At 68.0% G+C, this 56588-nt stretch carries 51 protein-coding genes (1 of these 51 only partly in view); 16 read left to right on the plus strand and 35 right to left on the minus strand.

The window, feature by feature from the left end:
- A protein-coding gene (locus tag LI337_RS01335; RefSeq protein WP_227227913.1) for an alkaline phosphatase D family protein crosses the window boundary here: on the plus strand, window positions 1-475 show its 3' end. The gene continues 1235 nt to the left of window position 1, outside the view; 475 of the gene's 1710 nt are visible here — the last part of the coding sequence; its start codon lies beyond the left edge, outside the window; its stop codon occupies window positions 473-475.
- A 46-nt stretch (window positions 476-521) separates the two neighbouring features.
- Here LI337_RS01335 and LI337_RS01340 read toward each other — a convergent pair whose 3' ends face one another.
- The 3 genes from LI337_RS01340 to LI337_RS01350 form a co-directional block, all read right to left on the minus strand.
- A complete protein-coding gene (locus LI337_RS01340) occupies window positions 522-1649 on the minus strand; it encodes an asparagine synthase C-terminal domain-containing protein (protein WP_227227914.1) in 1128 nt (375 codons plus the stop codon).
- Complete coding sequence (locus tag LI337_RS01345; protein WP_227227915.1) at window positions 1649-2332, minus strand: PHP domain-containing protein; 684 nt, start codon at window positions 2330-2332, stop codon at window positions 1649-1651. The genes LI337_RS01340 and LI337_RS01345 overlap by 1 nt, the downstream gene beginning before the upstream one ends.
- Window positions 2333-2419: 87 nt before the next feature.
- The gene (locus LI337_RS01350) at window positions 2420-2614 is read right to left on the minus strand and encodes a hypothetical protein (RefSeq protein WP_227227916.1); all 195 of its coding nucleotides are present in this window, start codon (window positions 2612-2614) and stop codon (window positions 2420-2422) included.
- A gap of 133 nt (window positions 2615-2747) precedes the next feature.
- Here LI337_RS01350 and purL point away from each other — a divergent pair, with 133 nt between their 5' ends.
- Window positions 2748-4997 (plus strand): phosphoribosylformylglycinamidine synthase subunit PurL, encoded by a 2250-nt coding sequence (gene purL / locus LI337_RS01355; RefSeq protein WP_227227917.1) that lies wholly within the window; start codon window positions 2748-2750, stop codon window positions 4995-4997.
- A gap of 32 nt (window positions 4998-5029) precedes the next feature.
- The gene (locus tag LI337_RS01360; protein WP_227227918.1) at window positions 5030-5209 is read left to right on the plus strand and encodes a DUF7987 family protein; all 180 of its coding nucleotides are present in this window, start codon (window positions 5030-5032) and stop codon (window positions 5207-5209) included.
- A 13-nt stretch (window positions 5210-5222) separates the two neighbouring features.
- On the opposite strand, the gene LI337_RS01365 is transcribed toward LI337_RS01360, so the two are convergent.
- Window positions 5223-7385 carry a CDC48 family AAA ATPase gene (locus LI337_RS01365; protein WP_227227919.1) on the minus strand — a complete coding sequence of 721 codons (2163 nt, stop codon included), beginning with the start codon at window positions 7383-7385 and terminating at the stop codon, window positions 5223-5225.
- 136 nt (window positions 7386-7521) lie between these two features.
- On the opposite strand from LI337_RS01365, the gene LI337_RS19815 reads away from it, so the two are divergent.
- Window positions 7522-7656, plus strand: a complete 135-nt coding sequence (locus LI337_RS19815) for a DUF7128 family protein (protein WP_264474833.1) — start codon at window positions 7522-7524, stop codon at window positions 7654-7656.
- Window positions 7657-7689: 33 nt separating this feature from the next.
- On the opposite strand, the gene LI337_RS01370 is transcribed toward LI337_RS19815, so the two are convergent.
- Window positions 7690-7920: a DUF7508 domain-containing protein gene (locus LI337_RS01370; protein ID WP_227227920.1), complete on the minus strand. Its 231-nt coding sequence runs from the start codon at window positions 7918-7920 to the stop codon at window positions 7690-7692.
- Window positions 7917-8387, minus strand: coding sequence for a DUF5796 family protein (locus tag LI337_RS01375; RefSeq protein WP_227227921.1), 471 nt, complete (start codon window positions 8385-8387; stop codon window positions 7917-7919). Before LI337_RS01375 ends, LI337_RS01370 begins: the two co-directional genes overlap by 4 nt.
- Before the next feature lie 312 nt (window positions 8388-8699).
- On the opposite strand from LI337_RS01375, the gene LI337_RS01380 reads away from it, so the two are divergent.
- A complete protein-coding gene (locus LI337_RS01380; RefSeq protein WP_227227922.1) occupies window positions 8700-9740 on the plus strand; it encodes a zinc-binding dehydrogenase in 1041 nt (346 codons plus the stop codon).
- Window positions 9730-10134, plus strand: a complete 405-nt coding sequence (locus LI337_RS01385; protein WP_227227923.1) for a DUF7977 family protein — start codon at window positions 9730-9732, stop codon at window positions 10132-10134. Before LI337_RS01380 ends, LI337_RS01385 begins: the two co-directional genes overlap by 11 nt.
- A 28-nt stretch (window positions 10135-10162) precedes the next feature.
- On the opposite strand, the gene LI337_RS01390 is transcribed toward LI337_RS01385, so the two are convergent.
- The 3 genes from LI337_RS01390 to LI337_RS01400 all read right to left on the minus strand — a co-directional run bounded on the left by LI337_RS01390 (window position 10163) and on the right by LI337_RS01400 (window position 12131).
- The gene (locus LI337_RS01390) at window positions 10163-10759 is read right to left on the minus strand and encodes a VIT1/CCC1 transporter family protein (RefSeq protein WP_227227924.1); all 597 of its coding nucleotides are present in this window, start codon (window positions 10757-10759) and stop codon (window positions 10163-10165) included.
- Between the two features lie 6 nt (window positions 10760-10765).
- On the minus strand, window positions 10766-11053 hold the full coding sequence (locus LI337_RS01395) for a DUF211 domain-containing protein (protein WP_227227925.1): 288 nt from the start codon (window positions 11051-11053) through the stop codon (window positions 10766-10768).
- Window positions 11054-11177: 124 nt separating this feature from the next.
- Window positions 11178-12131, minus strand: coding sequence for a DMT family transporter (locus LI337_RS01400; RefSeq protein ID WP_227227926.1), 954 nt, complete (start codon window positions 12129-12131; stop codon window positions 11178-11180).
- Window positions 12132-12373: 242 nt separating this feature from the next.
- On the opposite strand from LI337_RS01400, the gene trmB reads away from it, so the two are divergent.
- The gene (gene trmB / locus LI337_RS01405; protein WP_227227927.1) at window positions 12374-13423 is read left to right on the plus strand and encodes an HTH-type sugar sensing transcriptional regulator TrmB; all 1050 of its coding nucleotides are present in this window, start codon (window positions 12374-12376) and stop codon (window positions 13421-13423) included.
- A gap of 30 nt (window positions 13424-13453) precedes the next feature.
- Here trmB and LI337_RS01410 read toward each other — a convergent pair whose 3' ends face one another.
- Both LI337_RS01410 and LI337_RS01415 read right to left on the minus strand, forming a co-directional pair.
- Window positions 13454-14257 (minus strand): DUF8054 domain-containing protein, encoded by an 804-nt coding sequence (locus tag LI337_RS01410; RefSeq protein WP_227227928.1) that lies wholly within the window; start codon window positions 14255-14257, stop codon window positions 13454-13456.
- A 421-nt stretch (window positions 14258-14678) separates the two neighbouring features.
- Window positions 14679-15572, minus strand: a complete 894-nt coding sequence (locus LI337_RS01415) for a hypothetical protein (protein WP_227227929.1) — start codon at window positions 15570-15572, stop codon at window positions 14679-14681.
- A 141-nt stretch (window positions 15573-15713) separates the two neighbouring features.
- On the opposite strand from LI337_RS01415, the gene LI337_RS01420 reads away from it, so the two are divergent.
- Window positions 15714-16145 carry a DUF5367 family protein gene (locus LI337_RS01420; protein ID WP_227227930.1) on the plus strand — a complete coding sequence of 144 codons (432 nt, stop codon included), beginning with the start codon at window positions 15714-15716 and terminating at the stop codon, window positions 16143-16145.
- A gap of 27 nt (window positions 16146-16172) precedes the next feature.
- Here the strand turns inward: LI337_RS01420 and LI337_RS01425 are convergent, their stop codons facing one another.
- The 8 genes from LI337_RS01425 to proS form a co-directional block, all read right to left on the minus strand.
- Window positions 16173-17324, minus strand: a complete 1152-nt coding sequence (locus LI337_RS01425; protein WP_227227931.1) for a M20/M25/M40 family metallo-hydrolase — start codon at window positions 17322-17324, stop codon at window positions 16173-16175.
- Between the two features lie 3 nt (window positions 17325-17327).
- Window positions 17328-18272 carry a diaminopimelate epimerase gene (dapF, locus tag LI337_RS01430; protein ID WP_227227932.1) on the minus strand — a complete coding sequence of 315 codons (945 nt, stop codon included), beginning with the start codon at window positions 18270-18272 and terminating at the stop codon, window positions 17328-17330.
- Window positions 18269-19687: a diaminopimelate decarboxylase gene (gene lysA, locus LI337_RS01435; RefSeq protein ID WP_227227933.1), complete on the minus strand. Its 1419-nt coding sequence runs from the start codon at window positions 19685-19687 to the stop codon at window positions 18269-18271. The genes dapF and lysA overlap by 4 nt, the downstream gene beginning before the upstream one ends.
- Window positions 19684-20532: a 2,3,4,5-tetrahydropyridine-2,6-dicarboxylate N-succinyltransferase gene (locus tag LI337_RS01440; RefSeq protein ID WP_227227934.1), complete on the minus strand. Its 849-nt coding sequence runs from the start codon at window positions 20530-20532 to the stop codon at window positions 19684-19686. Before LI337_RS01440 ends, lysA begins: the two co-directional genes overlap by 4 nt.
- Window positions 20529-21332, minus strand: coding sequence for a 4-hydroxy-tetrahydrodipicolinate reductase (dapB, locus tag LI337_RS01445; protein WP_227227935.1), 804 nt, complete (start codon window positions 21330-21332; stop codon window positions 20529-20531). Before dapB ends, LI337_RS01440 begins: the two co-directional genes overlap by 4 nt.
- Entirely contained in the window at window positions 21332-22246 is a 915-nt protein-coding gene (gene dapA, locus LI337_RS01450) for a 4-hydroxy-tetrahydrodipicolinate synthase (RefSeq protein WP_227227936.1), read from the minus strand. The genes dapB and dapA overlap by 1 nt, the downstream gene beginning before the upstream one ends.
- Window positions 22247-22597: 351 nt before the next feature.
- A complete protein-coding gene (gene gltB / locus LI337_RS01455) occupies window positions 22598-27148 on the minus strand; it encodes a glutamate synthase large subunit (RefSeq protein WP_227227937.1) in 4551 nt (1516 codons plus the stop codon).
- Window positions 27149-27441: 293 nt separating this feature from the next.
- Window positions 27442-28923, minus strand: a complete 1482-nt coding sequence (gene proS, locus LI337_RS01460; RefSeq protein WP_227227938.1) for a proline--tRNA ligase — start codon at window positions 28921-28923, stop codon at window positions 27442-27444.
- A 177-nt stretch (window positions 28924-29100) separates the two neighbouring features.
- On the opposite strand from proS, the gene LI337_RS01465 reads away from it, so the two are divergent.
- Complete coding sequence (locus LI337_RS01465; protein WP_227227939.1) at window positions 29101-29604, plus strand: HTH domain-containing protein; 504 nt, start codon at window positions 29101-29103, stop codon at window positions 29602-29604.
- 26 nt (window positions 29605-29630) lie between these two features.
- On the opposite strand, the gene LI337_RS01470 is transcribed toward LI337_RS01465, so the two are convergent.
- Window positions 29631-30122 carry a DUF7984 family protein gene (locus tag LI337_RS01470; protein WP_227227940.1) on the minus strand — a complete coding sequence of 164 codons (492 nt, stop codon included), beginning with the start codon at window positions 30120-30122 and terminating at the stop codon, window positions 29631-29633.
- A 347-nt stretch (window positions 30123-30469) separates the two neighbouring features.
- Between LI337_RS01470 and LI337_RS01475 the strand changes: the two genes are divergently transcribed.
- Entirely contained in the window at window positions 30470-32401 is a 1932-nt protein-coding gene (locus LI337_RS01475) for a beta-CASP ribonuclease aCPSF1 (protein WP_227227941.1), read from the plus strand.
- A gap of 37 nt (window positions 32402-32438) precedes the next feature.
- Here LI337_RS01475 and LI337_RS01480 read toward each other — a convergent pair whose 3' ends face one another.
- Together LI337_RS01480 and LI337_RS01485 are read right to left on the minus strand one after the other, a co-directional pair.
- Window positions 32439-34979, minus strand: a complete 2541-nt coding sequence (locus LI337_RS01480) for a hypothetical protein (RefSeq protein ID WP_227227942.1) — start codon at window positions 34977-34979, stop codon at window positions 32439-32441.
- A 2-nt stretch (window positions 34980-34981) separates the two neighbouring features.
- The gene (locus tag LI337_RS01485; protein ID WP_227227943.1) at window positions 34982-35404 is read right to left on the minus strand and encodes a hypothetical protein; all 423 of its coding nucleotides are present in this window, start codon (window positions 35402-35404) and stop codon (window positions 34982-34984) included.
- A gap of 158 nt (window positions 35405-35562) precedes the next feature.
- Between LI337_RS01485 and LI337_RS01490 the strand changes: the two genes are divergently transcribed.
- The 3 genes from LI337_RS01490 (at window position 35563) to LI337_RS01500 (ending at window position 37041) form a co-directional block, all read left to right on the plus strand.
- On the plus strand, window positions 35563-35985 hold the full coding sequence (locus LI337_RS01490; RefSeq protein ID WP_227227944.1) for a hypothetical protein: 423 nt from the start codon (window positions 35563-35565) through the stop codon (window positions 35983-35985).
- A 68-nt stretch (window positions 35986-36053) separates the two neighbouring features.
- A complete protein-coding gene (locus tag LI337_RS01495; RefSeq protein WP_227227945.1) occupies window positions 36054-36551 on the plus strand; it encodes a DM13 domain-containing protein in 498 nt (165 codons plus the stop codon).
- A gap of 85 nt (window positions 36552-36636) precedes the next feature.
- Window positions 36637-37041, plus strand: coding sequence for a hypothetical protein (locus LI337_RS01500; protein WP_227227946.1), 405 nt, complete (start codon window positions 36637-36639; stop codon window positions 37039-37041).
- A 12-nt stretch (window positions 37042-37053) separates the two neighbouring features.
- On the opposite strand, the gene thrS is transcribed toward LI337_RS01500, so the two are convergent.
- A complete protein-coding gene (gene thrS / locus LI337_RS01505; RefSeq protein ID WP_227227947.1) occupies window positions 37054-38985 on the minus strand; it encodes a threonine--tRNA ligase in 1932 nt (643 codons plus the stop codon).
- Between the two features lie 140 nt (window positions 38986-39125).
- Between thrS and malQ the strand changes: the two genes are divergently transcribed.
- Entirely contained in the window at window positions 39126-40616 is a 1491-nt protein-coding gene (gene malQ, locus LI337_RS01510; protein ID WP_227227948.1) for a 4-alpha-glucanotransferase, read from the plus strand.
- Between the two features lie 75 nt (window positions 40617-40691).
- Here malQ and LI337_RS01515 read toward each other — a convergent pair whose 3' ends face one another.
- The 6 genes from LI337_RS01515 to LI337_RS01540 all read right to left on the minus strand — a co-directional run bounded on the left by LI337_RS01515 (window position 40692) and on the right by LI337_RS01540 (window position 47103).
- Complete coding sequence (locus tag LI337_RS01515; protein ID WP_227227949.1) at window positions 40692-42947, minus strand: NADP-dependent malic enzyme; 2256 nt, start codon at window positions 42945-42947, stop codon at window positions 40692-40694.
- A gap of 181 nt (window positions 42948-43128) precedes the next feature.
- Window positions 43129-44091: a DMT family transporter gene (locus LI337_RS01520; protein WP_227227950.1), complete on the minus strand. Its 963-nt coding sequence runs from the start codon at window positions 44089-44091 to the stop codon at window positions 43129-43131.
- Window positions 44092-44181: 90 nt separating this feature from the next.
- Window positions 44182-44736: an FAD-dependent oxidoreductase gene (locus LI337_RS01525; protein WP_227227951.1), complete on the minus strand. Its 555-nt coding sequence runs from the start codon at window positions 44734-44736 to the stop codon at window positions 44182-44184.
- A gap of 162 nt (window positions 44737-44898) precedes the next feature.
- Window positions 44899-45780 (minus strand): 7-cyano-7-deazaguanine synthase QueC, encoded by an 882-nt coding sequence (queC, locus tag LI337_RS01530; protein ID WP_227227952.1) that lies wholly within the window; start codon window positions 45778-45780, stop codon window positions 44899-44901.
- Between the two features lie 34 nt (window positions 45781-45814).
- The gene (locus LI337_RS01535) at window positions 45815-46636 is read right to left on the minus strand and encodes a 7-carboxy-7-deazaguanine synthase QueE (protein WP_227227953.1); all 822 of its coding nucleotides are present in this window, start codon (window positions 46634-46636) and stop codon (window positions 45815-45817) included.
- A 5-nt stretch (window positions 46637-46641) separates the two neighbouring features.
- Window positions 46642-47103, minus strand: coding sequence for a 6-pyruvoyl trahydropterin synthase family protein (locus LI337_RS01540; protein ID WP_227227954.1), 462 nt, complete (start codon window positions 47101-47103; stop codon window positions 46642-46644).
- A gap of 152 nt (window positions 47104-47255) precedes the next feature.
- On the opposite strand from LI337_RS01540, the gene LI337_RS01545 reads away from it, so the two are divergent.
- A complete protein-coding gene (locus LI337_RS01545; RefSeq protein ID WP_227227955.1) occupies window positions 47256-48137 on the plus strand; it encodes an amidohydrolase family protein in 882 nt (293 codons plus the stop codon).
- Between the two features lie 51 nt (window positions 48138-48188).
- Here the strand turns inward: LI337_RS01545 and LI337_RS01550 are convergent, their stop codons facing one another.
- The 6 genes from LI337_RS01550 to LI337_RS01575 all read right to left on the minus strand — a co-directional run bounded on the left by LI337_RS01550 (window position 48189) and on the right by LI337_RS01575 (window position 54924).
- The gene (locus LI337_RS01550) at window positions 48189-48950 is read right to left on the minus strand and encodes an enoyl-CoA hydratase/isomerase family protein (protein ID WP_227227956.1); all 762 of its coding nucleotides are present in this window, start codon (window positions 48948-48950) and stop codon (window positions 48189-48191) included.
- 74 nt (window positions 48951-49024) lie between these two features.
- Window positions 49025-50164, minus strand: coding sequence for an acyl-CoA dehydrogenase family protein (locus LI337_RS01555; protein WP_227227957.1), 1140 nt, complete (start codon window positions 50162-50164; stop codon window positions 49025-49027).
- A 78-nt stretch (window positions 50165-50242) separates the two neighbouring features.
- The gene (locus LI337_RS01560) at window positions 50243-51400 is read right to left on the minus strand and encodes an ABC transporter ATP-binding protein (protein WP_227227958.1); all 1158 of its coding nucleotides are present in this window, start codon (window positions 51398-51400) and stop codon (window positions 50243-50245) included.
- Window positions 51401-51547: 147 nt separating this feature from the next.
- Entirely contained in the window at window positions 51548-52468 is a 921-nt protein-coding gene (locus LI337_RS01565; RefSeq protein WP_227227959.1) for a carbohydrate ABC transporter permease, read from the minus strand.
- The gene (locus LI337_RS01570) at window positions 52465-53541 is read right to left on the minus strand and encodes a carbohydrate ABC transporter permease (protein ID WP_303645186.1); all 1077 of its coding nucleotides are present in this window, start codon (window positions 53539-53541) and stop codon (window positions 52465-52467) included. The genes LI337_RS01565 and LI337_RS01570 overlap by 4 nt, the downstream gene beginning before the upstream one ends.
- A gap of 3 nt (window positions 53542-53544) precedes the next feature.
- Complete coding sequence (locus LI337_RS01575) at window positions 53545-54924, minus strand: ABC transporter substrate-binding protein (protein WP_227227960.1); 1380 nt, start codon at window positions 54922-54924, stop codon at window positions 53545-53547.
- Between the two features lie 249 nt (window positions 54925-55173).
- Between LI337_RS01575 and LI337_RS01580 the strand changes: the two genes are divergently transcribed.
- Window positions 55174-56580 (plus strand): class II fumarate hydratase, encoded by a 1407-nt coding sequence (locus LI337_RS01580; RefSeq protein ID WP_227227961.1) that lies wholly within the window; start codon window positions 55174-55176, stop codon window positions 56578-56580.
- Window positions 56581-56588: the final 8 nt, after the last annotated feature.

A 56588-nucleotide genomic window follows, 5' to 3' on the forward strand; every position in this document is an offset into this window, starting at 1 on the left:
CGGCTTCGCGCACGAACGCGACGAGATCGTCCGGATCGCCGACGGAGCGGCCGAGAACTTCGTCACGATCACCGGCGACATGCACACCTTCCTCGCGCTCCGGCAGGGACTCCGCCACCCGGGGCCGGTCGGGAATCTGCTGGACCGGCTGCGCGGGACGGAGTCGGACCCCGTCGGCGTCGAACTGATGACGCCGGCGGTGTCGAGCGTCAACCTCGCGGAGGCCGTCGGCGTCGAGGAGGGACTCGCGGCCAGCATCACGCGCCCGTTGTTCTCGGGCCTGCTCCGGGCGATGAACCCACACTGGCGCTTCGTCGACGGCCACCACTGGGGCTACACGACAGTCACGTTCGACCGGGAGGGCTGTCGCTGGGACGCCTACGCCGTCGACAAGACGGTCCGCGACCCCGACCGCCGACGCCTGCGGTCGTTCCGGACTCCGACCGGGACGACCAGACTGGAGAGAGTCGACTGACCGGGTGTCTCGGACGGGACGGTCGGGCGGCGACCGGTCGCCGCGACTACAACAGTGACTCGATGTACTGGCCGACGTGGTTCTCCATCCGGCGTTTGAACCCGGCCTGCCGCGCCAGCCGATCCAACTCCCGCGAGACGTAACTGCCGTACTGCACCGCCTTCTTGTCGGCACCGGCGACCGACTCGGGCACTACACCCTCGCCGGCGGCCCGGAGCGCCACTTTCCGCGTCCCGTCGGAGACCAGCGCCTCACCCGGCAGGTCGAGTGCGGCGTCGACGACACGGTCGTGGAGGAGCGGCGCGACCGGTTCGACCCCGGCGTGCCGGAGTGCCAGCACGTCGCGGGGCAACTGCTCGGCGAGCGTGCCGATCATCTCGTGGGTCGCACCCCGGACCGTCTCCGCCTCGACGCGAGGGTCGTCGGCCGCCTCTGCGACCTTCGCGTAGCCGCCGAACAGTTCGTCCGCACCCTGTCCGACCGCGAGGCGGTCGTAGCCGTCTGCGGCGACCGCTTCTGCGAGCAGGTAGAGCGGGAGGACGATGTTCACGTCCATCGGGTTCCGGCGACCGGTGGCGTGAACCACCTCGGGGACCGCCCGTTCCAGCGCCTCGTGGGTGAGTTCGACGACCCGAAGCTCCCGACCCATCGCGTCGGCGGCCGCCTCTGCGGCCGCGATGTCGTGACAGCCGGGGAAGCCGACGACGTAGCAGGGCGCGTCCGGCACGCCGCTCGCCACGAGTGCCGAGTCGATCCCGCCGGAGAAGGCGACCGCCAGTCTCTCGGCGTCGACCTCTCGAACCGATTCCAGGACGGCCGCCTCGACGCGCGCGACCGACTCGTCGTACTCGCCCGGATCGCGGTCCGGGAGCGTCCAGACCGACTCGGTGCGGTCGAGCGGTGCGTCACCGACTGTGTCGGTCTCGGAGTCGTCGCCGTCCAGTCGTAGCGTGTGCCCCGCAGGTAGCAGCGTCGGCTCGATCAGGTCCTCGGGATCGTAACTCCACGCCGGACGGTCGGAGTCCGGCGAGAACGTGTCGAAGAAGATCGGCTGACGCCCGAGCACGTCCCGGACGAGTCGCCCGTCGAGTTCGCCCGCGAAGCCGGCCGTGCCGGGGAGTGGATCGGCGGTCGAGAGCGCATCGCGGACGACCGCCGGGTCGGCACCGCGCATCACAGCAGATCGGCGAGGCCGCGCACGATTCGCCGTCTCGCCCCGCCGGCGGCCTGTCTGAAGCTGATCGTCCACGGCGTCCGGCGGCCCTCGACGCTGGTCCGGCCGTCCGCGATGGCCGCCAGGATCGCCTCGACGGACGCCTCGTCGGCGTCGACGTGGGTGACCGCCTGTCCGACCATCTCGCTGATGTGCGCGTCACTGCCGGCGGTCATCGGCAGGTTCCGGCGCTCGGCGAAGCGTTCTGCCTGTCGGTTCGCCCGGCCGGTCAGGAGTCGAGAGTTGTAGACCTCGATGGCGTCGGCGCTGGCGAGTTGGTCCCGGGTGATCTTGTGGGCGACGCCGTGGCGCGACTTCTGGAAGGGATGGGGAATCACGGCGATACCGCCCTGTTCGTGGATGCGGTCGAGGGTGTCGTCGAAGGAGAGGCCGGCCGGCACGAGTTCGTCGATGCCGAACGCGAGGACGTGACCGGCGGCGGTCGTCACCTCCATGCCGGGGATGCCGACCAACCCGTACTCCGGGGCGAGTTCGGCCGCCTCCAGACTGGCGTCGATCTCGTCGTGGTCCGTGACGGCGACGGCGTCGAGACCGACGGCCGCCGCCTGCGAGAGGAGGAGATCGATCGGATCTCGGCCGTCGTAGGACAACGCCGAGTGTGTGTGTAGCTCGACCGATAACACGGTTCCTGGTAGTCAGCGTCGGTAGAAAAGCCCCCCGGTTCGGTCGCTTCGCGCGGCCGGTGTGGCTGTCGTCGGCTCCTCGGGACCTCAGGTCGAGCGCAGGTTCGGCAGGAGAATCGCCGCCGTGACGATCACCGTGAGCACTACCGCGACCGCGTACACCGCGATCAGGTGGAACTCCCCGCCGGTGAGCGTCTCGCGGACGGCCTCGTCTGTGAAGACCGCGACCACACCCAGCCCTGCCAACACGAGTCCGAGGATCGCCCAGATTCGTCCTTCCATCGGTCCGTCTGTGACACGACGGCTGTGTAAAGAGGTATCGAATTCCCTCAACAGCACGGCCTCGGCCCGCGGTGAAATGCACGTACATGCATATCGAAAGGCATTACCCCCCGCAGTCTGACCACGGAACTGAATGAGCCTCCCGGAGCAGGACCACAGTCTCGTCGTCGCGGAACTCGGGCGCGACCCGACACCGGCCGAGTCCGCGCTGTTCGAGAACCTCTGGAGCGAGCACTGCGCGTACCGGTCGTCCCGCCCACTCCTCTCGGCGTTCGACAGCGAGGGCGAACAGGTCGTCGTCGGTCCCGGCGACGACGCGGCGGTCGTCAGGGTGCCGGAGCACGCGGCCACCGGAACAGAAGCGTCCGACACCTACCTCACGTTCGGCATCGAGAGCCACAACCATCCCTCCTACGTCGACCCCTTCGACGGCGCGGCCACCGGCGTCGGCGGTATCGTCCGCGACACGCTGTCGATGGGCGCGTACCCGATCGCACTGCTGGACTCGCTCTACTTCGGCGACTTCGGCGACGAACACGCCCGCTACCTGTTCGAGGGCGTCGTCGAGGGGATCAGCCACTACGGGAACTGTATCGGTGTGCCGACGGTCGGCGGATCGGTCGCCTTCCACGACGACTACGAGGGGAACCCCTTGGTCAACGTCGCGTGTGTCGGTCTCCTCTCCCCGGACCGCCTCGTCACGGCCGAGGCACAGCGGGCGGGCAACAAACTCGTCCTCGTCGGCAACGCGACTGGTCGAGACGGTCTCGGCGGGGCCTCCTTCGCCAGCGAGGACCTGGCGGAGGACGCCGAGACCGAGGACCGCCCGGCGGTGCAGGTCGGCGACCCCTACACGGAGAAACTGCTGATCGAGGCCAACGAGCAACTCGTCGACGAGGGACTGATCCAGTCGGCCCGCGACCTCGGTGCGGCCGGTCTCGGCGGTGCGTCGGCGGAGTTGGTGGCCAAGGGTGGCTTCGGTGCGGAGATAGACCTCGATCGCGTCCACCAGCGCGAACCGAACATGAACGCCCTCGAGATCCTGCTCGCCGAGTCACAGGAGCGGATGTGCTACGAGGTGCGACCCGAGGACGTGGACAGGGTCGCTGCTATCGCGGAGCGGTTCGACCTCGGCTGTTCGGTCATCGGCGAGGTGACGGAGGGGAACTACGTCTGCACGTTCGCGGGAGAGCGCGCGAACGGCGAGGAGTCCGACGTTGACCGCGAGGTCGTCGTCGACGTGCCGGCCGCGTTCCTCGGGGACGGTGCGCCGATGAACGATCTGGACTCGGTCGCACCCCAACAGCCAGCACGGGACTACCCCGCGCCGGCCAGCGAGGGACTGGCAGCGTCGCTCCGGTCGGTGATCGCCGACCCCTCGACCGCCAGCAAGCGGTGGGTCTACCGACAGTACGACCACGAGGTCGGCACGCGCACGTCGGTCCTGCCGGGCGACGACGCGGCCGTGCTGGCGCTTCGAGAGACCGAGCGCGACGGCGACAGCGAGACCGGCACCGGTCTCGCACTCTCCTCGGGCGCGGAACCGAACTGGACCAGTGTCGCTCCCTTCGAGGGTGCCCGTGCGATCGCACTGGAGAACGCGACGAACCTCGCCGTGAAGGGTGCCACACCGCTCGCGGCGGTGGACTGTCTGAACGGCGGGAACCCCGAGAACCCCGAGGTGTACGGCGGGTTCGAGGGGATCGTCGACGGACTGGCCGAGATGTGTCGGACGCTCTCGGTGCCGGTCGTCGGCGGGAACGTCTCGCTGTACAACGACTCGGTCGCCGGGCCGATCCCCCCGACGCCCACGCTGGCGATGCTCGGGACGAAGGCGGGCTACGACGCGCCGCCGGCCGAACTGTCCGGCGAGGGCGAGTTGCTCCTCGTCGGTGGCGTGGAACCGGGAGCGGTCTCCGAGGACGCGCCGGAGGACGCGTCGCCGCACGCGCTCGGCGGGTCGGTCTACCTCTCGCAGGTCGGCGGCACGGACCGGTTCCCGGCGCTTCCTGCCGACCCCGCACCCTTCGTCGAGGTGCTGTCGACGGTGGCGGACGCCGAGACGACGCTGGCGACTCACGACGTGAGCCACGGTGGACTGGCGGTCACGCTCGCCGAGATGGTCGGCGAGGCCGGCGCGTCGGTCTCGGTGGCCGACGAGCGGGCGCTGTTCTCGGAGGCACCGGGGCGGGCCGTGATCGAGACGACCGACCCCGAGGCAGTCCGCGACGCCTTCTCCGGCGTCGCGCCGGTCCGGTCGCTCGGGACTGCCGACGACTCCGGGACGGTGACGATCTCGGTCGACGACCCGGTCGTGGACGTGTCGCTGGACGCCGACGAGATCGCGGCCCTGCGGGCGACGATCACGGACGCACTCGACTGAGGTTTTAGGTCACGGAGTCCGAATCCTCGGGCATGGTCTCCCGAGAGAACAAGATCATCCTGGGCTGTATGCTCGCCGGGATCGTCTTCGCACGTGGGGTAGAGATGCTGACGGGGAACTTCGATCTCGCCTTCGGGACCCTGTTGACCGTGGCCGTGTTGGTCCCGATCGGCGTGAACGAGTACTTCACCCGGCGACAGATGGGTTCGTGAGTCGGGGCGAGTCCTACTCGCCGGAGGGACCGACAGTCTCGAGTGCTGCCTCGAAGTGGGCCGGTGTCAGCAGGACCTCGTCGCCGCGCTGGTTCGCCTCGCTCGCGTCGTACTTCTCGGCGACCTCGCGGATCGCGTGCATCGCCGCCTCACGACACACTGCGGCCACGTCCGCGCCGGAGTAGCCCTCGGTCCGACTCGCCAACTCGTCCAGATCGACCTCCTCCGAGACCGGCTTCCCGCGCGTGTGGACCGCGAAGATGGCACGCCGTGCCGCCTCGTCCGGTGCCGGGACGAGGACGTGCGACTCCAGGCGACCGGGCCGCAGTAGCGCCGGATCGAGCGCGTCCTTCCGGTTCGTCGCCGCCAGCACCACGAGGTTCGGGTTGTCCGCCAGTCCGTCTAACTCGGCGAGCAACTGCGAGACCACGCGGTCCGTGACGCCCGAGTCGCCCGAGACGCCGTCCCGGTCGGTCGCCACCGCGTCGATCTCGTCGAAGAAGACGATCGCCGGGGCGGCCTGCCGCGCACGCTCGAACACCTCTCGAACCGCCTTCTCCGACTCGCCGACGTACCGGTCGAGCAGTTCCGGGCCCGCGACGCGGATGAAGTTCACGCCCGACTCGTGGGCGATGGCCCGTGCGAGCAGTGTCTTGCCGGTGCCGGGCGGCCCGTGGAGCAGAACACCCGAGGGCGGGTCGGTGTTGGCCGCCTCGAACAGCGGCCCGTAGCGCAGGGGCCACTCGACCGCCCGAGAGAGCGTCGCCTTCGCGTCGTCCAGTCCGCCGACTTCGTCGAACCCGGTCGTCGGCTTCTCGGCGACGTACTCCCGCATCGCCGACGGTTCGACGGAGGCCATCGCCGCCTCGAAGTCGGCACGCGTCACCTCCAGTTCCTCGATGGGGACGGGGGTTTCATCTCGACGCGACCGCCGGAGTGCGGTCATCGCCGCCTCTTTCGCCAGCGACTCCAGGTCGGCGCCGACGAAGCCGTGGGTCTGTTCGGACAGGCGGTCCACGTCGACGTCCTCCGCCAGCGGCATCCGCCGGGTGTGCACGTCCAGAATCTCGCGTCTGCCGGTCGCGTTCGGGACGCCGATCTCGATCTCGCGGTCGAAGCGGCCACCCCGACGCAGGGCCGGATCGAGCGTGTCTACGCGGTTCGTCGCGCCGATGACGATGACGTTCTCGCGCTCTTCGAGACCGTCCATCAGCGAGAGCAGTTGGCCCACGACCCGGTTCTCGACGTCGCCGCCGTCGTCGCGCTTCCCGCCGATGGAGTCGATCTCGTCGAAGAAGACGATGGCCGGCGCGTTCTCGCGGGCCTCCTCGAACTTCTCGCGCAACTTCTCCTCGCTTTCCCCCTTGTACTTCGACATGATCTCCGGCCCGGAGATGGTGAGGAAGTGTGCATCGACCTCGTTGGCGACCGCCTTGGCGATGAGCGTCTTCCCGGTCCCCGGCGGCCCGTACAGCAGGACGCCCTTCGGCGGTTCGACGCCGAGGCGGGTGAACACCTCCGGTTCCGAGAGCGGGAGTTCGATCATCTCCCGGACGAGTTCGAGTTCGTCGTCCAGACCGCCGATGTCCTCGTAGGTGACACCGGTCGCGGTCGTCCCCGTGCCGGAGTCCTCACCGCCGGTTACCGACTCGACGACGCGCTTTGCTCTGCTGGCACCCCCGTACTCGACGCGCACGTCGGTCCGGTCGGTGATCCGGACGGTCCCGTCGGGTTCGGTGTCGGTGACGACGAACGCGCCGCCGCCGAGTCGCTCGATACGGACCTGCTCTCCCTGGTGGACCGGACGGTCCCGGAGGTCGCGTTTCACGGCGTCTTCGACCGTATCGCGGCTCTGCGACCGCAGGCTGTCGGGTGCGGAGACGGTGACGCTCTCGGCGTCGGTCACCGACAACTGGGCGATGCGGACGCTGTCGCCGACCTTCACGCCGGCGTTGGCGCGGGTGTCGGCGTCGATCTGGACGACGCCGTCGGGGGTGCCGGCCCCGGCGGGCCACACCTTGGCGACGGTTCTGCGTTGGCCGTCGACGACGACCGTGTCGCCGGAGAGGACGCCGAGTCTGCGGCGGACCGATTCGGGGAGGCGGGCGATGCCACGGCCGGCGTCGCGCTTCTCTGCGGCGCGGACCGTGAGTTCGATGCCCTCGCTGTCGCTCATGGCCACTGCTTGGCGTGCCCCCGTCTTATCGGTTCTCACGTGATCGCGCGCCAGCGATCACCACTACCTCGGCTATCGACTCTCGGTCGCCGACACCGGGGCAACGGTTTTGTTCGACGCTGTGAGAGTGGACTGTATGGTCGCAACGACCCAGCGGGACGGTGCGACGTGGTACGAGTGTGAGAAGTGCGGGCTGTTGTTCGACGACGAGAGCGACGCAGAGGCACACGAGGCTCGCTGCGATCCGGACGAACCGTCCTACATCCAGTAGTCGCGTCCCTGGCGAGCGACCGGGCTCTGTCGCTCACTCGTGGTCGGCGAGCAGTCGGTCGGCGTGGGCCTTCGAGGTCGCGGTCTCCCACCTGACCTGGTCGGCCCGACCGTAGGCGAGCGCCTCTTTCAGTTCGTCTCGGAGGACGCCGACCCCCCGATCCACCACGTCGCCGTCGGTACCGAGTTCGTAGTAGCCGTAGCGTTCGGGTGCCTGCCCGACGGTCCCCCGGTCGAGGTCGCGCCAGCGTTTCCGGAGTGTCATTCCGCGTCGGTCGGGTCGGCGCTGTCCCCGGCCGTCGTCTCGTCGACGACGAACTCGTAGCTGTCTTCGCCCCAGTCGTCTTCTACGAAGCAGAAGACCCGGCCGCGAGCGACCTCGGGGTCGGCTTCGATCTCACAGCGTTGACCGCCGGTCCGGTGGACGGTCACGCCGGGGAACACCTCCTCGGTCTCCTCTTTGCCGAGGATGATCCGTCCGACGCCGGTCGATTCGAGGATGTCGTCGTGGGTTTTCAGGTCGTTGACGTACAGCATGACGCCCTCGGTCTCGGTCGGGTCGGTGACGAGGATGTGCACCTCCTTGCCCGGTTGGGTCGTCAGCGTCCCCGAGACGGCCTGCGGGACGCCGCGATAGAAGGTCGTCCGGCCGTCGAGATACTCCACTTCGACGCCGCCCTCCTGCAGTTCGACGCCGAGGGTGCTCGGGGCGATGTCGCTGCGCGCGCTCATACCACCGAGTTGGCCGCGCCGGGTGAAAAGGGTCGTGTATTCTCCGGCGGGCGTGGGGCGGTCGGACCCCGGTCTCGTGCAGTACTCCCCTCACCTCCCCGACTGCTGACGACGCGGCCTCCGGCAGGTCCTCACGGTGTTCGGACACTGCTCGGTTCCGGTCGCCAGCAGATCGCGTCCGCTGGGGGTCCGGTCGCTCGGAGTCACGAGTCGGCCAGTCTCGCCGTCTGCTCCCACACACGTTCAGCAACTTACGGAAACACGGGCCGGAGACACACAGTGTTTTCACACCCCCGGCGAAAGGCCACGATTATGCAGGCAGTTCAGTTCAGCGAGCACGGGGGCCGAGACGTGATCGAGTACGGCGACTTCGCGGACCCGTCCCCTGGCAGGGGCGAGGTGCTGATCGACGTGAAAGCGGGCGCGCTGAACCACCTCGACATCTGGACCCGGAAGGGCCTGCCGGGCATCGACCTCGAGATGCCACACATCCCCGGCAGTGACGCGGCGGGCGTCGTCACCGAGGTCGGCGAGGGCGTCTCGCGTTTCTCGGAGGGTGACCACGCGGCCGTCTCTGCCGGCGTCTCCTGTGGCGAGTGTGAGTTCTGCCGGGACGGCGAGGAGTCGCTGTGTGTCAGCTTCCACATCATCGGGGAACACGTCCGGGGCGTCCACGCCGAACAGGCCGTCGTCCCCGCCGACAACCTCGTGCCGGTGCCGGACCACGTCGACTGGGAAGTCGCGGGGTCGGCCTCGCTCGTCTTCCAGACCGCGTGGCGGATGCTCCTCTCGCAGGGCGACCTCCGACCCGGCGAGAGCGTCCTCGTACTCGGTGCCTCCGGCGGCGTGGGCCACGCCGCGGTCCAGATCGCCGACTACGCCGGTGCCGAGGTGTACGCTACCGCCAGCACCGAAGAAAAACTCCAGCACGCCGAGGAGTGCGGCGCGGACCACGTGATCGACTACGAGGCGAACGACTTCGCCGAGGAGATCACGGAGATGACCGGCAAGCGGGGCGTGGACATGGTCGTGGATCACGTCGGGGCGGCCACCTACCCCGACTCGCTCAAGAGTCTGGCAAAGGGCGGACGAATCGTCACCTGCGGCGCGACCACGGGGCCGAACCCCGACGCCGGCCTGAACCGCATCTTCTGGAACCAGTTGTCGGTCATCGGGTCGACGATGGCGACCCCCGGGGAGGTCGACGACGTGTTGGAACTCGTCTGGGACGGAACCTTCGAGCCTCGGATCCGCGAGGTCCTGCCGATGAGCGAGGCGGCCCGCGCCCACGAGATGATCGAGAACCGTGAGGGCTTTGGTAAAGTGGTCGTAAGACCGGACAGTGAGCTCTGAGGATCGGACCGACGGCGGCTACGTCCACACCCCCGGCGCGCTGGACGACGACGGCGACAGCGACGGCGACGGCGGGAGTGGTGTGGACGACACCGATCCCGAGGCGGTCACCGCCGACGATCCCGAGGAGATCGCCACCGACGAACCCGAGGCGGTCGGCTTCGGCCGGCAGGGGTGGCTCCTCGTCGGTGTCGTCGTCCTCACGTTCCTCGTGATCCCGGTCGTCGTCTACCTCTACCCCGCCGCAGTCGGCGGGAACAGCGTCCCGTTTCTCGTCGGCCTGATCGCACTGCCGATGCTTCCGGCAGTTCTGCTCGGGTTGACCGCCGTCTGGACGATGACGGCGGCGGCCGGTGACGCCGGGGCGGTGGACGACGAGCGCGGCGCAGACTGACCAACGATCTCTGCCCCCCGACACCACTTCACCCCGGCAAGAGCAGGTTGATCCCGGCGACGACCAGGCCCGCCAACCCCATCCTGAACCCGGCGACGTACCAGCGTTGCTTCGAGATACTGCCCATGTAGGCACCGAAGGCGAACAGCACCGCGACCGCGAAGCCGACCGACGCGACCGTCGCCTCCCGGACCGACAACAACCCGACTGTGAAGGGATCGCCGGTCACGAGAAACGGGACGAGTGGGACCAGAATCCCGACGAGTGGGCCGAGTCCGGAGGCAGTCGCGTTGACGACACGGGCACCCGAGAGGTCCCGCGCGAGTTGGGTGTCGTCCAGTTCCGTCAACATCGCGTCCTCGACCGACTGGAGGTCTGCAAGCTTCTCGGCGCGTTCGATCTCCCAGACACTCCAGACGCCCGAAGTCGCGAGACCGACCGCCGCACCGAGACCGATCTGGACGACGACCAGGCCGTTCGGGACGCCGGTCAGGAACGCCCCGACGACGACGCCGACACAGGTCAGCGCGCCGTCGAACCCGTTCGAGACGAGGTAGCGCCGGGAGATCGACCTGACCTCCTCGTCACGCAGCAGTCGCCGGAGCGAGTCGAGTCGTGACGCCACGGTCGATCACTCCCGGTCGAGCGCCGGCCCGACCGCGACGTACTCGCCGTAGGCCGCCTGGTCGATGGAGTGGACGCTCCCGCCCAGATCGTCGACGACCGTGACGATCTCGTCGTAGTCCAACTCCGCACCTTCGATCGTCAACGTCACCTCACGGACCTCCTCGTCGATCTCCACGAGGTCGGTGGTCGCGGCCTCGACCGTGGAGAGGTCGGCGATCTCACGACCGAGGGTCAACATGGTCGGCTCGTGTGGCTTCAACACGTCGAGAACGAGACGGCGGAGTGGCGGCATACCGGTCGTTGACGGTCTCGGGTGATAATGGTTGGCCGCAGTTCGTGGGTCGTTTCCGACCGGAGGCCAGCGACCGCCAAGCGACGGCCAGCGACCGGCGGAGGAGACCAGCGAGGGATCGCCGTCAGTCGTCGCTCGATCCGGCACCCCGGCGTCGCTCGCGGAGCCCCGAGAGCTCCTCGCGGATGGCCCGGCGCTTGACCAGCAGGAAGCCGAGGAAGATCAGCAGGAAGCCGTAGGCAGTCGTCTCGCTGGGCGTCTCCGTGAGAAACGCCCAGCCAGCCAGCGCCGCCGAGATGGGGGCGACGTACGAGACGAGGTTGATCTCGATCGGGCCCAACCGGTCGAGGAGGTCGAAGTATATCAGGAAGCCGACCGCGCTCGCGCCGACCGAGAGGTACAGCAAGGACCCGAGCGCGACCGGCGAGAACCAGTCCACGCCGACCGGCGACTCGCCGAGTCCCGCCGAGACCAGGTGCATCACGAGCGCACCGCCGAGCATCGACCACGCCTCCATCGACTCGATCGGCATCTCGGCGTCGATCCGGCGGGTCAACACCGATCCGAGCGCGAAGGCGGCGGCGGCCGCGAAGATCAGCAGTTTGGCGACGACCGCCCCGGTCAGCAGGCGGTCGGGGTTCGGGTCCGAGAGGACGATCACCCCGACGAGTCCCAGCAGGAGTCCGACGATACCGACGACGGTCAACCGTTCCTCGGGGAGAAAGACGCGGGCGAAGACGGTCGTGAGGATGGGACTGAGACTGACGATGACGGCGGCGGCCGCGCTGGTGACCGAGGGGTCCGACTCGCCGACGAACAGGAGCGCGTGGTAGGCGGCGATCAGGAGGAGCGACCCGACCGCGACGAGCGCCCACTGGCCCCGGCCGCGCGGGATCGGATCGTCGAGGACGATAGCGGCGTAGGCGAGCATCAGCACGCCCGCGATGTCGTAGCGGACGGCCGCGAAGAGGACCGGGGGGATGCCCGCCAGTTTCAGGCCGGCGTTGATCGCCATGAACGCCGATCCCCAGAGGGTGGCGAGGACGAGAAACAACAGGAGGTTCCGGTAGCGGATCACATCGAAGGTGGACGGAGCGACCCGGTGAAGGTTTCGCTCCCGGCGGAGTCGGCCGGGTGATCGGCTCCTCTGTGCCACGGCCGGTCGTGACGCCGGGCCACCGACTGTACTCGAATCCGAAACTCACCCACCGTCGGTAGCCGGCCCGAGTCGCCGGCTCCGGCAGTAACTACCGTGTTTCGGAAACCTGTGCTACTCGAAGCTCAGTAAACCACTTAACCCACCAGTCGCAAGGGCCTCGCATGGCCGACGAACTGCGGTCGACGATGGAGCGAGTCGGGGAACGCTTCAACCTCGGCGAGTACGAGATCGACGCCTACCTCGCCGTGTTGGAACACGGACAGTTGACGGCGAGCGAGATCGCGGACAACACCGACATCCCGCAGCCGCGAGTGTACGACACCGTGCGCAGCCTCTCGGATCGTGGACTGGTGGAACTGCGCGAGTCCCGCCCGATGAAGGTCGTGGCGGTCGATCCGAAGGACGCCTTCGGCGACATCCGCACCTCGCTCACGGAGATGGTCGAGGAACTGGAAGCGCGCTACACCGCGCCGGCCCGCGACACCGAGGCCGTCTCGCTCGTGAAGTCCCGTTCGACGATCCTCCGGTACATCGAGGAGGTGATCGACTCCGCCGAGTTCGAACTCGTCCTGTCGCTGACGCCGGATCTGCTCCGGCGCTTCCGCGAGGACCTCTCGGCGGCCACCGACGACGGGGTGAGCATCGACCTGCTGGTCGCGCCCGCGAGTCGGGCACCGGACCCCGCAGAGTTCGACTACCTCGACGTGGCGACGATCGCCCGCGCCCGGCGCGGGATCACGACACCCGTCCTCGCGGTCGCCGACGGCGAGTACTCCATCTACGCGACCCAGGACGCCCTGCGCGACGACCGGGACCGCTACGGCGTCATCTTCAACCGGTCCGCACTCGGGTTCCTCGTGAGTGGGTTCTTCGGGACCGTGCTGTGGACGACCGCCGAGACGCTGGCCGCCGACGGCAAGGCCCGCCCCTTCCCGCGTCGGTACGCCTCCATCCGGCGCGCCGTGAAGGACATCCGCGACCTCGAAGGAGAGTTCTACGCCACCGTCGAGGGCCGAGACGTGGAGACCGGCGCGACCATCGTCATCGAGGGGAAGGTGCTGGAGACGGCCTTCGAGGACACCGAGGAGGTCGCGTCGCTGGTCGTCGAGACGGAAGACGGCCCGGTCGACGTCGGTGGACTGGTCGCGGCGCTGGAAGACATCGAAGGCCAGGAGATTCTGATCGGGCGGGACGAACCGCCGACGCGATAACATCGCGAGTGAGTCGGTCGTCGGCTCTTCTCAGCCCGTGACCGGGTCGTCCTCGAAGGTGAACAGTCGCTCGTCACAGTCCGCGCAGGCCAGCACGGCGGTCTCCGGCGAGTCGTAGACGCCGCTGGTCCCGCCACAGCAGGCACCAACGGTCGTCTCGACGACCCGGCCGCCGCAGGCCGGGCAGGTCTCGGCGAACATCCGGAGCGGCTGAGCGGCCGCGACCGCGATCTTACGGTCGACGCCCCAGTCGGTCAGCACCGCGACGGCCGCACCCTCGGCGATAGCGAACGTGCGCGAGAGCAGGATGGACTCCTCGCCCGAGTCGAGGTGGAGCCAGCCGTCCTCCATCCGCCCGGTGTACGCGCCCGGCACGCGCGCCGCGACCGCCGACGCGAGGTCGTCGTCGGAGAGGTCACGTAGCTCCGCCATCTCTGCCTCCCAGTCGTCGAGGAAGTCGGCTGCGGGCGCGAGATCCTGCTGGCCGACGAGCACGCCGGCCTCGAACAGTGCTCCAAGCAGTCGTTCGCCGTCCATCTCGTCGTCGGCGATGCTCTCGGAGGTTCGGCCGCCGTCGGTCGCCTTCTCCGGGCCGAACTCGACCGGGAGGTACGCGACGAGACGCGGCGCGAACTCGGGGGTGTACGGGACGACGTACCCCCGAAGCGCGACGAGGACCGCGCCGACCACCACGACGAGGAGCGCGACCGGGAGCGAGACGAGCGTGAGTGAGACCCCGACGATACAGACGATACCGAGGTTGAGAATCGTGCAGGGCCAACACCGGTTCGCCCCGACGTACTCGGGTCGGCGGAGCCTGTCGATGACCGACATGAGAGGGCATTCTGCTGGTCTCGGCTTGAGGGTTTCGGGGATCGAACGACCGGCCGCCGCGATGCCAGCCGTGATCCTTCGGGTGTCACAGTACAGTCGCTGTCGTAGTACGGTAGCTGTCGTAGTACGGTAGCTGTCGCAGTACAGTCGCGGTCGTAGTACGGTAGCTGTCGCAGTACAGTCGCGGTCGGCGCGCGCGAGGAACGCGTGCGAGGGACGAGTGAGCACCGACCGGGCGCGACCTAGTGTCGCGACCTCGTGTCGCGCCCCCGTCGGCGCGGAGTGAGGAGGCTGGGGAGGCGTGAGGTTCGCGCGATCGCGGTGCTGTGTCGTGCGGTCGCGGTTCGCGGCTCCGGCGACGCCAGAGCCCCGAACGTCTCGATTCACCACTCGACGGCGACAATCGCGGCTCGCGGACGGGTCACTTCGGTTCCGGCGTCCTCGTCGCGGCGTACTCCACCACGAACGTCCGCGTCTGCGGTCTGACTTCGGTCCGGAGTCGAACGTCGTCGACGGTCGGGTCCGCACCGCCGTACCCCAGCGACGGCGCGGCGACCACGTCGGTCACCGACTCCCCGGCCGACACCGGCACCACGACCGGATCGGAGATGTCGTAGGCCCAGTTCGGTTCGATCAGTCCTCTGAGTACCGCGTCCCGGTCCCCCGCGTTCTCGACCGTCGTCCGGAGTCCGACACCCGAGGCCACGGAGACGAGTTCGGCCACCTGCACCCGCAGATCGGGCCGACTCGCCAGCGCCGCCGTCGTCGTGTCGTCCAGTCGCCAGCGCGCCAGCGCCTCGAAACTCGGGGCGTACGCGACCGACGCCGACGACACCTCGGCGACCGGGACCGGAATGGCCACCAGCGTCCCTCGTGACTCCCGGCCGGCACCCATCGGGATCACCTGCTCGTACCGACCCGCCGGCTCCAGCAGCTCGCCGTCCGCCGCGAAGAAGAACGCGTTCGGGTCGAGTTCCGATCCCTCGACGCCGGTCACGTCTACGACGAGGAACTGCACGCCCGGTTCGCTCCGGATCGCGGTGAACGCGCCGTTGTACCACAACGACGAGACCTGCACGGTCGGATCGGCGACCGTCAGCGTTCGGCCGTCCGGCAGCGTCGTCGACTCGCCGAGCGACAGCGGGGGCTCCCTGTCGGTGGTGCCGGTGCCGGCCGTCGAACTCGCCGATCTCTCGGTGTTCGTCGTCTCGGTCTCGTCGGTCGATGCCGACTCCGGCGCGCCGAGACACCCGGGGAGTCCCGTGAGTCCGGCTAGCGCGCTCGCGGTGGCGGTGAGGGCGGTCCGCCGTCGCATACGCAACGCGGCACCTGCCTGCGGTAAATCCTTTCTGGGCACTGCCGGTTCCCAGTCTCGGCGTGTGCACCCGCCACGGCGTCACGCCGACTGTCGGTCTCGGGCTATCGATTTACACCACTCGGCGTCGTACCCGGCGGTATGCAGTCGACCGACACCTCGACTTCGACCACGACTGCCTCGGCCCCGAACCCGACTGCCGACAGCCTCTACCTCGGCGTGGGCTTCGCGGTCTGGCTGGTCGCCACCGTCGCCGTCCGACTCGTCGGTGCTCGCGTGTTCGACCCCGCCGCGCCGGTCCTGATCGCGGGCGTCTTCGTCGTCACCATCCCGGCGATGATCGCGCTCACGCTCCTGATCTTTCGGTGGCGCGAGACACCGACCCCTGCTCGTCCGCGTGCCGCCGGGCTACTCGTCGCGCCGGGTCTCCTGCTCGACGCGTTCGTCTTGCCGCTCCACGCGACCGTCTTTCCGCAGATGCCACTCGGCGGTGTCCCCTTCTTCGGTGGGTTCCTCCTGCTGGCCTACGGCGTCGTGATCGTCACGGGACTCCAGTCTGGTCGCGGTCGGTAGAAACGGGGCCGTCGGCCGAACGATTCGTCACCCGAGCAACGTCGCCAGTGCCGACTGCACTGCCTCGCCCGCCTGCCGAACCTCCGAGACGCGGACGTACTCCCGCTCCGCGTGCGCGACCGCGCCCTCGTCGTCGGCCAGCACCCCCGGCCCGAAGACCACCGTCGGCGCGGGTGCGAAGTACGACGCCTCGGTCGCCGCACCGAAGGGCCGAATCTCGCCGCCCGAAGCGGACTGTAACGCCCGGACGACCGCCGCGTCGGGGGTCGTGGCGAACGCCTCCAGAAACGGTGACTCCCGGTCGGTCAGCGCGAAGTCGACGCCCACCTCGTCTGTGATCGCCGCCCGGACGTGGCTCTCCAGCGCCGACCGGAAGCCCTCTGCCGTCTCCGGCGGGACACTCCGCCGATCCACGACCAGTTCCGCCTCGGCCGGCACCTGGTTCGTCGACTCGCCCCCCGAGACGGTCGTCGGCGTCAGCGTCGGGCCGCCGAGTTGCGGGTCCGGGTCGGGACTCGCGTCGGTCGCGTCGAACGTCCTGATCGCCCGGAGTGCACCCTCCAGGCCGGCGACCGCGTTGACACCCGACTCGGGTTCGGCGGCGTGAGCCGCGACCCCGGAGAGCGTCACGGTTCCTTGAAACCGTCCCTTCGCGGCGGTACACACGTCCAGTCCGGTCGGTTCACCGACGACGTAGGCGTCGGCGTCCAGATCGAGCGCGTCGGCACCGAGCGACAGGGTCTCCTCGTCCGGCGTCACGGCCAGCGTGAGTCGCCCCCGTGCCGGTTCGGTCGCGAGGAATCCCGCGAGCAGTGCGGCCAGCGGCCCCTTCGCGTCACACGAGCCGCGTCCCCGGATCACGTCCTCGCGGGCCGGATCACCTGCTCCACCGTCGTCCCGTGCGAACGGGACGTGTGGTCGCACCGTGTCGATGTGGGTGTTCAAGACGATGTGGGGTCCGTCCTCGGGCACCGAAGACTCGCGCGTCGCCAGCGTGTTCCCGGCGTCGTCTACCGTCGCGTCGATTCCGTGGTCCGCGAGCGTCTCGACGAGGAACGCCCGCATCTCGGTCACGTCCTCGCTCGAGTCGATCTGTACGGCGGCTTCGAGGAAGTCGATCGGGTCGAACTCGGTCGCGTCGCGGGCAGCGTCGACCGCGTCGGAGTCGTCGACCGGCACGGCTCAGGCGTCCACCCGGCGTCGCGGGTCGGCGGCCAGTTCGCCCGAGAAGTCGCGGACGACCGGTCCCTGCAGGGTGGCCGGGCCGTCGTCCGGGACCGTGATCGTCAGGTCGCCGCCGGGCGGCGAGACCGTCACGGGGTCGTCGCCCGCGAGTCGGCCGAGTCGCTTGGCGACTGCAGCGACCGCGACTGCACCGGTCCCGCAGGACTGGGTCTCGCCCTCGACGCCCCGCTCGTAGGTACGCTGGCGGAAGGCACGTTCACCCTCGATCTGTTCCGCGACGGTGACGTTCGTACCTTCGGGGAAGACGTCGGCGTACCGGACCGCCGGCGCGACCGAGTCGAGGTCGACCGCGTCCACGTCCTCGACGAACGCGACCGCGTGCGGAACACCGGTGTCGACGGCCGTGACGGTCAGTCCCTCCACGTTCTCCTCGATCAGTGGCGCTGTCCGGCCGGCCGCGAGTGGGACCTCGCTCGGCGCGAACGCGGGGACGCCCATCTCGATGGTCGCCTCGCCGCCCTCGACGCGGGCGTGGCGCGTGCCCGACTGGGTGTCGATCATGATCTCCTCGCTGCCGGTTCGGTTGCTGGCCCACGCCGCCGCACAGCGCGCGCCGTTGCCGCACATCGCGGCCGTGGAGCCGTCTGGCTGGACGAGCGTCATCACGACTCGGGGCGGCGAGAAGGCGTCTTCGAGTGCGAGAAAGAGCACGCCGTCGGCACCGACAGGCCCCTCGATTCCGCCTTCACTGGCGACAGCCCCGGCCTCTCTCCCGACGACCGACGCGGGGCTGACGCCCTCGCTCCGGTCGCAGTAGGTGGTGGCGAACGCCCCCCGGTCGGGGACGTACTCGTCGGCGTCGACGACGACGAAGTCGTTGTCGGTGCCGTGGTACTTCTCGAACGCTACGGATCGGGTCGTGATGTCGGTGTCTCGGGTCATCGTGCCTCCAGTGCGGTGAGGTCGGAAAGCGTCTCGCGTCGGCGCGCGAGCCGCGAGTCGTCACCGGACAGCGCGACCTCGGCCGGACGCGGTCTGGTGTTGTAGGTGCTCGCCATCTCGTAGCCGTAGGCTCCCGCGTTACCGATAGCGAGCAGGTCGTCGCGGGCCGGCGCGGGCAGCGGCCGGTCTTCACAGAACACGTCCGAACTCTCACAGATCGGTCCTGTCACGGTCGCTGGCTCGACCGTCCGGTCGGGTGCGTCCGGCGCGAGCGACCGGAGCGCGTGGTAGGCGTCGTACATCGCCGGGCGGAGCAGGGTCGTCATCCCCGCGTCGACGCCCACGAGCGTCGTCTCCGGGGCGTTCTTGACGGTGTTGATCCGCGTCAACAGGACGCCAGCGTCGGCGACGAGGTAGCGTCCTGGCTCCACTGCGAGTTGCGCGTCCACCTCGCCCAGTGCCTCGCGGGTCGCCGCGGCGACGGCATCGAGGTCCAGCGGCGGTTCGTCCTCGCGGTACGGGACGCCGAAGCCGCCGCCCACGTCCACGAACTCGATCTCCGTGCCGTCTGCGATCACCGCACGCGCCAGGTCGCCCATCCGGCGGACGAGTTCGCGGTGGTTCTGGAGGTCGTCGCCAGAGATGCCGGAGCCGGCGTGGGCGTGGATGCCGACGACCTCGAAGTCGTCTGCCGCGTCGGCGACGATCTCCTCCGCGCGGTCGTAGGGGACGCCGAACTTCGCGTCCGCGCCGACCCGGACCTTCTCGTGGTGACCCGCGCCGACACCGGGATTGACTCTGATGCAGAGTCGCCCGTCGTAGCCGCGTTCGCGCAGGCGGTCGACGGTGTCTTCGGCACCGGCCGTGATCGTTATCTCTGGCTCCTCCTGCCACGCATCGACCACGAAGTCGAGGTCCTCGCTCGGCGGGTTGACGGCGGTGTACTGGATCTCCGCGCCCGAGAAGCCCGCGTCGAGTGCGCGCTTCACCTCGCCGGCGGAGGCACACTCGGCGTCGAGTTCGGTCTCGCGGATAGTTTCGAGGACAGCGTTCCCCGAGTGGGCCTTCACGGCGTACCGGCGGTCGGCGTCGGGGAACGCCGCTTCGAGTCGGGCCGCGTTCTGACGAACACGGTCGAGGTCGATCACGTACAAGGGAGTCCCGTGGTCGTCTGCGAGTCGCCGGAGGCGGTCGGCGTCCCAGTCGGCGAGGCGGCGGACTGCGGGATTCTCGGCGGCTCCCTCGGGGGGTCGGCGTTCGCCGACGCCGCCGTCGGTCGCCGCCCGGTTGTGGGGCGGCACGTCGCCACGGTGAGTGCCGGGGTGCACGTCGTCGTGGTCGTCGCCCGGTGCGTCGCCGTGGCCACCGGCCACCGCGTCGTGGTCGTCGCCCGGTGCGTCGTCCCGGTGGGTCATTCCCGGAGTGCCTCCTCGCGCTTCGTCGCGTCGCGGGTGTCGTCTTCGATGTCCAGCGCGACGACCGCCGGCTTGAACGCACCGCCGGCGAAGAGGTCGTGGTCGCCGAGCGAGGACTCCACGTACCGGGTGAACGCCCGTCGTTCAGAGGGGAGGTGGCCGTAGTAGACCTCCTCGTCGACGAGGTCGTAGACCGGAATCCGGGGCGTGAGCAGGGTGTTCTCGCCGACGACCGTGTTCTCCCCGACGACGAACCCGGAGGTGACTCGACAGCCGGCACCGAGCGACACGCCGTCCTCGACCACGACCGGCGCGTCCTCGACCGGTTCGAGGACGCCGCCGATCAGCGTGTTCGCACCCAGTTTCACGTCCTCGCCGATCTGGGCACAGGAGCCGACCGTGTCACAGGAGTCCACGAGCGTCCCGTCGCCGACGTACGCGCCGACGTTGACGAACGACGGCGACATCATGATGCAGTCCGCGCCGAGGTACGCCCCCCGGCGGATCACGGTCCCGTCGGGCGTGTTCCGGGTACCGCGCTCGCCGAGGTCGTCGGTGTCGCGCAGGGGGAGCACGTCGTGATAGGCCACGTCGCCGTACTGCCGGCGGTGCGTCTCCCGGAGGCCGAAGTTCAGCAGGATGCCGCGCTTGACCCACTCGTTCGCCTCCCAGGAGGTCACGTCGTCGCCGGTCTTCTCGGCCGCCCGAACCTCGCCCGATTCGAGCGCGTCGAGGAAGGCGTCGAGGGTGTCCAGCACGTCGATCTCGGCTCCCTCGGCGTCGAGGTCGTCGTCGGTGTAGCGGTGCCACAGGTCGTCTACGTCGGATTGGAGTGTCGTACTCATCGTGTATCCTCCTCGGAATCAGTAGTGTCGTCGCCGCGAATCACGTCGAAGAAGTCGTATCGTCCCGCGTCCCGTCCCACGAGCCAGACCGCCGCGTCGAGGGCTCCCTCGGCGAAGACGCCTCGGGACTCGGCGCGGTGGGTCAGCGTCAGGACCTCGTGGTTGCCGGCCAGCAGCACCTCGTGTTCGCCGGTGATGTCGCCGGCTCTGCGGGCGTGGACGCCGATCTCGCTCCGGCGGCGTGGCTGGTCGCCCTCCCGGCCGTGGGTGCGCTCGTCGAGGTCGTCGCGGACCGACTCCACGTCGTCGAGAATCGACTTCGCGGTGCCGCTGGGTGCGTCGCGCTTCCCGTTGTGGTGCGTCTCGGTCAGTTCCACGTCGTACTCGGGGACCGCCGCCACCGCCTCGCGGACTGCCTGTCGGAGCGCCGCGACCCCCCGCGCGAAGTTGCTCGCCTTCAGCAAGGGGATCGACTCGCTGGCGTCGGCGAGGCGGGCCGTGCCGGTGCTGTCGAAGCCGGTGGTGCCGACGACCGCCGGCACGCCCAACTCGGCGCACGCCTCGACGTAGTCGGCCGAGGAGTCGGGACCCGTGAAGTCCACCAGCACCTCGGCGTCCGACTCGGCGAGCAGCGCGGGCAGTTCCTCGGCGTCGTGGACCGGAACGCCCGCGACCTCGCTGCCCTCCACCGTGGTCCGGTTCACGGCCAGCACGACCGACACGTCCTCGCGGGCGTCGGCGGCCGCGATCACTTCCCGGCCCATCCGCCCGCCCGCCCCGGTGACGGCGACGCGGACCACTACCGATCGGCCTCCTGGAGGTCGGGGTCGGGCGTGTCGTCCAGTGCGGCGAGTACCGCCCGGAGGTCGTCGACGTGCTGTTCGGAGAGCCGGGTGAGTGGTGCCCGAAGCCGGGCCGGACCGTAGCCTCTGATCGCCATCGCCTCCTTGACCGGGATGGGGTTCGTCTCGACGAACAACTGGCGGAACAGCGGACCGAGTTCGTGGTGGATCTCGCGGGCGGCCGCGTAGTCGTCGGCGTTCGCGGCGTCGACCAGCGCGCACATCCGCTCCGGTTCGACGTTCGCCGTGACGCTGATGACGCCGGTGCCGCCGACCGACTGGATCGGCAGGGTCAGCGGGTCGTCGCCCGACAGGACCGCGAAGTCCTCCTCGCGGGTGCGTTCACAGATCTCGGAGATCGCACCGAGATCGCCGGAGGCGGCCTTGTACCCCCGGACGTTCTCGTGGCTCGCCAGCGCGACTGCGGTGTCGACGTCGATGCTCCGGCCGGTCCGGGAGGGGACGTTGTAGACGACGATGGGTACGTCCACCGCGTCGGCGATCTGCCGGTAGTGGTCCTCCATGCCGGCCGGTTCGGGCTTGTTGTAGTACGGCGAGATCAGGAGGAGTGCGTCCGCGCCGGCGGCCTCGGCGCGCTGGGACAGCGAGAGCGCTTCGTGGGTCGAGTTCGAGCCGGACCCGGCGATCACGGGCACGTCGTCGACCGCGTCGACGACCGCCTCGATCACCTCGACGTGTTCGTCGTGGGTGAGCGTCGCGGACTCGCCGGTCGACCCGGCCGGAACGAGTCCGTCGACGCCCGCCGATTCGAGGCGTCGGGCGTCGTCGCGGAGTGTCTGGAAGTCGATGCTCCCGTCGGCGTCGAACGGCGTCGTCATCGCCGGGAAGACGCCGGTGAAGTCGAGTGTCATGTGTCGGTGTCGGTGTGTTGAGTGGAGTGGTCGCCACGCGGTGCGGGTCCGGACGTGCCCGCGACGGGGTCGCTACGCCCGCCGTGAGCACTCAGTCACCGCGTTTCTTCGGGGGAGAAAGGAGCCGCTCGGCCGGGGTCGAGCGTCGCGTTGTGGCCGTCGGCTGTATCACGGTCACGCATCTGTCGCGGTCGTGCTTATACGTTGCGCCGCGCGCAGGTATCGCCACGTTTCGGACCGTGATACGAGGAACGCGTCGTCGGATGGGTTGGTGAGTACGTCGTCGGCCGAGTCGAAGAGTGCCTCGTCGGATGGCTCGGCGACGGCGACGAGCGAGCCTCTCGACGCCGATCAGTCGTCGCTGGAGGCGACGCCGGCGCGCCCGGACACGACCGGGGAACTCGTCGCCGCCTCGGGGAGGTCGCTCCGCACGTCCTCGCGGCTCTCCTCGGCGACGACCTCGGCGTAGGCGTCGGGCATGACCTTCACGAAGTCGCCGACCGCGCTCGCCCAGTCGTCCAGCAGGCGCTCGGCCTTCGCGGAGTCGGCGTACTCCGCGTGGTTCTCGACGAGTCGCTGGAGCATCGCCTCGTCCGACTCGCCGAGTTCGTCGTGGAGCGTCACCATCTCGGTGTTCGCCTTCTCGGGGAACTCGCCCTCGGGGTCGTAGACGTACGCCACGCCGCCGGACATCCCGGCCGCGAAGTTCCGGCCGGTGTCGCCCAGCACCGCGACGACGCCGCCGGTCATGTACTCACAGCCGTGGTCGCCGACGCCCTCGACGACCGCCTTCACGCCGGAGTTGCGGACCGCGAACCGCTCGCCGGCGACGCCGTTGACGTAGGCCTCGCCCTGCGTCGCGCCGTAGAGGGCGACGTTGCCGATCAGGATGTTCTCGTCCGGCGCGTAGCCGGCCGTCTCGGGCGTCCGGACGATGACCTTCCCGCCGGACAGCCCCTTCCCGACGTAGTCGTTGCCCGCGCCGGTGAGTTCCATCGTCACGCCGTTCGCCAGGAACGCGCCGAACGACTGGCCCGCCGTCCCCGCGAACTCGCAGGTGATGGTGTCGTCCGGCAGGCCCGCCTCCCCGTACTCGCGGGAGATGCGGTTCGACAGCATCGCGCCGACCGCGCGGTCGACGTTCGAGACGTCCGACGCGAGGTCGACGCGCCGCCCCTCCGCCAGTGCCGGCGCGGCCGCGTCGATGAGGTCGTGGTCCAACTGCTCTGCTACGTCCGCGTGCGCTTGCTCGCGGGTCTTGTACCGGTCGTCGTCGCCGGCCGGTTCCGCGATGACCGACGCCAGGTCGAGGTGGCGGGCCTTCTCGTGGTCCGTCTCGCGCTGGCGCAGGAGTCCCGGGCGGCCGATCATCTCGTCGACCTCGCGGAAGCCGAGGTCGGCCATGATCTCGCGCAGTTCCTGCGCCATGAAGGTCATGTAGTTGATGACGTGATCCGGCTGACCGGGGAACCGGTTGCGGAGGTCCTCGCGCTGGGTGGCCACCCCGACCGGGCAGGTGTTCTCGTGACACTGTCGGGCCATCACACAGCCCGACGTGACCAAGGAGGCGGTCCCGAAGACGTACTCCTCCGCGCCGAGCAGCGCCGCCACGGCCACGTCCCGGCCGGTCTTCATCCCGCCGTCGGCCGTGACCGTGATGCGGGAGCGCAGCCCCGTCGCGCGGAGCATCTGGTTCGCCTCCGCCAGTCCCAACTCCCACGGCAGGCCGGCGTTCTTGATCGACGTCTTGGGCGACGCGCCGGTCCCGCCGTCGTGGCCCGAGATGTGGACCACGTCGGCGTTCGCCTTCGCCACGCCGGCCGCGATGGTGCCGATGCCCGCCTCAGAGACCAGTTTCACGTTGATGTCGGCCTCGTCGTTGGCGACCTTCAGGTCGTGGATGAGTTGCTTGAGGTCCTCGATGGAGTAGATGTCGTGGAGCGGCGGCGGCGAGATGAGACCGACACCCGGCGTGGAGTACCGGACGTGTGCGATCATCTCGTTGACCTTCTTGCCGGGCAGGTGGCCGCCCTCGCCGGGCTTCGACCCCTGTGCCATCTTGATCTGCAGTTCGTCGGCGTTCGACAGGTAGTTCGACGTGACGCCGAACCGGCCGGACGCGACCTGCTTCACCGACGACTCCTTCTCGGTACCGAACCGCTCCGGCGGTTCTCCGCCCTCGCCGGTGTTCGACTTCCCGCCCAGTCGGTTCATGGCGATGGCGTTGTTCTCGTGGGCCTCCGGCGAGAGACTCCCGAGACTCATCGCGGCCGTCGAGAACCGTTTCACGATGGACTCGACAGACTCGACCTCTTCGAGGGGAACCGGATCGCGGTCGGAGTCGAATTCGAGGAGTCCGCGAAGCGTCTGGAGTTCCTCGCTCTGGTCGTTGATGAGTTCGGCGAACTCGCCGTACTTGTCGTAACTACCGGATCGCACCGCCTGCTGGAGCGTCCCGACCGTCTTCGGGTTCCACTGGTGGTGGATCCCCGACGAGCGGTGCTCGTACTCGCCCTGCGTCTCGATGTCCGGGTCGGCACCGAAGCCCACCGCGTGCCGGGTCAGCAGGTCGTTCTCGATCTGCGGCAGGCCGATTCCTTCCGTGCGGATCTCGGTCCCCTCGAAGTACTCGTTGACGAGGTCCGAGTCCAGCCCGACCGCCTCGAAGATCTGTGCGCCCTGGTACGACTCGACGGTCGAGATGCCCATCTTCGCCATCGTCTTCAGGAGGCCGTCCTCCAGCGCGTGCTGGTAGGCCGCGATGGCCTCCTGCTCGTCTGCGCCGTCCGGCCCGGCGACGACGTCGCCGATGGTCTGGTAGGCGAGGTACGGGTTCACCGCGCCCGCGCCGTAGCCGACCAGCGTGGCGACGTGGTGGACCTCGCGGGGGTCGCCGGACTCGACGACGAGGCCGGCGTGGTTGCGCTTGCCGGTCCGGACGAGGTGGTGGTGGACCGCGCCGGTCGCCAGCAGACTCGGGATCGGTACTCGATTCTCGCCGGTCGCACGGTCCGAGAGCACGAGGATGCCGGCCCCGTCGTCGATCGCCGCGACCGCGGACTCGCGCAGATCCTCGATGGCCTGCTCCAACGACGTGCCCTGCTCGTAGGTCGCGTCCAGCGTCGTCGCCGAGAGGTCGCCGTCGAGTTCCTTGATGCCGGCCGTCTCCGCGTCCGAGAGGACGGGCGAGTCGAGCACGAGTTGTCGCGCGTGGCCGGACGTCTCGCCGAGCAGGTTCCGCTGTGGACCCAGCCGCGACTCGATGCTCGTCACGAGTTCCTCGCGGATGTAGTCCAGCGGCGGGTTGGTGACCTGCGCGAACAGTTGCTTGAAGTACGTGAACAGTGGGCGGTTGAAGTCCGAGAGCACCGACAGCGGCGTGTCGTCGCCCATCGACCCGACCGGATCCTTCCCCTGACGGGCCATCGGTTCGATGAGGTGGTTCAGTTGGTCCTCGGTGTAGCCGAAGGCGGCCTGCTGTGCCCGGAGGTGGTCGACCGACTCGCGCGGCGCGAGGTCGTCGGTGTCGGCCACGTCGTCGAGGTGTCGCTGCTCCTCAGCGACCCACTCGCCGTACCGGTCTGCGACGAGCGACTCGAAGACCTCCTCGTCCGGGATGACGCGACCCTCCTCGGGGTCGGCGACGAACAACTGGCCGGGCTGGAGTCGACCGCGTTCCTCGATGTCTGCCGGGTCGGTGTCGAGCGCGCCGACCTCGCTGGCCATGACCAGCGTGTTGTCGGTCGTCACGTCGTAGCGACACGGTCGGAGACCGTTGCGGTCCAGCACTGCGGCGATCTTGTCGCCGTCCGTGGCGGCGACGAGGGCGGGACCGTCCCACGGTTCCACGAGGCTGGCGTGGTAGTCGTACCAGTCCTTCCGGGCGGGGTCCATCCGGTCGTCGCCCTCGAAGGCTTCGGGGATCAGCATCCGGAGCGCGTGCGGCAGGTCGCGGCCGCCCTGCAGGAGCAGTTCGAGCACGTTGTCGACGACCGCCGTGTCGGACTGGTCGCCGGTCGTCACGGGTTTGATGCTCTCGACGTCGTCGTCGGTCCACTCCGGCGCGTCGAAGGCGTCGCCCGGATCGGCCAGATCGGTCTCGCGGGCGCGCATCCAGTTGACGTTCCCCTGGATCGTGTTGATCTCGCCGTTGTGGATGATGTTCCGGTAGGGGTGTGCGAGGTGCCACGCGCCGAGCGTGTTCGTCGAGAAGCGTGCGTGGACGAGCGTCAGCGTGGTCTCCATGCGTTCGTCCGACAGGTCGGGGTAGTACGCCGGCAGTTGCTCGGCCTTCAGCAGGCCCTTGTAGACCAGTCGTTTGCGGTCCAGCGAGCAGACGTAGAAGCGGTCGGCACCCGCCGAGTCGAGTTCGCCGATGGCGTTCTCTGCGGCCCGGCGGCCGACGAACAGCGCACGGTCGAACTCGGCGTCGGTCATCCCCTCGGCCGGTCTCACGAACGGTTGCCAGACGTCGGGTTCGGCCGACAGCGCGGTCTCGCCGAGCGACGAGTTGTCCGTCGGGACGTCGCGCCAGTGGAACACGTCGAGACCGTGTTCCGCCAGTTCGTTCTCGAAGATGGTGACGAGGCCCTGCCGGGCGGCGTCGTCCTGCGGCATGAACACCGACCCGACGGCGTAGGTGTCGGGCAGGTCGGCGTCGAGGACGCCCGCGAAGAAGCGGTCGGGGCGCTGGAGCATGATGCCGGCACCGTCGCCGGTGGCTTCCTCGGCACCGGTGGTGCCACGGTGTTCGAGGTTCTCCAGCAGGTCCAGTCCGTCGCGTACTACGTCGTGGGTTCGGCCGCCGTCGAGGTCGATGACGGCACCGACCCCGCAGTTCGACCGCTCGTCGGCCGGGTCCGCCAACCCGTCCGCACGGGTGTCTCTCTGTGGCTTGGTCATACGGAAGCGGTAGAAGTTTTCCCTTAAGAGGGCTTCCCTGATAGGATAAGGGTGCAATAAGCACACATAAGGGGATATTAGGTGTTCATATCTGCCGAGATTGACACTCGACGTTCGTCGAAAACCGTGAGGGATTCCCGCGTGGTTTCGGGCGATCGTTCACTACTGTCGCCAGCCGACGGTCCCGCCGGTCGACCGTCGACCCCGTTCCTCGTCGACTCGTCGCTGGCGCTCGTCGCCGACTCGCGGCGGGTGGTGTGTCGCAGACCTCGGAAAGCAGATGTGTCGCCGACTCAGTACGACTTGGCGAAGTACGCGGTCGTCTCGGCGGCCTCGCCACAGACGGCACAGTCGCAGTCACCCTCCAGGACGGCGGGGTGGTGTTTCTCGTCGTCGCCCTCGAAGGGCACCATCACGATCTCGGCGGCGATCTGGTCTTTGATCTCCGTCTCGCAGTCCTCGTCGCCACACCACGGGGCCTTGACGTAGCCGCCGTGTTGGCCGATGGTGCCGAGGATCTCGTTGCGGCCTTCGGCCTCGCGGACGTTCTCCGAGAGGTTCTCCTCGGCGGCCGCGTACAGTTTGGCGAAGACCTCGTCGAACTGGTCGTGGATCTCGTCGGTCACGTCGTCGCGGTCCAGCGTGACGCTCTCGCCGTCGGGGCGGTGGACCGCCGTGATCTCGCCGTCGTCGACCTCGTTGGGGCCGATCTCGAACCGCAGGGGGACGCCGCGAAGCTCCCACTCGTTGAACTTGAAGCCGGGGTTGCGCTCGTCGCGGGCGTCGAGTTCGACGCGGACGCCCTCGCTCTCGAGGTCCTCGGCGAGGTCCTCGGCGTACTCGAGCACCTCGTCTTTCGTGTCCTCCTGCCAGATTGGGACGACGACGACCTGTTCGGGCGCGATGGTGGGGGGCAGGACCAGCCCCTGGTCGTCCGAGTGGGTCATGATGAGCGCGCCGAGCGAGCGCCACGAGAAACCCCAGGAGGTCGTGTTGCAGACGCGCTCCTCCTCGTCGGTGTCGGCGTAGGTGAGGTCGAACGCCTCCGCGAAGGAGGTGCCGAGGTGGTGGCTGGTCGCGCCCTGCACCGACTTGCCGTCGGGCATCAGCGCCTCGACTGTCGTGGTCGTGTCCGCGCCGGGGAACTTGTCGTGGTCGGGTTTCTGCCCGCGGATGACGGGGATGGCGAGGACGTCCTCGTACACGTCCTCGTACTGATCGAGGCGGAGCATCGTCTCCTCCCACGCGCCCTCACTGGTGGCGTGGGCGGTGTGGCCCTCCTGCCAGAGGAACTCTTTCGTCCGGAAGAAGGGCTTCGTCTCGGTCGCCTCCCAGCGGACGACGGAGGCCCACTGGTTGACGCGCAGGGGGAGGTCGCGGTGGCTCCGGACCCACTGGCTCATGTAGGGGGCGATGATCGACTCGGAAGTGGGCCGGACTGCCAGTCGCTCTTCCAGTTCCTCGTGGCCGCCGTGGGTGACCCACGCGACTTCGGGGTCGAACCCTTCCACGATGTCCTTCTCGCGTTCGAGGTAGCTCTCGGGGATGAACAGGGGGAAGTAGGCGTTCTGGACGCCGGTGTCCTTGAACCGGGCGTCGAGTTCGCCCTGCAGTCGCTCCCACAGCGCGTAGCCTCGGGGGCGGGTGACGATGAACCCGGACATCCCCTCGGGCCCGTAGTTCGCGAGGCCCGCCTTCTTCACGACCTCGGCGTACCACTCGCCGGTGTTGTACTCCTTCGACTCGGTGATCCCGAGTTCCTGCGCGTCGGTCATTACTCTCCGATACCGCCACGGAGTTCTTAAACGAACCGAAGGTGTGCTACCGTGTCTGGTGCGTCCGCGCCGCGCGCACCGACGACGATCGGCGGCGGTCGGCCGGTTCCCTCTCCCGGAGAATCAAGCCGCCACTACATGGTCGTGGCCGCCGTACTCGACGGTGGAGGCATAGATATGGAGATAGACCGTCTCGACGAGTCCGAGAACCGCACGACGACAGCACCGACACGGCGGATCGAACTGTGGCTCCAGCCGACGCCGGGCGGCCGGAGCTACGACGACGCGGTGACGCGACTCGCGGGGTTGTCGCTCCGTGGCGTGATCGACGAGTTCGCCGTCGAGACGTGGGGGAAGGGGATCGACCTCTCGACCGACGACCTGCGTGACGAGCACGAACAGCGCGTCAGGGAGCGCGTGGCGACGTTCAAGCAGTGGGCACGAGAACACGACGCTCGGATCCCGGACTTCGAGGAGCGTCGGGTCGTCGGCGAGGGGCGGATGGGCCGGGAGTACGTCGTCCAGTCGCTCCCGTCGGCACTCCTCGCGGAGTTCGAGGGTGAGGCGGTGGCCACCGTCACGCCCTGCACCGCCGGCACCGACTGCATCACCCGACGACTCGACGCGCTGGCCGAGGGTGACGCGACGTTCGGTGTCCCGGACGAGCGACTGACCGCGTAGCAACCGCGCCTTCACTCGCTTTCTCGTCACTCGTCTCTCTCTGTCGAGACCGCGAACGGACTCGGCTCGTCCTGCCAGTCCCACCCCGGCAGTCGGGTCTGGAGGCCGGCCGCGACCGCCGCGTCCAGGTCGTCCACACCGGCCGGTCCGTCGCTGTGGGTGTGGAGGTCGGCGTAGTGGAACGTCGCCTGTGCGAGCAGTGCGAGTGGTTGGCCGCCGGCGATGGTCGCGGCGAGTTCCCGGCCGAGGACCTCGTCCACGACGAAGCCGGGGTAGTCGTCGGTCACGTCCAACTCCTTCAGGAGGGCGACGTAGCCCGCGACGTTGACCGCGACCGCACCGTCGGCGAACACCGCGTCGATCTCGTCGCGGACCTGTGCGGTGGTGACCGGATCGACCTCGACGCCGAACAGTTCGCCGAGTCCGGTTCTCGTCTCGGTGATCGTCTCCGCGATGGCGGGCGCTCTGTCGTGGAACCAATCGTACTCGTCGCGGACGCGGTCCGGGGTGAGTCTCATACTGTGGTCGTCGTCACCGGGAGAGGAAAAGGCACCTTCCACCCGAGTCGCCGGCCGCCGCCGAGGACCCCCTCCGATCTGAACGGACCGTTCTCCGTCGCCGAGAGCCCGGGAGACGCGCACTCGTGCACCAACCGTCTCCCCGTTCCCCGCCGTCGGTTTGCGAAGGCTTTTATAATCGGGAGGTGATACGACCGACTAAGCGGGTTTTCACTGCCTCTTCCCGCAGTACCACACTACACGATTGGTTATCCGGCACCGCACGAACACTGGTCTCGACTGCCGACGGTGGTCGAGAGACTGGCAGTGGACCCGAGAGCCCATACGGACGGGACGGATACGCAGATATGAGTTCAGTAGATCAGCAACTCGAAGAACTGAAAGGAGAGATCGAAGCGGAACTACCGGCGGACATCAGTATCTCGGACGTGAAGTACGAGGGTCCGGAACTCGTCGTCTACACCCGGCACCCGAAGAAGTTCGCCCGCAACGGCGACCTCATCCGGAAACTGGCGAGCAAACTCCGGAAACGAATCACGGTCCGCCCGGACCCCGAGTCTCTGTCTGACCCCCGCGAAGCGAAAGAACGCATCCGCGAGGTGATCCCCGAGGAGGCCGGCGTCACCGACCTCGACTTCCACGCCGACACCGGCGAAGTCGTCATCGAGGCCGCGAAACCCGGCATGGTGATCGGGCGACACGGCTCGACGCTCCGGGAGATCACCCAGGAGGTCGGCTGGACACCCGAAGTCGTCCGGACGCCGCCGATCGAGTCCTCGACGGTCTCGAACGTCCGGAACTTCCTGAAGCAGGAACGCGACGACCGACGAGACATCCTCGAACGCGTCGGCCGCCAGATCCACCGCGAGGAGATGGCGAACGACCAGTGGGTCCGCATCTCGACGCTCGGGTGCTGTCGCGAGGTCGGACGCGCCTCCTTCATCCTCTCGACCGCCGAGACGCGCATCCTGATCGACTGCGGCGACAAGCCCGGCGCGGAGGGCGAGGTCCCGTACCTCCAGGTGCCCGAAGCACTCGGCTCCGGCGCGAACTCGCTCGACGCCGTGGTCCTCACGCACGCGCACCTCGACCACTCGGCGCTCATCCCACTCCTGTTCAAGTACGGCTACGACGGTCCCATCTACACCACGGAACCGACGCGGGACCTGATGGGTCTGCTGACGCTCGACTACCTCGACGTGGCCGCGAAGGAGGGCCGGACGCCGCCGTACGACTCCGAGATGGTGCGGGAGGCGATCAAACACACCATCCCGCTCGAATACGGCGACGTGACCGACATCGCGCCGGACGTGAAGCTCACCTTCCACAACGCGGGGCACATCCTCGGTTCGGCCGTCTCGCACTTCCACATCGGCGACGGCCTCTACAACGTCGCCTTCTCGGGTGACATCCACTACAAGGACACCCGCCTGTTCAACGGCGCGGTCAACGACTTCCCGCGCGTCGAGACGCTCGTGCTCGAATCGACCTACGGCGGTCGGAACGACTACCAGACCGATCAGGAGGACTCGGAACGCAAGTTGGTCGAGGTCATCAACGAGACCCACGACAAGGGCGGGAAGGTCGTCATTCCGGCGTTCGCCGTCGGGCGGTCACAGGAGATCATGCTCGTCCTCGAAGAGGCGATGCGCTCCGGGAAGATCCCGGAGATGCCGGTCCACCTCGACGGGATGATCTGGGAGGCGACCGCCATCCACACGACGTATCCGGAGTACCTGCGCGACGACCTCCGGGACCGCATCTTCCACGAGGACGAGAACCCGTTCCTCGCGCCGCAGTTCAACCACATCGACGGCGGCGAAGACGAGCGACAGGAGGTCACCGACGACGGCCCGGCGATCATCCTCTCGACCTCCGGGATGGTCACCGGGGGGCCGATCATGTCGTGGCTCCGCCACCTCGGGAGCGACCCGGACTCGCGACTCGTCTTCGTCGGCTACCAGGCTCAGGGGACGCTCGGCCGCCGTATCCAGAACGGCTGGGACGAGATTCCGATCAACGACCGCGACTCTCGGAACTCCGGTCGGTCGAGTACGCTGACGCTGAAGATGGACGTCGAGACGGTCGACGGCTTCTCCGGGCACGCCGACCGGCAGGGGCTGGAAGACTTCGTCCGCACGATGAACCCACGCCCCGAGAAGGTGCTGTGTGTCCACGGCGACGAACGCTCGGTGCAGGACCTCTCCTCGGCGCTGTACCACGACTTCAACATGCGGACGTTCGCGCCGAAGAACCTGGAGACGTTCCGGTTCAAGTGACCGACCCGCTCCGGTGAGGTCCGTCTGCGGACTGTCCCTACGGCCACTCGTCACCGCCGCCGGAGCCACCGTCGAGTCGGTCGGCCGGCAATTCCAGCCCCGCTTCGAGCGCCCGTCGCACCTCGTCGCTCGTCGACTCACCCGGCGAGAGCGACCGCCTCGGATCGGTGTCGTGGCCGTCTCGGCCGCCGCCGCGCCCCGGCGTATCGGCCAGAACCGTCCGGGGGTCGACGCCGTCGGGCCACCTGTCCGGACCGGTCCCGTCGACGCGACCGGTCCAGCCCCGCAGGTCCTGCCAGCGCGTGAGTTCGCGTTCGGGGCGACACTGTTCGATCTCCCGGCGCTGTTCGGCGGCGACGTTCGGCGGTCGGCCGCCCTCCGTCTCCCGGTCCCGGACCACGACCCCCTCAGTCCGGCGGAACGTCAGATCGCGGTTGTCCTCGACCTCGACCGCGAGGCTGCCGGCCACCGCCTCGTCGCCCTCCGGTCGGAGCGTGCAGGTCGCCCCGTCCACCTCGTGGTGGACTTCGGTGCCGCCCACCGTCACGAAGCCGGTGCCCGAGATCGGCGTCCCGGCCAGCGACCAGTCGAACGAGAGCGGCCACGCGAGTCGGGTCGTCGACGCGGTCGCCTCGACCCGGTAGGCGCGGTCGTAGACGGTGTACTCTGCGGACCGATGGGTCGTCGTCACCTCCGGTCCCCGAGGCCCACCGGGAGTACACTCGATCTCGGTCCAGTGTTCGACGCCGGTCTCGACCTGTTCCTCCTCGATCACGGTCGAGTCGACCGCGAGTCGGAGATTTGCTGTCGGTCGCTGGTACGTGTAGTACTGCAGGTGGAGTCGGCCACCCGACGCGTGGGCGGCACACTTCGCGTACCGACCCTCGGAGGTGAAGGTGCCGAACAGGAGGCTGTGCTGACCGACGAACGGCACGTCGGGGAAGAACAGGTCACCCTCGGGGATCGGGTCGTCGTCCCACTGGCGGTCCCGGAGTGAGTCGAGAGCCACGACGTCCGTCGTCTCGAAGGCACCCCAGCCCTCGCTGTCGATCCCGAGGACGGTCACTTCTGCGCCGTGGTGTGGCGCGAGCACGTCACGCCCGAGTGGGCTGTCCTCCGGATCGCCCCAGCGCAGGTCCACGTCGCGTCGGGCCACGAAGTCCTCTCCCGTCGTCTCGCCCGCGTCGAGGTCGATCCCTTCACCCGGCGAGAGGCGGACCGTCCCTGCCGCTTTCGGTGGGCAGTGCTGGTCGGGGAGGAGCGACCCGCCGGCGACCAGCGCCTCGCTGGTGAGGTCGAAGCTCTCGACGCTCATGCTCTCGAAGCGGTCGTCCAGCAGCGCGTGGAGTCGGTCGCTGGCCTCGACGGTGACCCCGCCCGCCGAGGAGAGCGCGTTCTCTGCGCCGTCCTCGACCAGATCGGGGAGCGTGTTGATCGCGAACTGGAGGCGTGGACTGAACCACGACGCGACGTCGACGTACCACGGCACGTCGACCGTGATGTCCACGTCGCTCCTGGCGACGGTGAACAGCAGATCGCCCGCGTCGTACGTGACGTCGATCCGGACGTCCATATCGCCGGAGATGTCCGCCGGGCCCCGTTCGGCCGAGAGACTGCCGTCGATCACGATGCCGCCGTCCTGCACGGTCACCGACAACGAGTCGAGGACGAACGACTCGGTCGTGCCGCCGGCAGAGAGGGACGTTCTCGTCGACGACGCGAGCCGGCACGGGTGCTCGAAGTCGCTCTCGGCGAGGTTCAGCCGATCGGCGATCCGGGGACAGACGACCTCGGAGAGCAGGAAGTCGGTCGAGACAGCGAGTGCGGCGGTGGTGCCCGCCGGCCGCCTGCAGGCTTCGAAGCCGTCGTGGCCCGTCGCGTCCTCGGTGAGGTCGGCCGCGAGCAGCAGGCATCTGGCCTCGCTGGTCGGGCCGTCGACGACCTCGACGGTGGCGTCGTCGGCGTCGACCGCGAGGGCGAGTTCGGTGGTCGGCAGGGCGGTCCCCGCCTCGGCCGTGACCCACTGTTCGACGCGCTCGGAGACGGTCGACGGCAGATTCCGGAGCCGGTTGACGACCGTCTGGTCGTGGTCGTCGACGGCGTGTTCGTAGATGTTCGCGTACAGTTGCCCGTCGGTCGAGAGATCCGAACGCGTCTCGGGACCGAACTCGACGCCGGCGGTCGCGTCCTCCGTCGCGAGGACGAGTCGGTAGCTGTCCCCCCGCTGTCGGAGTCGGACGGGCGCAGTGTAGGAGACTTCCCCACGCAGGTCCGCCTCTTTCCCGCGAATCGGCGTGTCCCGGCCACTGAACGGGACGTTGTAGCGCACGAACGACTCGTCGAACGGGACGACGAGGCGCACGCCGGGTTCGTTCTCGGGGCCGGCGTCGGTGACGAGACGGCTGCGTGGCGTGTCGTAGCGCATCTTCAGGTCGATGCTCGCCAGGCCGAACTGGTGCTCGCCGCCGGCGGGGAACTGCAGTTCGCCGGTGGCGAACCGACACGCCAGCAGATCGTCCAGTTCCGGTTCGCCGAGTTGGACCACCGCGTCCCAGCCGTCGGTGTCGTAAGGCGGCATCGTCAGTCACCGCCCTCCGAGACGACGACCGACAGAGACCGGAGTTCCACTCCCGGCAGGGAGAGGCCACGCGACCCCCCTCGTCCACGCCGTCGTGCACGTTCGACGGCGTCGAGGGTCGGTCTCGGGAGGTCGGGGTCGGCCGCCCGGAGTGCCCCAGCGTGGTCGAGGACGAACCGCGCACGGTTCGCCGGCGCCTCGGCGAGCCAGGAGAGCAGTGCGTCGTCCCCCGCCGAGAGGTCGTCCGGGTCGGCCGGAATCGGGATCGGATCGCCGTTCTCGGACTGCTCGCCGCGCGCCGGCCCGACCCGGATCGTCAGGTCGAGTGTTCGTGTCGGTGTGCTGTTCCCCCACCCCTCCTCGGTATCCGACGGGGCGTCGTCGGGCCGCGTCTGGTCGGGTCGCCCCATGTGACCGAGTACCATACACTGGCGAATATAGCCGGCACGTTTCGTCGTCACACCGTCACAAAGCGGACGCAAGTCGGACTGCGGTCTGTCACCGCCGAGTCGTGTGTCGAGAGCGGACGAGGGGTGCGCGCCCGCCACAAGCCACTTACCGGGCCTGCCGTAACGGCCGCGTGATGCCCTCCCTCCCCGCACGTCGCGGACTCCTCGGTACCGTCGTCGCCGGCGCGGTTTCGACCGCCAGCGGTTGGCTCGCGCCACTCCGGAATGCCGACAGTGCGACGGACTCGGACGCGCTCGGAGTCACGGTCCGCAACGACCACGCGCTCTCACACGAGGTCTCGGTGCGAGTCGGAAGCGGGGAGTCTGCGGTGGCGGCGAGCGCGTCGGTCGACGGGACGACGAGTCGTGACCTCGCGTCGGTGCTGCCCGAGGTGTCGGACGCCGGAGAGTCGGGTGCAGAGCGGTACAAGGTCGCGGTCGCGGTGGACGGTCGTCGGCGTGCCTCGACGACGGTCTCGCAGGACGTGGACTCGATCAGCGTTCGGATCGACGTGATCGGCACCGTCGAGATCGAGCGCACTGCGTACGCTGGGTAAGTCCGACTGGGCGAGATTTGGGTGGGACTGCGAACAACGGTTATCCGCAGGGCTGTCGTCGGATTGGCATGGTCGAACGACGAACGCTGCTGGTCGGTGGCGGCGCGGTAGCGGTCGCACTCCTGATCGCCATCGCGGTGATCGGTCCCTCGGACTTCTTCCTCCCGGAGCAGTCCACGCTGGTGCAGGAGGGCGCGGCGACAGCAGGCGACGAGGTGCTGGCGCGCGGGACGTTCGTCGGCGCGGCGGGCCACGACGTGAGCGGGACGGTCCTGCTGCTGCGCGACGACGCGGGGCTCTACCTGCGGTTCGAGGACTACAGCCAGCAACAGGGACCGGACGTGTTCGTCTACGTGACGCCCTCGGCGACGCCGGACACGAGATCGGAGATCGACGCCGGGACGCGCGTCTTGATCGACGGCGGTGCGGACGGCGGCGAGAGTACGAAGGAAGGGACGTTCAGTCAGCGACTGCCCGAGGGCGTGACAGCCGAGGAGATCGGCGGCGTCGGCATCTGGTGTGATCGGTTCGCCACGCCGTTCGGCTACGCCACGATGGAAGCGTGACCGTCGGATAGGTGACCGCCGGATCCCCGCGGTTCCGAGGCGTAGTCCCAGAAGACACTTCCCGATCCCCGCCGTCGCCCGGCCCGTGCCCCGAACGCAGCGCAGACGAGCCCTCCTCGCCTCGCTCGCGACCGCCGGCACCGCGTCGCTCGCCGGGTGTGGCGAGGCGGGATTCCCCGGCCCGCCCGATGCGATTCCCGTCTCGGTCAGCAACGAAGACATCACCGAACACACCGTCACGGTGACAGTCACCGACGAGAGTGGTGAGGCGGTCGTCTCGGCAGACGCGACTCTCGGGGCCGAGGTCGACTCACAGCTGACGGACTTCGAGAATCCGGAGGAGAACCTGGACTATACGGTCTCGGTTCGACTGGCGTCGGATGTGTCGAAAGAGAAGGTCGTACCGGTCGGCGGTGCCAGCGGGACGCGGAGCATCGACGCCACGATCGAGCCGGGTCCTGAGGTTCGGGTCTCGTTTCTCAGGACATGACCGCCCGACTGCTCAGTCGTCGAGGAAGTCCGGTTCCGTCCGCTTCTCCTCGCGCTCCGAGATCAAGTGCTCTTTGAACTCCTGAAGCTGAATCCCGTCGTCTTCCCGCTCTTTCCGGTCCCGAACCGAGATCGTCCCCGCGTCCTCCTCGTTCCCGCCGAGGATCAGCATGTAGGGAACCCGGTCGGCGTGCGCGTCCTGAATCTTCCGCCCGACCGTCCACGACCGGTCCTCGACCTCGACGCGGAAGCCGGCGTCCTGCAGTTCGTTCTTCACGCGGTGTGAGTACCCGAGGTTGTCGTCCGACACCGGCAGGATGCGGACCTGCTCGGGGGCGAGCCACAGCGGGAACTTCCCGTTGAAGTGCTCGACGAGCACCATGAAGAAGCGCTCGTAGGAGCCGTACAGCGCGCGGTGGATCATCACTGGCTGGTGGTCCTCGTTGTCCTCGCCCGTGTACGAGAGGTCGAACCGCTCGGGCATGTTGAAGTCCAACTGAACCGTCGGGCCGTCCCACTCTCGTCCGAGCGCGTCCTCGAACGCGAAGTCGATCTTCGGCCCGTAGAACGCACCGTCGCCCGGTTCCAGATCGTAGTCGATGCCCTGATTCTCGAGGACCGACCGGAGCTGTGACTCCGCCTGCTCCCATATCTCGTCGCCGCCGACCGACTTCTCCGGGCGCGTGGCGAGTGCGACGTGTGCCTCCAGTCCGAAGGTGTCCAACACCTCGTAGATGGCGTCCATCACCTGATTGACCTCCTGTTCGATCTGCTCCGGCTTGCAGAACAGGTGGCCGTCGTCGATGGTGAACGACCAGACGCGCGAGAGACCCGAGAGTTCACCGCGCTGTTCCCGGCGGTACACCTTCCCGTCCTCGAAGTAGCGCACCGGCAGGTCGCGGTACGACCACGAGTGCTGGTCGAAGATGGTCGCGTGGCCCGGGCAGTTCATGGGCTTCAGGCCGTACTCCTCGTCGTTCACGTCCATCAGGAACATGTCGTCGGCGTAGTTCTCGTAGTGGCCCGACTGCTTCCACAGTTCCGTCCGGAACAGGTGCGGCGTCTCGACCGGTTCGTAGCCCGCGTCGACGTTTAGCGATCGGGCGTAGTCCGCCAGTTCGTCGAGGATCTTCTTCCCGTTCGGGTGGTACAGCGGGAGCCCCGGCCCCGTCACCTCGGGGATGGAGAACAGGTCCATCTCGCGGCCGATCTTCCGGTGGTCGCGCTCCTTCGCCTCCTCGCGCATCTCCATGAACTCCGCGAGTTCGTCCTCACTCGGGAAGGCCGTCCCGTAGACACGCGTCAGCATCTCGTTGTCCTCGTCGCCGCGCCAGTAGGCCGACGAGATGTTCAGCAGTGTGAACCCGCCGATCTCGCCCGTCGACTCGACGTGGGGACCCTTACAGAGATCCTCGAACTCGGCCTGCCGGTAGAAGGAGACCTCCTCGTCGTCGGCGGCTTCGGTGTCGAGGATCTCCCGTTTGAACCGGTTGTCCTCGTAGACCTCGAACGCCTCCTCGCGGGAGCGCGTGAACCGTTCGATGTCGTAGTCCTCGTCGATGATGTCGTGGGCTTCGGCCTCGATCTCCTCGAGGTCGTCGCTGTCCAGATCGACGCCGTAGATGTCGTAGTAGAAGCCCTCGTCCGTCCATGGGCCGATGGTCAGCTCCGCGTCCGGGTACAGGCGGAGCAGCGCCTGCGCGAAGACGTGGGCCGCCGAGTGGCGCAGGGTGTCGAGATACTCGTCGCTGTCCTCCGTCACGATCTCCAGTCGCGCGCCGTCCGGCACCACCGTCGCCTTGTCCACGAGGTCGCCGTCTATCACGCCGGCGACTGTGTCGCGCCCGAGACCCGGCCCGATCTCGAACGCTACGTCCGCCACCGTGGACCCCTCCGGGACGGTCAGTTCCGTGCCGTCCGGGAGGATCACTGCGATCTCACTCATATCACGACGAAGCCGGTGCCGTGGGATAAGCCTTTACGGTCGCGTCCGGCCCGCTGTGTGGCACTCTCTCGCATGGGTCGGTCCCCCGAAGCGGTGTGTGGACCATACGTTTCAAACCCTCAGGCAGAGAACCGGGGGATATGCGATTCGACCGCCAAAGCGGTGTCTTCATGCACGTCACGTCGCTGCCCGGCCCGCACGGGATCGGCGATCTCGGCGACGGCGCACGGGAGTTCGTCGACTTCCTCGACCGCGCCGACCAGTCGCTCTGGCAGGTCTGCCCCCTCGGGCCGACCTCCAGCGCCCACGGCGACTCGCCGTACCAGTCCTACTCGGCCTTTGCCGGCAACCCACTGCTGGTGAGTCTCGACCGCCTCCACGAACAGGGGTGGCTGACGGACGAGGACCTCGCGGACACACCCGACCTCGACCGCCACAGCGTCGAGTACGACCGCGTCCGGACGTTCAAACAGGACCGCCTGCGTGACGCCGCCCGGCGGTTCGACGAGACCGCAAGCGACTCCGAACTGGCCGAGTTCGAGGCGTTCTGCGACGAACAGGCGTCGTGGCTCGACGGTTACGCGCTGTTCATGTCCCTGAAGTCGCACTTCGGCGGCGACCTCTGGACGAACTGGCCCGAGGCCGTGAAGACCCGCGACCCGGACACGCTGGCCGAGTACCGGGAGGAGTTGGCCGACGAGATTCACTACCACGAGTTCTGCCAGTTCGTCTTCTCTCGTCAGTGGCAGGACGTGAAGCAGTACGCGAACGACCACGGGGTGAAAGTGGTCGGCGACCTGCCCATCTACGTCGCGCTGGACAGCGCCGACGTGTGGTCCGCGCCCGAGGCGTTCCAGTTGGACGAGCACAACGAACCGACCGCGGTCGCCGGGGTCCCGCCGAACGACAACGACTCGGGGCAGCGCTGGGGGAACCCGCTGTACGACTGGGAGCACCTCGCGGAGACGGGCTACGACTGGTGGATGGACCGCCTGTCGCGGCTGTTCGAGCAGGTGGACGTGACCCGTATCGACCACTTCCGCGGGTTCGACCGCTACTGGGCCATCCCGGCCGACTCCCAGTCGCCGGGAGACGGCGAGTGGCGCGAGGGGCCGCAGGACGACTTCTTCGAGACGGTCGAGGCCGAGTTCGGCGACCTGCCGTTCGTCGCGGAGGATCTCGGCTTCGTCGACGAGGGTCTGGTCCGACTGCGTGACGGCTTCGACTTCCCCGGGATGAAGGTCCCCCACTACGCCGACTGGTGTGCCGAGTACAACGACCACCAGCCACAGCACTTCCCGGAGAACGCGGTGGCGTACACCTCGACACACGACACGAACACTATCGTCGGCTACTACGAGCACCTCGACGACCGACAGAAGGACTGTCTCCACTACAACCTCGGCGTCGACGGCTCCCGGATCAACTGGTCGATGATCGAGGCGGTCTGGAAGTCGAACGCGGTCATCGCGTTGACGACGATGCAAGACGTGCTGGGTCTGGACAGCCACGCCCGCTTCAACACGCCCGGCACCGCCGAAGGCAACTGGCGCTGGCGCGTGACGAGCGAGGGACTGCACGACGACGCCGCAGACGAACTGTCGTACCTGACGGAACTGCACCTGCGGTAGGTCGTCCCCACCACCATCGGGGATCAGTCTCCCGTGTCCCCACCGCGATCCGGGATCAGTCTCCCGTGGTCCGGGTCACTCGCTCTGTGCGTCGACGACCGCGACGCCGGCGAGGTTCACGATGTCCTTCACCTCGTCGCCGCGCTGGAGGACGTGGACCGGCTTGTCCATCCCGACCAGCATCGGGCCGATGGCCTCTGCACCGCCGAGACGCTGGAGCAACTTGTAGCCGATGTTGCCCGCTTCGAGGTTCGGGAACACCAGCACGTTCGCCGTCTCGTCTAAGTCGGCGAAGTCGTAGGTCCCCGTCAGGATGTCCTCGACGACCGCCGTGTCGGCCTGCATCTCCCCGTCGACCGGGAAGTCGACGGTCGAGTCGTCGTGGAGCAGGTTCACCGCCTCGCGTGGCTTCCGGGTCCCCTCGTTGTCCACCGATCCGAAGTTCGAGTACGACAGCATCGCGGCCCGTGGTTCGACGTTGAACCGGCGAGCGAGGTCGGCGGTGTGTTTCGTGATCTCCGCGAGCGTCTCCGCGTCCGGATCGAGGTTGACGGTCGCGTCCGCACAGAAGACGATCCGGTTCTTGAACGTCAGCAGGTAGACCCCGGCCGCGTAGTTCGCGTCGTCGGCCGTGCCGATGACCTGCAGTGGTGGCCGGAGCGCGGAGGGGTAGTGGTGGGTGAGACCGGTCAGCATCGCGTCGGCGTCCCCCTGTTCGACCATCACGCTGGCGAAGTAGTTGCTGTCCCGGCGGACGAGTTCGCCGGCCTCCGACCGGGTGATCCCCTTCCGCTGCCGGAGTTCGTACAGTCGGTCGGCGTACGCCTCCGTGTCGTCGCTCCGGGGGTCCGCCACGCTCGGGTCGAACTCCAGGCCGAGTCGCCGGGCTGTCTGTTCGATCTCCTCGCGGTCGCCGATGAGAACCGGCTCCGCGATGCCCTGTTCTTGAATCTGGTAGGCCGCGCGGATCATCTTCTCGTCGGTCCCCTCCGCGAGCGCCAGCCGTTTCGGGTCCGACTTCGCCTTGTTCAACACGACCCGCATCATCTCGCGGGACTTGCCGAGACGGGCCTCCAGTCGCTCGACGTAGGCGTCGACGTCGATCTCCTCTCTGGCCGCGCCGGAGTCCATCGCCGCCTGCGCGACGGCCGGGGCGACCTCGAACAGCACGCGCGGGTCGACCGGTTTCGGGATGAGGTACTCCGGCCCGAACTGGAGTGGCTGGTCGCCGTAGGCCTTCACGACCGCGTCCGGCACGTCCTGTCGCGCGAGTTCTGCGAGCGCCTCGGCGGCCGCACGCTTCATGTCCTCGTCGATGTCGGTCGCGCGCACGTCGAGTGCCCCCCGGAAGATGAAGGGGAACCCGAGGACGTTGTTCACCTGGTTCGGGTAGTCGGAGCGGCCGGTCGCCATGATGACGGTGTCGTCGCGGGCGGCCTTCGCCTCCTCGTAGCCGATCTCCGGGTCGGGATTCGCCATCGCGAAGATGATCGGATCGTCGGCCATCGACTGGACCATCTCCTCGCCGACGATGCCGCCGACCGAGAGACCGACGAACACGTCCGCCCCGTCCATCGCGTCTGCCAGATCGCCCTCCGGTCGGTCGCGGGCGAACTCGCGTTTGTACTCGTTGACGTCGCCCGACTCGGCGCGGGCCTGCGTGATGATCCCCGAGGAGTCACACATCGTGATGTTCTCCGGTGTCGCACCCAGCGAGACGTAGAACCGCGCGGTGGCGATGGCCGACGCGCCGGCCCCGGAGAAGACGATGTCGAGGTCGCCGAGTTGCTTGTCGATCACCTCGGCGGCGTTGATGAGCGCCGCCCCGGAGATGATCGCGGTGCCGTGCTGGTCGTCGTGGAACACGGGGATGGACATCTCCTCGCGCAGGCGGTTCTCGATCTCGAAACACTCGGGAGCCTTGATGTCCTCCAGGTTGATCCCGCCGAAGGTCGGTTCCATCGCGGAGACGGCGTCGACGAACGCGTCGGGGTCGGCCTCGTCGAGTTCCACGTCGAACACGTCGATGTCCGCGAACCGCTTGAACAGGACGCCCTTCCCCTCCATGACGGGTTTGGAGGCCTGCGCGCCGATGTTCCCGAGTCCGAGCACCGCAGAGCCGTTCGAGACGACACCGACGAGGTTCCCTTTCGCCGTGTACTCGTAGGCGCGGTTCTCGTCGTCGGCGATGTCCAGACACGGCGCGGCCACGCCGGGTGAGTAGGCCAGCGAGAGGTCACGCTGGGTGTTGGTCGGCTTGGTCGTCGAGATGGCGACCTTCCCCGGTGGGTCGCTCCGGTGATAGTCGCGGGCGTCGTCGTCTAATCCCATACCGGGACGGACTGTGGGGGTGATGAAAAAGCTATCCGTCCGTCGAACTCCGATTCGACGAACGCCGTGACTCAGGCGAGAATTGCAACTCGGACGCGGATGAATATTCCGAGCCGGATCGGCCCCTGACCGAACTCTCCTCGCAGGACGCCTGCGTCACCTCGGGTTCCCTCACCTCCTCTCACGTCGCGTCGGGATCGGTCTCGCCGGCAGGAGCCGTCTCGCTCTCTCGAACAGTCGTCGTCACGTAGATGCCGGTCAGGACGACCACGCCGCCGGCGAGCGTGACGAGTGTCGGCACCTCGCTCAGGAGCACGAGTGCGAGCAAGGTGCTCCCGACCGGTTCCCCCAGCAGCGAGACGCTGACCACGGACGACTCGACGTGTGCCAGCGCCCAGTTGATGACGGTGTGCCCGAAGATGCCGGGACCGACCGCCATCCCGAGGAAGAGGAGCCACTCGCCGACGGGGTACGGGTCACCGGTCGCCGGGTAGGCGACGAACGCGACCGTCCCGTGCCGGACGAGCGTCAACCCACCGAGCACCAGCACGCAGACGCCGTAGACGACGGTGACGTAGGGAATCAGTGCGATGCGTTGGCGGAGCGACCGACCGGCGAGGACGTAGCCCGCCGCCGTGACCGCGCCGACGACCGCCAGCGCGTTCCCGAGCAGTGGGTTCGGCGCGGTGACGGACTCGCCGCCGGCCTCCGGCAGACTCATCACGACCATCCCGAGGAGCGCGACGCCGATGCCGGCGACGACCCGGCGGTCTACGCGCTCGTCGAGCAGTGCCCACGCGCCCACCGCGACGAACGCCGGTTGCGCCTGCACGAGCGTCACGCTGGCGGCGACACTGGTCCAGTTCAGACTCTCGAACCACGACGCGAAGTGGAGTGCGAGTGCGGTCCCGGAGACGGCCGCGACGAGCAGGTCGCGTCCCCGGATACGGGCGAAGTGGTCGCGGTAGCGGAACAGTGCCCACGGTGCGAGGATGACGCCCGTGAACAGCACCCGGTAGAACGCCTTGACGAGACTCGGCGCGCCGCTCCACCGGACGAGGATGGCACTGGTAGAGACCGCGAGGACCGCGACCGCGAGCGCCGCGAGCGGGGAGACGCGCGCTTCGACGGGACTGGACGACACGCTTCGCTCGTCGGTCCCGGCCGCTTTACCGGTTGTGGACGCGGCGAGCGCGACTGGATGCGGGCCGCTGCCGCCCGGAACTACGGTCGCTCACTCCGCGTCGGCGGGGGTGTCGAAGTCGTGGAAGTGTTCGCCCTTCTCCTTCGAGAGGATGTTCAGCGCGGCGGCCGCGCCGTCGCCGGCCGAGATGATCGCCTGCCACTCCTCGGCGCGGACCATCGCGCCGGTCGCGTACGCGTTCTCGACGCTGGTCTCCATCGTCACGTCCACGTCCACCACGTCCTCGTCGGTGAACGCACAGCCGAGTGCCTCCGCGAGACCGCGCTTCGCGCCGGTCGCGAGGACGAGGTAGTCGCCGGCGTGTTCGCCCGACTCGGTGGTGACGACGAACTCCGAGCCGTCGTGTTCGACGGCGGTGACCTCCTCGGCGTGGCGGTCGACGCCGAAGTCGTCTACCTGCTCGCGGGCGTCCTCGAGGAACTCGGTCCCGTCCTTCGAGTCGATACCGAGGTAGTTGAACAGGTGCGCCTTGTGGAGCCAGGTCTTGTCGGTGTCGAAGACGGTCGTCTCGAGTCCGTTCTTGGCCGTGAACAGCGCGGCGGAGAGGCCGGCCGCACCACCGCCGACGACGATGACGTGTGTCATGTGGTCCCGTTCGTCACGGAACGGAATAAAGTTCTCCCGCGAGTGCAGATTCGTGTCACAGTCCCCGTTCGGAGACCCGGGCCTGTCGTCGCCGACGCACGCGGTGTGAGTCGGTCGTCGCCGGGGCCGTCGCGTCAGTCGGTCGTCGCCGGGGCCGTCGCGTCAGTCGGTCGTCGCCGGGGCCGGGTCGTCTTCCGCGTCCGCGTCGGTCTCGGTGGTCGTGTACGTCGGTCGCTCGACGTACTCGATGGGATCTTCGACACCGACCTGCTGGAACGCCTGGAGTCGGTACGCACAGGAGTCGCAGGTGCCACACGCGGGCGCTTCGGCCCGGTAGCACGACCACGTGTGGTCGAAGGAGACGCCGAGTTCGACGCCGCGCGCTGCGATCTCGGTCTTCGTGCTGTCGACGAACGGGACCTCCAGCGAGATGTCCGTCGTCGGCTTCGTGCCGAGGTCGACCATCGTCTCGAACGCCTCGAAGAACTCCGGGCGGCAGTCGGGGTAGCCGGCGTAGTCCTCCGAGTGTGCGCCGACGAACACCGCGCCGCAGTCGTTCGCCTCGGCGTATGAGACCGCCATCGACAGCAGGTTCGCGTTCCGGAAGGGGACGTACGAGGTGGGGATCTCCTCGGCGTCCATGTCGGCGTCTTCGACCGCGATGGAGTCGTCCGTCAGACTCGACGCGCCGATCTGCTGGAGGTGACGCGTCTCGACGTGGAGGAAGTCGCGCGCGCCGAGGTCCTCGGCCAGTCGTCGGGCACACTCGTACTCCTTCCCCTCGGTCTGCTGGCCGTAGGAGGTGTGGACGACGTAGAGGTCGTACCCTCCTGCCACCGCCTCGTAGGCGGTCGTCGCGCTGTCCATCCCGCCCGAGAGGAGGACGACCGCGCGCTTCTCCGGGGCGTCGATCGGGTCGGGAACCCCGGTCTCGTGCGTCGTCTCCTCGACGGCCGCCCTCTCCTCGACCGTGGTCGTCTGCTCGCTGTTCGTCTCGGTGGCCTGTTCGTGTGTGTCGTCGTCGGGGTGCATCTCGTCTGTCATCGTCTGCTCGGTCAGTGCTGTCGGGTCGGTCCGCTCAGGTCTCCGGTGCGTCGTTCCACAGGTCGACGTGGAGACGTGGCGTGTACCGGTAGCCGTGATCCAGTGCCAGTTCCGCGACTGCGTTCCGCGTCTCTGCCAGTTGCTCGCGTGTCTGCCCCTCCGGCATCAGGAGGATCGCCTCGTCCGGAATCGTCGTCTCGGCACGGTCCCGCACGTCGGCCACCAGCGACTCGATCTCCGGCATGTCGGCCTCGCCGGTCACGACGAACTTGAACTGGCAGTCGAAGTCGTCGGCCAGCGTCGCCAACACGTCGCGGTCGATCCGACGCGCCTCGTGGCGGTCGGCCCAGTCGCCGCCGGTTCCGGGGTCGTCTCCGTCGGAGTCTCCGTCTCCGCCGGTCGGGTCGCGCTCCGGCGTCGGTGTCGAGGACGCCAGCTTCGGACTCACGCTGACGAGGTCGACCGGGGCGTCCGGGACGACGGTCCCGTTGGTCTCGACGGTCGTGTGGTAGCCTCGGTCTGCGAGTCGCCGAAGCAGGTCGAGACTGGCGTCGTGGATCAGTGGCTCGCCGCCGGTCAGCACGACGTGATCCGCGTCGCGGGACTCGACCGCCGACAGAATCGCCTCGACCGTGCGCCACGCGCCGGTCGGTTCCCACGAGGTGTGGTAGGAGTCACAGAACCAGCACCGGAGGTTACAGCCCGACGTTCGAACGAAGGTGCTCGGTACGCCCGCCAGCGTTCCCTCGCCCTGCAGCGAGGTGAACAACTCGTTGATCGGGAGTGCGGGCCCATCGGCTCGTTCCGCCGACTCCGCTGCGAACACCGACTCGTCGACTTCGCTCGTGACTGGCATCGCTGTCAGTAGCCGCCCGCACAGAGTTCGGTCGTCTCCGTCACCTGTACCGCCACGTCCTCGACCGTCTCCGGCAGTCGCGCCAGGAGTTTCCGTTCCAAGACGAGACTCATCACCTCGGCGGTCGGCGGGTGATCCAGGACGACCACCGCGTCGTCGTCACCGGCCTCGGCGAACGCCTCCACGAGTGGGTCGCCTGCCTCCAGCAGGAAGCGGTGATCCCACGCGTCGATCACGTCGGTCACCTCGCCCTTGTCGACGACCCACCCCTCCTCGGTGAGTTCGCCGACGATGCGGACCGACACCTCGTAGTTGTGACCGTGCGGGCGACTGCACTTCCCGTCGTGGTGCATGAGTCGGTGGCCCGCGCTGATCCGGATCGGCCGGTCACGCCCGACGTGGAGCGTCCGGGTCCCGGTGTCGGCCAGCACCGTCTCTCGGTCGGATTCCAGTACTCGTCCAGTCATACCCGGAGGTCACTCGGGTCGTACTTAAGCAGTCCGTTCCCTCGGCTGTCGTGGTTGATAACGACACACGTTCTTCACGGTCGGCGTCGTGTGTGAGACTATGACACAGTTCGAGGTGAGCCGAGCGTGAGTTCTCCCGAGGTGAGCCGACGGTGACGCTTCCGGCGGCGATCCAGTCGGCCGACGGACACCCGGTCGTGGACACCCACGCCCACCAGCCGACGGCCGAGTTTCTGGAGGACGCGGGCGGCGAGATGATGGCCGACGCCGCCAGCGAGTTCGGCACGTCGGTCGAGACGTGGGACTACGGAGAGATGATCGACGAGTACCACGCGGTCGGCATCGGCCGGGCGATTCTCTTGGGGTGGGACGCCGAGACGAACACCGGCAACCCGCCGGTCCCGAACGACTACGTGGCGGAGGTCAGAGACGCACACCCGGACTTCTTCGTCGGCTTCGGTAGTGTCGATCCGTGGAAAGACGACGCCGACGCCGAGGCCCGGCGCTGTGTCGAGGACCTCGACCTCTCCGGATTCAAGTTCCAACAGATCGCACAGGGGTTCGACCCCAGCGCCCCCGAACACCGCGAACTGTTCGACACGATCGAGGACCTCGGCGTGCCGGTCGTCTTCCACGGCGGGAGTTCGACCCTCGGTGCCGGCACGCCCGGCGGACGCGGCCTGAAGCTGAAGTACGGCGATCCGATGCTGATCGACGACGTGGCCGCCGACCACCCCGAGATGCCGATCCTGCTCGCGCACCCGGCGTTCCCGTGGGAGAAGGAACAACTGGCGATCTGTCGGCAGAAGGGGAACGTCTACATGGACCTCTCGGGGTGGCTCCCGCGCTACATCGACGAGCAGGTCCTGCACTACGCCGGCACCGTCCTGCGTGACAAGGTGATGTTCGGCACCGACTACCCGATGATCCGGCCGGAGCGCTGGCTCGAAGATTTCGCAGAGCAGACCGACTACGACGAGGCGACCCAGCGAAAGTTGCTGTGGGAGAACGCCGAGGCGTTTCTGGGCTTGTAGCCTGCCCGGGTTTCGCCTGCTCGGTCGTCCTCCGATCACGACCGACCGGTCTCAGAACTCGGGGTCGCGCTTCTCCAGAAACGCCGCCACGCCCTCCTCGTGTTCCGGCGTCCCGTAGGCCTGCGACTGGAGCATCGCCTCGTAGTCCAGCGCCTCGTCCCACTGCCGCGTGACGTTGCCGTGGAGCGCCTGTTTGATCAGCCCGAGTGTCCGTGTCGGCCGGGCGCACAGGGTATCGAGCAGATCCTCGACCGCCGAGTCGAGGTCCTCGTCCGGCACGCAGTCGTTGATCAGTCCCATCGACTCGGCGTCCTCGGCGTCGATCAATTTCCCGGTCATCGCCAGTTCCTTCGCGGTGCGCAGGCCGACCAACTGCGGCAGGAGGAAGGTCCCGCCGGTGTCTGGGACGAGTCCGACCTCGACGAAGGCCGCGCCGAACCGCGCCGACTCGCAAGCGACCGCGAAGTCCGACACCGCGACGAGTGCCATCCCGGCCCCCACGGCATCGCCGTTCACCCTCGCCACGACCGGCACCGACGACTCGATGGCGGCCTCTGCCACGCGGCCGAAACTGTCCCGCATCGACTCGTACGACTCGCGGGCGGTCTCCTCGCGGTCGGCCATCGCCTGCACGTCCCCGCCGGCGGAGAAGGCGCGTCCCTCGCCGGTGAGGACGAGTGCGTCCAGTTCGTCCGGGTCGGCGCGTTCGATCTCGTCGGCGAGGTCGCGGGCGATCTGGTGGCTCATCGCGTTCATCGCGTCCGGGCGGTCGAAGGTGATCGTGCGGACGCCCGCGTCGTCGGTGAGCTTCATACCGGCCGTCGGTGCGCCGGTGGCAAAAGTGCGTGTGGCCCGGGGCGGTGAGTGGCCGTCCCGACTCGTTCGCGTTACAGCCCGAGTTCCCGACCGATCACGAGATGCTGGATCTCGCTGGTGCCCTCGCCGATCTCCATCAGTTTCGCGTCGCGGTAGAAGCGCTGGGGCGCGAAGTCCTCGGTGTAGCCGTAGCCGCCGAGCACCTGCACCGCGTCCTCGGCGACCTCGCGGGCCGCCTCGCTGGCGTCGAGTTTGGCGAGCGAGGAGGTCCGGGTGACGCTCTGACCCTGATCGTACTCCCACGCCGACTTGTGTGTCAGCAGGCGCGCGCGCTCGGTCTTTCGGTGCATGTCGACCAGTTTGTCCCGGATGGCGTCGAACTTCGTGATGGGCTTGCCGAACTGCTCGCGCTCCTTCGCGTAGCTCTCGGCGGCCTCGTAGGCACCCTGCGCCAAGCCGGTGGAGAGCGCGGCGATGGAGATGCGCCCCCCATCGAGGGTCTTCATCGTCTGCTCCCAGCCCTCGCCCTCCTCGCCGAGCAGGCGGTCCTCGGGGATTCGAACGTCGTCGAGTTGGATCTCACAGGTCGGCGAGCAGTTGAGGCCCATCTTGTCCCAGACGGTCGTCACCTCGAAGCCGTCGTCGTCGGGGCTGACGATGAACGTCGAGATGCCGTCGTAGCCCGCGCCGGGGTCGGTGACGGCCTTCACGAGCACCGAGTTGGCGACGTTCGCGTTCGTGATGAACTGCTTCGTCCCGCTGATGACGTACTCGTCGCCGTCCTTCTCGGCCATCGTGTCCATGTCGCTGGCGTCGGAGCCGGAGCCGGGTTCCGTCAGCGCCCACGCGCCGATGCCCTCCCCTTCTGCGAGCGGGCGGAGCCACTCCTCTTTCTGTTCGTGGGTGCCGAACAGGTCGATGGGCTTCGCGCCGAGACTGGTGTGTGCCGCGTAGGAGAGCCCGATACCGCCGGAGACGCGGCCGAGTTCCTCGGTGACGAGCGCGTAGAGCAACTGGCCACTGCCGAGACCGCCGTACTCCTCGGAGACCGGGACGCCCATCATGTCGAGGTCGGCCAGTTGGTCGAAGATCTCCGCGGGGAAGCGGTGTTCGTCCTCGACCTCCTGTGCGATCGGCTCGATCTCCGCCTCGCAGAACTCCCTGACGGTGTCCCGGATCATCCGGTGTTCGGCAGATAGCTCGAAGTCCATAGGCAACTCTTGCGAGAGCCCGGTGATAAACTCAGCGAACGACCGTGAGGATTCTACGGAGTCGGTCGTCGGACCGCCTCAGTGGTACGCTTCCGGTTCCTCGGCGTCCTCGAGCGACCGGTTGTGAAGTCCCGCCCCGGTGTCGGCGTCGAAGACGTGGATGGCCGACTCCGGGATGCGTGCGACGACCGGTTGCCCGCCCTCGACCTGCCGCAGGCCGCCGACAGTGGCGACGAACGTCTCGTCGTCGTCCGCCGAGAACGTCAGGTAGACGTTGTTCTCGTTGCCCATCGGTTCGACCACGTCGACGACCGTCTCGAAGTCGTGGTCGCCGGCGGCGTCCTCGACGAGTTCGATGTCTTCCGGCCGGATACCGAGTTCGATGCGGTCCGACTCGCCCACCTTCTCCCGCACCGCCGATGAGAGTGGGTACGCGAACTTCCCCTCGCCGCCGGCGGGTGCGTGGACGAGGCGGTCGCCCTGCACCTCCATCTCGAAGAAGTTCATCGAGGGTTCGCCGATGAAGCCCGCGACGAACCGGTTGGCGGGGCGGTGGTACGCCTCCAGCGGCGTGGCGACCTGCTGGAGTTCTCCGCCGTCGAGGATGGCGATGCGGTCGCCCATCGTCATCGCCTCGGTCTGGTCGTGCGTGACGTACACGGTCGTCGTGTCCAGATCCTCCTGCAGACGCTGGAGTTCGGTCCGCATCTCCGCCCGCAACTTCGCATCGAGATTCGACAGCGGTTCGTCCATCAGGAACACCTCGGGGTCGCGGACGATGGCCCGGCCCAGCGCGACACGCTGTTGCTGACCGCCGGACAGCTCTGCCGGCTTTCGATCCAGCAGGCTCTCGATGCCGAGCATCGCGGCCGTGTCCTCGACGATGGTCCGGATGCGCTCGTCGGCCATGTCGGTGGACTCCTCCAGTCCGAACGACATGTTCTGCCGGACCGTCATGTGCGGGTAGAGCGCGTACGACTGGAACACCATGGCGATGTTCCGGTCTTTCGGCGGCTTGCCCGCGAGAGAGCCACCGCCGAGGCGGATGTCGCCACGGGTTATCGTCTCCAACCCCGCGATCATGCGCAGGGTCGTGGACTTCCCACACCCGGAGGGCCCGACGAGGACGAGGAACTCGCCGTCGTCGATGTCGATGTTCGCGTCGTCTACCGCGACGATGGTGCCGCTGTCGTCTTGGAACTCTTTGGTTACGTTGTCGAGTACGAGATCAGCCATGGTGTGTCTCCGTGGACCGTATTCCTAGTGTGTCGGTCGGGTCGTAATCGGTGGCGCTCACGCCGCCACCCCCTGTTCCGGTGGCGCTCACGCCGCCACCCCCTGTTCCGGTGGCGCTCACGCCGCCACCCCCTGTTCCGGTGGCGCTCACGCCGCCACCCCCTCTGCGAACTGCTCGCCGAACAGGACGTAGACGATGATCGTCGGCAGTGCCGTCACCAGCGCACCGGCCATCTTGATCGTGAAGTCGGTCACGACGCCACTTCCCAACTGGACGAGTGCCAGCGTCACGGGCGCGGCAGAGCCGGACCCGCTGGGGATGATGATCAGCGCGAACAGCAGGTCGTTCCAGACCTGCGTGAACTGGTAGATCAGCGTCACCGCGAACATCGGCACCGACAGCGGCAGGATCACCTTCCGGTAGATGCTGGCGACCGACGCCCCGTCGAGCCGTGCGGCCTCGACGATCTCGTCCGAGATGTCCTTGTAGTACGACCGGAACAGCAGGGTACAGATCGGCACCCCGTACGCGGTGTGGGTGACGATGAGCGCCAGCAGGTGGCCGTGGTACTCCTGTAAGAACGGGACGGCCGCCCAGACGGGCGCACCGATCTCGTACAACGGGAACATCTGCCCCCAGAACTCCGACAGCGGGACCAGCACCGCCTGATACGGGATGAAGATCCCCGCGATGAACAGGACGTAGACGCCGACCTGTCCCTTCCAGTCGACCTTCGTCAGGCCGTAGGCGGCGAGACTCCCGAGCGTCGCCGAGAGGATGGTCGCCGGAATCGTGAGGATGAGGCTGTTCACCAGTCCCGCCTGCAGCAGCGAGAACGCCTCGGCCCACTTCGCCAGCGTGAGTCCGTCGAGTCCGGGCGGGACGTACGGCGCGGTCTCGTTGAACGCGGCGGTCGTCTTCAGCGACGTGACCAGCCCCGCCTCGATCGGCGAGAGGTAGAAGGCGAGTAACCCGACGAGCACGGCGTACAGCCCGACTCGGCGGAGACTCACCTCCGTCACCTGATCCGTGATCGACCGACTCGCGTCTGCGGTACGCCCACTCATAGTTCACCCTGTCTGTACTGCATGGTCAGATACGGTGCCACGACCGCGAGTGCCATCAGGAACAGCATGATGGCGATTGCAGAGCCGTACGCCCACTCGCCGCGGTTGAACGCCTCGCGAACCATCTTGGTGGCGAGGATGTCCGATCCGCTCGGGGGCTGGTAGCCGCCCGCGAGCGAGTAGAGGAAGTCGAACGCCTTCAGCGCGAACACCATCAACACGACCATCGCCGAGATGGTCGCGGACTTCAGTTGCGGGACGATGACGCGCCAGTACATCCGGACCGTGCTCGCGCCGTCCACGCGAGCGGCCTCGAACTGCGCGCTCGGAATCGCCCGGAGCGCGGCGAGGTAGACGACCATCGCGTAGCCGGAGAACTGCCAGACCAGCGCGATGATGACCGCGGTCAACACGAACTGCGGGTCGCCGATCCACTGCGGCGGATTGGCGACGCCGACCGACCGGAGCAGCGTGTTGACCATCCCGTTGTCGAAGTTGTACATCCACAGCCAGAACTGGGCCGTCACGACGAACGACAGGCTCATCGGGAGCAGGTAGATGGTCCGGAACGTGTTCTCGAACCGGATGCCCTGATCCACGAGGATGGCCAACAGGAGGCCGACCACCAGACAGACCAGCGTGAACGCCACCAGCAGGACGAACGTGTTCTGTGCGGCGTTGATGAACCCCGGATCCGAGAACGCCTGTGCGTAGTTCTGTAAGTCGAGGTTCGAGTAGTCCGGGTCCGTGAAGCCGGACATGTCCGTCAGCGAGATGAGCAGGTTCCAGCCGATGGCTCCGTAGACGAAAAAGCCCATCAGCAGGAACGGCGGGAGCCAGAAGGGCAGCGACCCGAGGAAGTCACTCCGGCGAAGCCGCGACAGCATCGAGTCCTCGCCGTCACCTGCGGTCGCCGGCCCAGCGGCGGCTTCGACGCCGCCGTCGGGAACTGGCTCGCCGACGTCGGTGACGGTCGTGTCCGTCGGGCCGTCGTCCGCCTGGTCGAGACCCGCCGTGGCGTCCCCACCGTCGTCCGTGAACAGCCGTTTCACCCCTCGCAGTAGCGAGCGCATCCCTTACTCGAAGACCTGGACGAAGCCGTCGGCGGCCGCGTCCGGGTTCAGGTTGGCCGTGAAGTCCGAGACGACCGACTTCAGGTCGCTCAGCATGCCGGGCTTGACACCCAGGCCGTGGGTGACCGACGGGGGCTGGGCGTCGGAGTTCGAGAAGTCGTCCATCTGCTTCGAGAGGAACGGCCCGAACTCGTCGGAAGACACGTCTGAACGGGGCGGAATCGACCCCTTGTTCTTGTTGAACCGGATCTGGGCGTCCTTCGTCCCGCAGTAGGTGAGGAACTTCTTGGTCGCCTCCGGCGAGGGGTTGCCGTCCCCGCCGTTCGTCCCGTAGGGGAAGGAGTCCATGTTGAGCGCGTAGAGTCCGGAGGTGCCGGGGAACGGGATGTGGCCCCAGTCGTCGTCGTAGTTGAACTCGTCGTTGCCACGGTAGGCACCGGCGGCCCAGTCGCCCTGGTGGATGAAGGCGGCCTCGCCGTTCATCACCTTGCTGTTGCCCTCAGTCCAGGAGATGGTCGCGGCGTCGGAGTTGAAGTAGTCCGCGTAGTTGGCGACGGTCTCGAAGGCGTTCTTGATGTCGTCGCGGTTGGCGTCGCCGTTCAGGAAGTCCATGTACGCCGAGGAGCCGTGCTGGCCCATGAAGACGGCCGCCCACAACTGGAGGGTCGTCCACGGAGCCTTCGTCGACTGGGCCATCCCGACCGCCTCGGTGTTGTCGCCGACCGCCGACATCGCGTCGATGAGGTCGTCCGGCGAGGAGAGGCTCTCAACGTCGATGCTGGACTCCTCGACGAGACTCTTGTTGTAGAAGAGGTTGTTGAGTCGGTGGATGTTGATCGGGACGGTGACGTAGGTGCCGTCAGGGCGCGCCGCCCGTTTCGGGCCTTCGAGGTAGGCCTCCTTCATGTTGTTCTGACTCCACACGTCCTCCTCGATGTCACCGAGCAGACTCGCCTCGGTGAACTGGAGCAGGTTCGCGCCCGGCCAGTCCTGCCACGTCCCCGGCAGGTTCTGGTTGCGAGCACGCTTCTTGATGACGGAGTTGAGGTTCTTGTTCGCGCCGCCGGAGACCGGTTGAACGTCGAACTCCACGTCCGGGTACTCCTCTCGGAACCCCTCGATCAGCGCGGAGAAGGCGGCCTTCCCGTCGCCGCCACCCCAGGCGTGCTGGACTTCGAGCGAGTTCATCGACGAGGACGACTCCGAGTCGGAGTCGCCGCCGTCGTCCATCCCGGAGTCGGAGTCGTCGCCGGAACTCGTCTCGCCGTCCGAACCGCCGCCACCGCCGCCGAGACAGCCACTCAGCGCGGTCATCCCGACCGCGCTCGTGACGCCCGCCGCCGTGAGATACGTCCGCCGTGTAACGTTTTCGTCTTCTGTCATGGTTGATCGTCCGTGTGAGAGACGTGCTCGATGTTACTGAGGGTTCGAGACTTAAGGCTTTCCGTAATTGACCAGAAATAGAGTGAAAATTTTTGTGTCGAGTATGAAGAATTGGCAGACGTAGCGGTGGTACACGTGTTCTGAAATTGTTATTCACAGTTCGACACGACGCGGTCGGTGGGGGAACGACGTGTCGGTTCCGAACCGATCCAGTGGGTTTTAGACCGCCAGCGACCGTCACCGACGATCATGAGCGAGGACTACCGAACGGAGCGGGACAGTCTCGGCGAGATGCAGGTGCCGGCGGACGCCTACTGGGGCGCACAGACCCAGCGGGCAGTCGAGAACTTCCCCATCTCGGGGATCGGCTTCGGTCGCCGATTCGTCCGGGCACTGGGTGTCGTGAAGAAGTCGGCCGCGCAGGCGAACCGCGACCTCGGCCTGCTGGACGAGGAGACCGCCGACGCAATCGTCGCGGCGGCCGACGAAGTGATCGCCGGCGAGCACGACGACCAGTTCCCGGTCGACGTGTTCCAGACCGGATCGGGGACCTCCTCGAACATGAACGCAAACGAGGTCATCGCCAACCGCGCCGCCGAGATCACGGGCGCAGAGATCGGCGACCGCGTGGTCCACCCGAACGACCACGTCAACTACGGACAGTCCTCGAACGACGTGATCCCGACCGCGATGCACGTCTCCGCGCTCGAAGCAGTCGAGAAGGACCTCCTGCCCGCACTGGCGACGCTGGCGAACGAACTCGACGCGAAGGCCGAGGAGTTCGACGGCGTCGTCAAGACCGGTCGCACCCACCTGCAGGACGCCACGCCGGTCCGACTCGGTCAGGAGTTCGGCGGCTACCGGACCCAGATCGAGAAGGGCATCCGCCGGGTCGAACACACCCGCGAGCACCTCTCGGAACTCGCACTCGGCGGGACCGCCGTGGGCACCGGCCTGAACACCCACCCGGACTTCCCCGAACTGGCCGCCGAGTACATCACAGAGGAGACGGGCGTCGAGTTCCGCGAGGCCGACGACCACTTCGAGGCGCAGGCGGCCCACGACGCGATGTCGGAGGCCCACGGCGCACTCCGGACCGTCGCGGGGTCGATGAACAAGATCGCGAACGACCTCCGTCTCCTCGCGTCCGGTCCCCGGAACGGACTCGGCGAGATCGAACAACCGGAGAACCAACCCGGCAGTTCGATCATGCCCGGCAAGATCAACCCGGTCGTCGCCGAGGCCGTCAACCAGGTCCACAAGCAGGTCGTCGGCAACGACGCCGCCGTCTCGGCGGGCGCGGCCGAGGGCCAGATCGACCTGAACCTCTACAAACCGGTGCTCGCGCACAACTTCCTCCAGTCGGCCGATCTGCTGGCGAACAGCGCCGAGGTGTTCGGCGAGCGGTTCGTCGCCAAACTGGAGGCCAACGAGGAGGTCTGTGCCGAACAGGTCGAACGCTCGATGGCGCTCGCCACCGCACTCAACCCGGCTATCGGCTACGACAAGGCGTCGAAGGTCGCGAAGCAGGCACTCGCGGAGGACAAGACGGTGCGTGAGGTCGCAGTGAGCGAGGGCTACCTGACGGAGGACGAAGCCGACGAGGTGTTGGACCCCGAGGCGATGACCCACCGGGGCATCCTCGGCGAGGACTGACCGGTTTC

Origin of the sequence: Salinirubrum litoreum, assembly GCF_020567425.1 — an archaeon.
GTDB classification, from domain to species: Archaea; Halobacteriota; Halobacteria; order Halobacteriales; family Haloferacaceae; genus Salinirubrum; species Salinirubrum litoreum.

Bases quoted from the DNA above. Each gene is read 5' to 3' on its own strand.
- LI337_RS01340 (WP_227227914.1), bottom strand. From the start codon at position 1,649: ATGCGCGGTGCCGACCCGGCGGTCGTCCGCGATGCGCTCTCGACCGCC.
- LI337_RS01350 (WP_227227916.1), bottom strand. From the start codon at position 2,614: ATGGAAGGACGAATCTGGGCGATCCTCGGACTCGTGTTGGCAGGGCTG.
- purL (WP_227227917.1), top strand. From the start codon at position 2,748: ATGAGCCTCCCGGAGCAGGACCACAGTCTCGTCGTCGCGGAACTCGGG.
- LI337_RS01360 (WP_227227918.1), top strand. From the start codon at position 5,030: ATGGTCTCCCGAGAGAACAAGATCATCCTGGGCTGTATGCTCGCCGGG.
- LI337_RS01365 (WP_227227919.1), bottom strand. From the start codon at position 7,385: ATGAGCGACAGCGAGGGCATCGAACTCACGGTCCGCGCCGCAGAGAAG.
- LI337_RS19815 (WP_264474833.1), top strand. From the start codon at position 7,522: ATGGTCGCAACGACCCAGCGGGACGGTGCGACGTGGTACGAGTGTGAG.
- LI337_RS01370 (WP_227227920.1), bottom strand. From the start codon at position 7,920: ATGACACTCCGGAAACGCTGGCGCGACCTCGACCGGGGGACCGTCGGG.
- LI337_RS01375 (WP_227227921.1), bottom strand. From the start codon at position 8,387: ATGAGCGCGCGCAGCGACATCGCCCCGAGCACCCTCGGCGTCGAACTG.
- LI337_RS01380 (WP_227227922.1), top strand. From the start codon at position 8,700: ATGCAGGCAGTTCAGTTCAGCGAGCACGGGGGCCGAGACGTGATCGAG.
- LI337_RS01395 (WP_227227925.1), bottom strand. From the start codon at position 11,053: ATGCCGCCACTCCGCCGTCTCGTTCTCGACGTGTTGAAGCCACACGAG.
- trmB (WP_227227927.1), top strand. From the start codon at position 12,374: ATGGCCGACGAACTGCGGTCGACGATGGAGCGAGTCGGGGAACGCTTC.
- LI337_RS01410 (WP_227227928.1), bottom strand. From the start codon at position 14,257: ATGTCGGTCATCGACAGGCTCCGCCGACCCGAGTACGTCGGGGCGAAC.
- LI337_RS01415 (WP_227227929.1), bottom strand. From the start codon at position 15,572: ATGCGACGGCGGACCGCCCTCACCGCCACCGCGAGCGCGCTAGCCGGA.
- LI337_RS01420 (WP_227227930.1), top strand. From the start codon at position 15,714: ATGCAGTCGACCGACACCTCGACTTCGACCACGACTGCCTCGGCCCCG.
- dapF (WP_227227932.1), bottom strand. From the start codon at position 18,272: ATGACCCGAGACACCGACATCACGACCCGATCCGTAGCGTTCGAGAAG.
- lysA (WP_227227933.1), bottom strand. From the start codon at position 19,687: ATGACCCACCGGGACGACGCACCGGGCGACGACCACGACGCGGTGGCC.
- LI337_RS01440 (WP_227227934.1), bottom strand. From the start codon at position 20,532: ATGAGTACGACACTCCAATCCGACGTAGACGACCTGTGGCACCGCTAC.
- dapA (WP_227227936.1), bottom strand. From the start codon at position 22,246: ATGACACTCGACTTCACCGGCGTCTTCCCGGCGATGACGACGCCGTTC.
- gltB (WP_227227937.1), bottom strand. From the start codon at position 27,148: ATGACCAAGCCACAGAGAGACACCCGTGCGGACGGGTTGGCGGACCCG.
- proS (WP_227227938.1), bottom strand. From the start codon at position 28,923: ATGACCGACGCGCAGGAACTCGGGATCACCGAGTCGAAGGAGTACAAC.
- LI337_RS01465 (WP_227227939.1), top strand. From the start codon at position 29,101: ATGGAGATAGACCGTCTCGACGAGTCCGAGAACCGCACGACGACAGCA.
- LI337_RS01470 (WP_227227940.1), bottom strand. From the start codon at position 30,122: ATGAGACTCACCCCGGACCGCGTCCGCGACGAGTACGATTGGTTCCAC.
- LI337_RS01475 (WP_227227941.1), top strand. From the start codon at position 30,470: ATGAGTTCAGTAGATCAGCAACTCGAAGAACTGAAAGGAGAGATCGAA.
- LI337_RS01480 (WP_227227942.1), bottom strand. From the start codon at position 34,979: ATGCCGCCTTACGACACCGACGGCTGGGACGCGGTGGTCCAACTCGGC.
- LI337_RS01485 (WP_227227943.1), bottom strand. From the start codon at position 35,404: ATGGTACTCGGTCACATGGGGCGACCCGACCAGACGCGGCCCGACGAC.
- LI337_RS01490 (WP_227227944.1), top strand. From the start codon at position 35,563: ATGCCCTCCCTCCCCGCACGTCGCGGACTCCTCGGTACCGTCGTCGCC.
- LI337_RS01495 (WP_227227945.1), top strand. From the start codon at position 36,054: ATGGTCGAACGACGAACGCTGCTGGTCGGTGGCGGCGCGGTAGCGGTC.
- thrS (WP_227227947.1), bottom strand. From the start codon at position 38,985: ATGAGTGAGATCGCAGTGATCCTCCCGGACGGCACGGAACTGACCGTC.
- malQ (WP_227227948.1), top strand. From the start codon at position 39,126: ATGCGATTCGACCGCCAAAGCGGTGTCTTCATGCACGTCACGTCGCTG.
- LI337_RS01515 (WP_227227949.1), bottom strand. From the start codon at position 42,947: ATGGGATTAGACGACGACGCCCGCGACTATCACCGGAGCGACCCACCG.
- LI337_RS01525 (WP_227227951.1), bottom strand. From the start codon at position 44,736: ATGACACACGTCATCGTCGTCGGCGGTGGTGCGGCCGGCCTCTCCGCC.
- queC (WP_227227952.1), bottom strand. From the start codon at position 45,780: ATGACAGACGAGATGCACCCCGACGACGACACACACGAACAGGCCACC.
- LI337_RS01535 (WP_227227953.1), bottom strand. From the start codon at position 46,636: ATGCCAGTCACGAGCGAAGTCGACGAGTCGGTGTTCGCAGCGGAGTCG.
- LI337_RS01540 (WP_227227954.1), bottom strand. From the start codon at position 47,103: ATGACTGGACGAGTACTGGAATCCGACCGAGAGACGGTGCTGGCCGAC.
- LI337_RS01550 (WP_227227956.1), bottom strand. From the start codon at position 48,950: ATGAAGCTCACCGACGACGCGGGCGTCCGCACGATCACCTTCGACCGC.
- LI337_RS01555 (WP_227227957.1), bottom strand. From the start codon at position 50,164: ATGGACTTCGAGCTATCTGCCGAACACCGGATGATCCGGGACACCGTC.
- LI337_RS01560 (WP_227227958.1), bottom strand. From the start codon at position 51,400: ATGGCTGATCTCGTACTCGACAACGTAACCAAAGAGTTCCAAGACGAC.
- LI337_RS01565 (WP_227227959.1), bottom strand. From the start codon at position 52,468: ATGAGTGGGCGTACCGCAGACGCGAGTCGGTCGATCACGGATCAGGTG.
- LI337_RS01570 (WP_303645186.1), bottom strand. From the start codon at position 53,541: ATGCGCTCGCTACTGCGAGGGGTGAAACGGCTGTTCACGGACGACGGT.
- LI337_RS01575 (WP_227227960.1), bottom strand. From the start codon at position 54,924: ATGACAGAAGACGAAAACGTTACACGGCGGACGTATCTCACGGCGGCG.
- LI337_RS01580 (WP_227227961.1), top strand. From the start codon at position 55,174: ATGAGCGAGGACTACCGAACGGAGCGGGACAGTCTCGGCGAGATGCAG.